This is a genomic window from uncultured Thiohalocapsa sp., assembly GCF_913063425.1.
In the GTDB taxonomy this organism is placed as follows: Bacteria; Pseudomonadota; Gammaproteobacteria; order Chromatiales; family Chromatiaceae; genus Thiohalocapsa.
On record NZ_CAJXYK010000007.1, the window covers coordinates 57391 to 115061 of the forward strand.

A 57671-nucleotide genomic window follows, 5' to 3' on the forward strand; every position below is an offset into this window, starting at 1 on the left:
GGCTGTGGGCGGCGCCGCGTCGCCCGGCGCGTCCACCCACTCGTAGAGCTCCGGTGCGGCTTGATCACAGCGGGCACAGGTGCCGCAGACGCTGCCGGCGGGGAGCTTGCGCACCCGGCCCTTGCGCTCCAGGGTCGCGAGCATGCCACGCAGCGCATGCATGTCGGCGTCGAAGCGGTGCGCCATGTCCTGCAGCGACACCCTTCGGTGCTCGGCAAGGTAGTCACGGAGCTCGGCGAGGATCATCTGTGGCCTGAGGCTGTGCAACGGCTGCGGCATCCGAAAGGATAAGGGTGGCGCATCCGCAGCACAAAAAAAGCCCCGCGGATGCGGGGCGAGAAGATCGGCGTGCGGGGGCGGTTGCCCGCCCCGGCGCGGTTCTCAGTGGCCGGTGGCCTCGCCGGCGCCGCGCGGCACGCGCACATCCTCCACCAGATGCTGAATGTGCTCCGGCGGTGGTGCGGTGACGGCGGCGACGATGAAGGCGACGACGAAGTTCACCAGGGCGCCCACGGCACCGAAGGCGTTCGGCGAGATGCCGAAGAACCAGTCCGGACCCATGCCCATCTCGGGCATCAGGAACTCCGTGCCCGGGATGAAGAAGATCCCCTTGTGCTGGAACACGTACAGCAGCGTCACCGTGATGCCCGCCAGCATGCCGGCGATGGCACCCGTGTTGTTCATCTTCTTCATGAAGATGCCCATCATGAGCGCCGGGAAGATACTCGACGCCGCAAGACCGAAGGCGATGGCCACGGTGCCCGCCGCGAAGCCGGGTGGATTGAGCCCCAGATAACCGGCGGCGATGATGGCGACGATCATCGAGATGCGCCCTGCCATGAGCTCGTTCTTCTCGCTGATGCCCGGCATGAACACGCCCTTCAGCAGGTCATGGGAGATGGCCGAGCTGATGGCGAGCAGCAGGCCGGCCGCCGTGGACAGCGCCGCCGCGAGGCCACCGGCCACCACCAGGGCGATGACCCAGTTGGGCAAGCCTGCGATCTCCGGGTTGGCGAGCACCATGATGTCGCGGTCGACGCTGACCATCTCGTTGCCGGCCCAGCCGTAGGATTCGGCCTGCTCCGCGAACTCGGGGTTCTCGTCGTTGTAGTACTGGATGCGGCCGTCGTCGTTCTTGTCCTCCCAGACCAGAAGGCCCGTGGTCTCCCACTTCTTGAACCACTCCGGGCGATCTTCGTAGAGCAGGTTGCCTTCCTCGCTGCCCACCGGACCCACCTGGATGGTGTCCATGAGGTTCAGTCGCGCCATGGCACCGACGGCGGGCGCCGTGGTGTAGAGCAGCGCGATGAACACCAGCGCCCAGCCTGCGGAGTAGCGGGCGTCCTTGACCTTGGGCACCGTGAAGAAGCGGATGATGACGTGCGGCAGGCCGGCGGTGCCGATCATGAGCGACAGCGTGTAGACGAACATGTTCAGCGAGCTGCCCATGACCTGCGTGGTGTACTCCTTAAAGCCCAGATCGGTGACCACCTGGTCGAGCTTGCCGAGCAGGGTCATGCCGGTCTGCGCGCCGTCTTCGACGTAGCCGGCACCGAGGCCGATCTGCGGCAGCGGAACGCCGGTGAGGGTGAGGGAGATGAAGATGGCCGGGATGGTGTAGGCCAGGATCAGCACGACGTACTGGGCGATCTGCGTATAGGTGATGCCCTTCATGCCGCCGAGCACGGCATAGATGGCGACGATACCCATGCCGATGTAAAGGCCCATTTCGTAGCTCGTCTCAAGGAAGCGCGAGAAGGCCACGCCGATGCCCTTCATCTGACCGATGACGTAGGTGATGGAGGCCAGGATCAGGCAGATGACAGCGACGATGCGCGCCGTCTGCGAGTAGTAGCGGTCGCCGATGAACTCGGGCACCGTGAACTTGCCGAACTTGCGCAGGTAGGGCGCCAGCAGCAGCGCGAGCAGCACATAGCCGCCGGTCCAGCCCATCAGGAAGACGGAGGCCCCGTAGCCGTTGAAGGCGATGAGCCCCGCCATGGAGATGAAGGATGCAGCAGACATCCAGTCGGCGGCGGTGGCCATGCCGTTGGCCACGGGGTGAACGCCCTTGCCGGCGACATAGAACTCGCCGGTGGTTCCTGCGCGGGCCCAGATTGCGATGCCGATGTACAGCGCGAAGGTGAAGCCGACGACCGAATAGGTCCAGATATCGAGATTGGTCATGGTTCAGGTGCCCCTTATTCGTCCACGTCGAACTTCTTGTCCAGCCGGTTCATGGCCGCGGCGTAGATGAAGATGAGCACCAGGAAGGCGTAGATCGAGCCCTGCTGTGCGAACCAGAAGCCGAGCGGATAGCCGCCGAGCTGGATGCTGTTGAGCGGCTCGACGAGGATGATGCCGAGGCCGTAGGAGACGATGAACCATATGATAAGCAGAATGACCAGGAGCCGGACATTCGCCTTCCAGTAGGCGGCGCGATTTTCGGGTGTCACCGTGTTTGTCCCTCCCTCTGAGACAGGTATCGGTTGGGTGGATATGGTCGGTCGGCGGGGAGGCCGTCGGTGGCGACGCGACGCGAATACCACTGCGCGCGGGCTGGCCGGCGCGACCCCTCAGCGTTGTTGTCGTGATCCATGACCGCGTGCAGTACGGGGTCATGGCTGCCGGCGCATTGTGTTGCCGTAACTCCTGAAGTGTCAACGCCAAAGGGCCATATGTTGCGCGCCAAGCAATATTCATGATTGTTTTGGTGGGTTATGGCCGGCGGCACGGGCGCCGCGGCAAGGCGCTGCCACTGTGCGTGCAGGCGTTTTGGTGCGGGGGGATGCGTGCCGGCAGCAACCGCGCACCGGGGCGCGGCCCGCGGCGTCGGCTGGGGCAGCGCTCCTCAGCAACCATAGGTGCTTGCGCCCGTCACGGCTTTTGCCTACCTTGAGGGGTTTATCTTAGAGTCCCCGGGCGGCGGCGCCTGCGGGCCGCCCGCTACCGAGAAGCCCACATGCGCTACATCAGCACCCGCGGCGGCGTTGCCCCGGTCGGCTTTGCCGAGGCCCTGATGATGGGCCTCGGCACCGACGGCGGCCTCCTGGTGCCCGAGCACCTGCCGACCCTCGCTGCGGAGCGGCTGCGTGCCTGGTCCGGGCTGTCGTTCCAGGCGCTGGCGCTGGAGGTCATGACGCCCTTCGTCGGTGACGAGATCCCGCGCGACGACCTCGCCCGCCTCATCGAGCGGTCGTACGCCGGCTTCTCCCACCCGGAGGTGACCCCGCTGCGCCGGGTGCCGGAAGGCGGCGGCGAGCGCATCTACCTGGAGCTCTTCCACGGCCCCACCGCCGCCTTCAAGGACGTAGCCCTGCAGCTGCTGGGCAACCTGTTCGAGTTCCTGCTGGAGCGCGACGGCGGCCGGCTCAACATCCTCGGCGCCACCTCAGGTGACACCGGCTCAGCGGCCATCTACGGCGTGCGCGGCAAGCCGCGCATCAATATCTTCATCCTGCACCCCAAGGGCCGGGTGTCGCCGGTGCAGGAGCGGCAGATGACCACGGTGCTGGACGCGAACGTGCATAACGTCGCTGTGCGCGGCACCTTCGACGACTGCCAGCACCTGGTGAAGACCCTGTTCCGGGATCTGGATTTCAAGGCCCGCCACAGCCTGGGTGCCGTGAACTCCATCAACTGGCTGCGGATACTGGCGCAGACGGTCTACTACTTCTACGCCTGGGGCCGCATCAGCGGCGGTGACCCGGCGCGGCGGGTGAGCTTCGCGGTGCCCACGGGCAACTTCGGCGACGTTTTCGCCGGCTGGCTCGCCCGGCGTATGGGTCTGCCGGTGGAGCGGCTGGTGATCGCCACCAACCGCAACGATATCCTCACCCGGTTCGTCGCCACCGGGACCTATGCGAAGGGCGAGGTGTTCCACACCCTGAGCCCGGCGATGGACATCCAGGTGGCCTCCAACTTCGAGCGCTATCTGTACTACCTGCTGGGCCAGGACCCGGCCGCCGTTCGCGCCAAGCTCACGGACCTGGAGCAGACCGGCCAACTCGCCGTGGAGCCTGCGCAGCACGCCCAGGTGCAGGCGGATTTCGCGGCGACCGCCGTCAGCGATGCCGAGACCCTGGCGCAGATCCGGCGCACCTTCGACGCCAGCGGCTACATTCTGTGCCCACACACGGCGGTGGGTGCGGCCGCGTCGCGCGACAGACCGGACGCGGTCGTGCTGGCCACGGCGCACCCGGCCAAGTTCAACGAGGCCGTGCGCGAGGCCATCGGCCGGGAGGCACCGCCGCCACCGGCCCTGGCGGGGCTGATGGACAAGCCCGTGCGCTGCGCGGAGCTCGACGCCAGCGACGCCGCGCTGCGCGCGCACATCGACAGCACACTCGACCGAGCCTGACGCCGACCGCCCGGCCGTGCATGCAGAGCTCACACCCGCCGCCGCAGCATCGGGGGTCGTAGCCCGGCCCCGGACATCGACACCATGAGCATCGAGCAGAACCGCATCCTGATCCTGGACACCACCCTGCGCGACGGTGAGCAGACCCAGGGCGTCGCCTTCTCCCCGGACGAGAAGGCGCAGATCGCCCAGGTGCTGCTGGAGCAGCTGCGGCTGGACCGCATCGAAGTGGCCTCCGCACGCGTCTCACGCGGAGAGCAGGCGGCCCTTGCCCGCATCATCGACTGGGCCGCCGGCCGCGGGCTGGACGGCCGGGTGGAGGTGCTCGGCTTCGTGGATGACGGCAGGAGCATCGACTGGATCCGGGACGCCGGCGGTCGCGTCATGAACCTGCTGGCCAAGGGCAGCCGCAAGCACTGCGAGACGCAGCTGCGCAAGACCCTGGACCATCATGCCGAAGACATCCGCCGCAACGTCGCGCTGGCACGCGAGCGCGGGCTCGCGGTCAACCTGTACCTGGAGGACTGGTCCAACGGCTACACGGACGACCCGGCCTATGTCTACGCCCTGCTGGAGCGGCTTGCCGACGCCGGTGTCGGCCACTTCATGCTGCCGGACACCCTGGGCGTCATGACGCCGGAGAAGGTCTTCACCGCCATCATGGACATGATCCGGCGCTTCCCCGCCTGCCGCTTCGACTTCCACCCCCACAACGACTACGGCCTGGCGACGGCCAACGTGGTGGCAGCGGCACAGGCCGGTGTTGCCTGTGTGCACTGCACGGTGAATTGCCTCGGCGAGCGCGCCGGCAACGCGTCATTGGCGGAGGTGGTGGTCAACCTGCGCGACCAGCTCGACATGCAGATCGGCATCGACGAGCAGCACCTCGCCCGCGCAAGCGAGCTGGTGCAGTACTTCTCCGGCAAGCGCATTGCCGACAACGCGCCGGTGGTGGGTGAGGACGTCTTCACGCAGACGGCGGGTATCCATGCCGACGGCGACCACAAGGGCGGTCTCTACGCCACGCGGCTGTCGCCGGAGCGTTTTGGTCGCCGGCGGGTCTACGCGCTCGGCAAGCTCGCCGGCAAGGCTTCGCTGGCCAAGAACCTGGAGCGGCTCGGGGTGCACCTGAGCGAGGAACAACAGCGCAAGGTGCTCGCGCGTATCGTCGAGCTCGGCGACTCCAAGAAGCGGATCACCTTCGAGGACCTGCCCTTCATCATCGCCGAGGTGCTCGACTCCAGCGGCTACAACCATGCCGAGCTCCTGGCCTGCAATGTGTCCTCGAGCCTGGGGCTCCAGTCCACCGCCAGCATCAAGCTGCGCCTCCAGGACGAGGTGCACACGGCAGCAGGAAGCGGCAACGGCGGCTTCGACGCCTTCAACAAGGCGCTGGCCGAGATCACCGGGCGGGCCGGGCTGATTCTGCCCCGACTGGTGGACTATGAGGTGCGCATCCCCAAGGGCGGACGCACCGACGCCCTGACCGAATGCACCATCACCTGGGCCCATCGCGGTCCGGCCGCGCCGGCACCCGGGCCCGCCACCGCGCCGGGCAGCGAGGCCCCGGGCTATCCGGAGCGCGCGGGCGGCGGCCAGGGGCTCGCAGATGGGCCAGGTGATGCACCCGCGAAGGGGTTGGCCCGGGCGGCCGGCAAGCGGCACGGCGAGTTCAAGACCCGGGGGGTGCACGCGAACCAGGTGTTCGCGTCCATCAACGCCGCCATGCGCATGCTGAATTTGGTGGTGCACTGGTCGGTGGCCGAGGCCGCGGCCGGTGCGGCCGCCGGCGTCGACGAGGACACGGGCGCCGCACAGCACGTCGCCTGAGGCCCGGCGATCACGTGCCATTGGCGGAGTAAGCTCGGACGTCCCCGCGGCGCCGACTGAAGTCCGCGTACCCGGGGGCAGCCGCCAGCCTTCCGCCGCAACTCGCCCGCCGCCCCAGTCACCCTTGCCGCCCCGCAGCACCCAACGAGCCCAAGCCATGCCACGCCCCGCCAAAGTGCCGTCCCTGATCGCCATCTCCATCGCCTGGTCGGCGGTCATCGCCTTCGTGATGACGGCGATCACCTTCCTGCACCAGACTCCGGGCGAGGTGGCCGCGGCCGGCGGCGGCCTGCAATGGGGTCAGGTGGCCTTCCTGTTCCTGCTGTGGCTCGTCGCCGCCGAGCTGACCTTGCTCATCGGCGGTGGCCTGTACCTTGGTGTGGCGCTGCTGCTGCGCCGGCGCCCGCGCGGGGACTGACAGCCGCCGCCGCAGGTCGCAGCACCGGCGTGGCCCGGGCAGCGGCGCCGGTCAATCGCCGTGCCAGAACCCCTCCAGCAGCTCGAAGGTGGCCTCCGGGCGCTCCCAGTGGGGCAGACCCAGATGCGGCGCCAGGGTCTCGAAGCGCCAGTTGGGCCGCTCGGCGGCGAAGTCCGGCAGGCGCTCGAAGGTCACGTAGGGATCGCGGTCGGCGATGGCGAGCACCGGCACCTCGGTCAGCCGGGCATACAGGGTCGCCAGCGCATCGCGGGTGAACAGCTGGGTGGACAGGAAGTACAGCGGCGCGTGGCGCGCCCCGGGCTGATGCGAGGTCGCGTAGGCATAGTCGATGAGGTCCTGGGGCGGCGCACCGGTGAAGGACTTGCCCAGGTAGTAGCGGATGCTGGGCTTCGACGCCACCAGGTCGAACAGCGGCTGCCGCCACAGCGGCAGGGTCAGCGCGCGGTGGACGGCACGTCCGGTACCGGGGCCGGGCATGGTGCGCGCGCTGAAGCCCGTGGGCGAGATGAGCACCAGCGAGGCCACGGCGGCCGGCGCCGCCAGGGCCGCGCGGGCCGCAAACTCCGCGCTCAGCGACAGCGCCAGCACATCCGCCGGCGCGCCGATCACCTGCTCCAGCAGGGCGCCGATGGCATCGGCGTAGAGGGCAGGGGAATAGACCCGATCGCTGCGCTCTGACTGGCCGAAGCCCGGCAGCTCGATGCTGTAGACCGGACGCGCGCCGCGGCAGCGCTCGAACAAGGGCTTGACCTCGAAGCTGCTCGGGGCGGCGTTGACGCTGTGCACCAGGAGCAGGGGTCGGCCGTCGCCGTCCTCGTCTGCGTAGTAGGCGATCCGCCCGCACTGCGGTGTGTGCAGCTCGGCGAGCGGTGCGGTAAGGGCCGGTGGCAGCGGCGCGGCGCTGCCGGCGCCCCGGGATGCGATTGTTGGTCGGCTCATGTATCGATCTCCCTTGGCCTGTGCGCTGCGGGCGCGGTCATGGTTGCATTGACCCGCCCGCAGCGGGGATTATGCGCGCGCCTGGTGTCGCCGCGTGCGATGTCGTCCGCAATCGCCGTGCCGCAGGTCGGGGACCAGTGCGCGGGCACGGATCTCTGCCGCATCCGCCTCTGGAGCCAAACCGTGAATCCGGAAAAGGTCGTCTTCGGTTTCTTCATCCTGCTGGCGCTGACGCTGAACGTCGGTTTCGTGTTCGGCGAGATCGACAACCCGGGCCACCATCACGTCTGGGAATTCGCAGCTGTTGTGCTGGTCAATGCCGTCGCCACGGTGCTGAAGCTCGGTGATCGTACACAAATGGGCGCCGTGCTGCTCGCCACCAGCCTGGTGGCCATGCTGCAGCTCATCGCGGGCGCCCTGGTGTGGACCATCGCCGCGCACGGCACGGCGGCGGGCTTCACGCCGGACGCCCTGGCGAGCGTAGTGTCACTGGCGGTGGGCGCCGTGGTGGCGAATGTGGTCTCGGTGGTGCTGCTCATCGTCGAGACGGTGATGCTGCGGCGCTGAGCCCGGGGCGTGCGTCCCGGCGAAAGCCCGCCCACCGCCGCGACGCGCAGCCGAGCCGCGGGCCTTCGCGTTCTCAAGCCCATGGACAACATCGTCTTTCTGATCTTCCGGCGCATGCGCGCACCGCTGCTGGCGCTGCTGGTGACCTATGCCATCGCCATGGCCGGTCTGGTGGCCATCCCGGGACAGGACGCCGCCGGGAATCCGGTGCGGCTCAGCTTCTTCGACGCCTTCTATTTCGTCAGCTACACGGCGACGACCATCGGCTACGGCGAGATCCCCTATGCCCTCACCGGGGCGCAGCGGATCTGGGTCACCTTCTGCGTCTATGCGACGGTCATCGTCTGGCTGTACTCCATCGGCTCGCTCATCGCGCTTCTGCAGGACAAGACGCTGCAGCGGGCCGTGCAGGAGCGCCGCTTCGCCATGCGTGTGCGGCAGATCAACGAGCCCTTCTACCTCGTCTGCGGCTATGGCCAGACCGGCAGCGGTCTGGTGCGGGCACTGACCGAGCGCGGTCAGCGCGCGGTGGTCCTGGACAACAATGCCGAGCGCGTCAACCTGCTGAAAATCGAAAACCTGCGCGAGTATGTGCCTGCCCTGCGCGCCGACGTGCGCCGGCCGGACAATCTGCTGCTGGCGGGGCTCAGGCTGCCCAACTGCCGTGGGGTGCTCGCCCTCACGTCCGACAACGACGTGAACCTCCGCGTCGCCCTCGCCGCGAAGCTGATGCAGCCGGGCGCCAAGGTCGTCTGTCGGGCAGATTCGCATGAGATCGAGGCCAACATGGCATCGTTCGGCACCGATCACATCTACGACCCCTTCGACACCTTCGCGCTGTATTTCGCCACGGCCCTTCAGGCCCCCTGCCTGACGCTGCTGGCCGACTGGCTCGGGGAGCTGCGCGGCAGCGCACTGCATGACCCTGTGCAGCCGCCGGCGCACGGGCTCTGGGTCATCTGCGGCTACGGGCGCTTCGGCAAGGCGTTGTATGGGCACCTGAAAGAGCAGGACATCGAGCTGGTGGTGGTGGAGGCACGCCCGGAGCGCACCGGCAAGCCGGACTGTCCACTGGTGCATGGCCCGGGCACCGAGGCCGTGACCCTGGAGCAGGCGGAGATCCACCGTGCAGTCGGACTCATCGCCGGCACCGACAACGATGCCAACAATCTCAGCATCGTCATGACCGCCAAAGCCCTGAATCCCGGGCTGTTCACCGTGCTGCGCGAGAATCACCTGATGAACCGCGAGCTGTTCGACGCCGTGGATGCGGACATCATCATGCACCCGAGCCTCATCGTTGCGAATCGAATCCGGGTGCTGCTCGGCACGCCGCTGTTGACGGACTTCGTGCACGACGCCCGCTTCGAGGACGACGCCTGGGCCTGTGAGCTCATTGCCCGGATCGCCGCGCTGGTGCACGACAAGGTCCCGGACGTCTGGCAGGTGCGCATCGACGCGGAGGATGCCTATGCCCTCATGCGGCGGAGGAAGGACGAGCCGCTGCCGCGGATCGAAGACCTGCTGCGCGACCCCCGCGACCGCGGCTGCAGGCTGCGGGCGGTGGTGCTCCTGCGCCGCCGCGAGAACGGTCGCACCCTGTTGCCCGATCCGAAAGACCGGCTGCGGGAGGGCGACGAGCTCCTGCTGTGTGGTCGCAGCACGGCCCAATCCAGCATGCGCTGGACGTTGCAGAATGTGCACGCCCTGACCTATGTCCTGCATGGCGCGAGCCCACCCCGGGGCATCGTGTGGGCGTGGCTGCTGCGCCGGCAGCGTCGGCGCGCAGCCGCAGGCGCAAAGCCGGCTGACGCCGCCGAAGTCGATGACACCGGGCCCGTGGACTGCGAGGAGTCGCGCTGAGGCGGCAGCACGGGCTCGGGGCAGGCCCTGGGGAGGTTGGCCGGATGCGAGCGCTTGGCGGGTGCGGCGTTTGAATCCCCCGGGGCGCTGTCATATGGTCAGCAGCGGACTGAATGCGCGCAGCGGGCCGGCCCGCAGGTTCCTGCCGGCCGCACCCAATGCCACCACCGGGAGGCCGTCATGAATGCATTGCTCGACCGACTCGCCGCGGACCACCGCCGTCTCGCGCACCTCATGGTGCTGCTCGAAGGCATGCTCGACCGCTTTCACGCTGGAGCGGAGCCGGACTACGAGCTCATGTGCGAGCTCCTGGAGTACATGATCGACTATGCCGATCAAGTGCATCACCCGAGCGAGGATCTGATCTTCGAGCGGCTGCTGGCCCAGCCGGGGCAGGGTCACGATGTGCTGCGCCGGCTCATGCTGCAGCACGAAGCACTTGCCCAGCTCAATCGGCGCTTCAAGGAGTCGCTGGAGGGCATCGTCCACGAAGAGGTGCTGCAGCGCGAGGAGGTGGAGCAGCAGGGCCGCGAGCTGCTGGCCACCCTGCGTGAGCACATGCGCCTCGAAGACGAAGAGGCCTTTCCCATTGCGGCTGAAGTGCTGACGGGTGCCGACTGGGCCGAGCTCCAGGCGCAGGCGCCCACCGCCGAGGACCCGGTGTTCGGCAAGGCGGACCCGGAGCGCTTCCGCGCCCTGTACGGCCAGCTGCAGTCCGAGCTGCGCCAGTGACCGCGACCGCCGCTCGCGCATCTGCACCGGGCAACGCCGGCGTGCCCGCGTCGCCGCGCTGCTGCGCCCTGCGGCGCGTCAATCCCTTCCTTGGGCTGGTGATGCTGGTGGCCACGGAGCAGGCGCGGGCGTTCAGCGCCGACGGTCGTCACTGGCAGCTTCAGGTGGCCGCGTATCCGCCGCGTGGGCTCTGGAGCGGCGCCGGCCATGCCGCCGAGCGGCGCTGGTTTCGCTTCGGCGATTGGTCCGCACAGGCGGGCCTGGCACGCGTGCCGGTCAACCCCATCCTCGATGTCGGCGATATGCTCGACGCGGCCGATGCACTGGTGGCCGCGGTGGCCAGGGTGGAGCACCAGGTGCCCTTCACCCCTGCCGCGGAGCTGGAGCTCTGGCAGCTGGACCAGGACGGCCGGCCGCTGGCACTGCTGGACACCGCGCTCGCGGCGGACGGCCTCACCGCGCAGGACGCCCCGGCCTGGAGCGCCGGCGGTGGCGGCGAGCGCCGTTTTCACTCACCCACGCTGGCCGCGGCCGGCGAGCGGATACAGACGAGTGGCGCGCCGGTAGACCACGCGCGGGCGCTGGAAGCGGTCGTGGCGCAGGCGGCAGGCGGCCCCGGCAGGGCAGTTTGGGTGGCGCGGGAGGCAGACGGCGGTGGTCGCATCGTCGCGGCGCCTGCGGCTGCCGGCCCGGCGCCGTCGCTCGCCGCCGAGGACTTCCCAGCCCTGCACCTGCGCGAGGACTGGCCCGATGCCCGCACCACGGCGCTGGTACGGGATTACATGGACTGGCTCTCGCCGTATCTGCTGACCCTGCCGACCCTGGATGCAGCGCGCCGCGCGTCGCTGGAGCGCGCCGCTGTGCGCTGCCCAAGCCTCGTCGATCGGCTCTGGCGCCTGTACCCGAGCCAGATGGACCCCGAGCTGATCCGCCGGGCGCGGGTGCAGGCCAGGCTCCGCTCCGCCGCCACCGACTGATGCAATGCGCCCGTCGTTGTCCGTACCCGTCGTGAATGGAGCCCGAGTCTCCCGGGGCAGCGATGCACCGGCGCATTGTCTGTGCCGACTCCGCCCCGACCTTGGGGACATTCGCGGGGCGCAGTGGGCCGCCGCGCCGGGCTGCTGCACCGGGCTGCTGCAGGGCGCTGACCGCGCCGGCGGCGCCCGCAGGCCTGCACTTAAGGCCACATCACTGCCCCAAACATCACGGCCAACCACCGCGGCCATACATTAGGGTAGGCAGGGAAACCTGACGTCCGCCAGATCATGCGATACAAGAACGTTCCCGGATTCGAGCACGGCACGCCGGAGAGCCTCGGCGTGCTCATGTTGAACCTCGGCACACCGGATGCGCCGACCCCCACGGCCGTGCGCCGTTACCTTGCCGAGTTCCTGAACGACCCGCGGGTCGTGGAGCTGCCGCGGCCCATCTGGTGGCTGGTACTGCACGGCGTCATCCTCCGCGTGCGCCCGAGCCGCTCGGCGCGTGCCTATCAGTCCGTCTGGACCGAGCGCGGCTCGCCGCTGCTGGACGTGGCCCAACGCCAGGCCACTGGGCTGCGGGCCCTGCTCGACGCGCGCTTCGGCAACGGTGTGCGGGTGGAGCTCGGCATGCGCTATGGCAAGCCCTCGGTGGCGGAGGCGCTGGAGCGCCTCAAGCAGGCCAACGTACGTCGTCTGCTGGTGCTGCCGCTGTACCCCCAGTACTCGGGCACCACCACGGCGTCCATCTTCGATGCGGTCACGGATGAGCTCAGCACCTGGCGCTGGCTGCCCGAGCTGCGGTTCATCAACCAGTATCACGACGACGCGAGATACATCGAGGCCGTGGCGCACAGCATCCGGTCCTATTGGGACGAGCATGGCGAGCCCGAGCGGCTGCTGTTCTCCTTCCACGGTATTCCGAAAAAGTATTTCATGGCAGGCGACCCCTACCATTGCCACTGCCACAAGACCGCGCGGATGGTGGTGGAGGCGCTCGGGCTGCCGGAAGACCGCTGGCTGGTGTCTTTCCAGTCCCGGGTGGGGCGCGACGAATGGCTTCAGCCCTACACCGACGAGACCCTCAAGCTCTGGGGCGCTGACGGCGTCAAGCAGGTCCATGTCATCGCCCCGGGATTCTCCGCGGACTGCCTGGAGACCCTGGAGGAGATCGACGTGGAGAATCGCGAGTATTTCCTGGAGGCCGGCGGCGAGGAGTATCACTACATCCCCTGCCTCAACGACGACCCGCACCACCTGGAAATGATGCTCGGGCTGGTGGAGCGGCATGCCTGCGGCTGGCCGGAAATGGCCGGCGTGGCCGAGGACTGGTGAGCTGACGGCGGCAGGCAGCCCCCGCCGCCGCGCGCGTCCCGGTCGCTGGCGATTGCAACCGACCGGGGCCGTCCGCACCTGAGCCGCACCTTCAAGCAGACACGCGTATGCGTCGGACTCAGCCCGGCGCCGCCCCACCGCCATGGACAAGAACCCCTTCCCCACCGAGCTCAACCTGAACCAGAGCACCCGGGTGCTGGAGATCAGCTTCGACGACGGCGCCCGCTTTCGCCTGCCCTGCGAGTACCTGCGCGTCTACTCACCCTCCGCCGAGGTGCGCGGCCACACGCCCGACCAGGCCAAGCTCCAGGTGGGCAAGGAGTACGTCAATATCCGGGACCTGCAGCAGGTGGGCAGCTATGCCGTGAAGATCGTCTTCGACGACGGCCACAAGTCCGGCCTGTACGATTGGCAGTACCTCTACAAGCTGGGCCGCGGCTGGCAGCCGCTGTGGCAGGATTACCTGCGCCGGCTCGCCGATGTGGGGCGCAAGCGCAGCATCGAGGATCCGTTCGAGGCCATGCAGGCGCGCGGCGAGCAGCCGTCGGAGCTGCCGGCGGCGTCCGCGAGCTGACACTGCCCGGAAGCCGCTCCGACCGGGCGACTCCGGGGCCTCGGAAATGGACAGGTCACACCCATCGGGTCGCCACGGCCCCGGGGGCGCAGTACTCGACAGCGCCCGGCAGTAGGTCGGGTCAGCGACAGCATGACCCGACCGTCAGCGGGTCATGTCAACACTGCGTCGGGCTGGGCTGAGACGGGCTGGCCTGAGACGGGCTGGGCTGAGACGGGCTGGGCTGGGACGGGCTGGGCTGGGACGACCCCGGCGTAATCCTGCTCACCCGCCGGCCTCAACACAGCACTCAATGCCGCCCAGCGCGAAACGCCAGACATGCTCCACCAGCTGGTCGAGCCGCTCGGGCACGGCTGCACGGTCCGGATGCAGCCGGGTGAGGATGGGCGCGGCGTGGTAGTAGTACAGAATCTGCCCCACCACGCTCGCGGCGCAATCGATGGTCTGCGGATGCTCCGGCGGGCGGCCCAGCAGCTCGCCGACGATGCTGTAGAGCTCGCGGGCGTCCGGCTCCAGGTGCTCGGTGACGATGCGGTCAAGCACCTCGCTCGGGTTGGCCATCTCCGAGAGATAAATGGTGCTGAGCTGCACCTGGCGCTCGGTGTTGCCGGCGCAGCAGAAGATCTCCTCGAAGAGTGCACGGATGTAGACCCGCAGCCGCTCGGCGGGTGGCGCGCCCGCCGGCAGAAAGTCCGTACGCCGTTGCCGCAGCGTCTCGAACAGGGTGCCGTAGATGGCCTCGTAGAGGCTTCGCTTGTCGCCGAAATGGTAGTGCACCGCGGCGGTGTTGGCGCCGGCACGGCTGCAGATCTCGCGGATGGTGGCTGCCTCGTAACCCCGCTCGGCGAACACCTCCAGCGCTGCGGCCAAGAGCCGCTCCCGCGTGCCGCCGGCCGCTGTCGTCGCCTCCTCCGCCCTCTGTGCCAAGCGTCGTTCTCCTGCAAGGAACCCTGGTCGCGCGCCAGTGTACCGCAACGGCCCGACGGGCTGCGGCGGGCACCGGCGGTGGCGACGCGCAGACCGATACCCTCCCGACAGGCGCCCGGCGCTTGGGTGGCGACCCCATGGCTGGTGTAGAATCAGCCACATGTCGGCACGCCGCCGCGGCGCAGCCACCCGCCGCGGCAGATCATGCACAGCAGCAGCGGTGATGCGCCTTGAGCAATCCCAACGATACCTCCGCCGCCAATAACAGGCTCAGCAGAGGCACCAGCACCAGCGCGGGCCTGCCGGGCGGACCGGGTCCGCAGCGTCCCCGCGCATCAGCCAGGCGGGGCAGCCGTCGCCGCACCGGCAAGGCGCGCCGGCCGCACGCCTTCTTCGGTATCGTCGATTGGTTCTCGCGCCTGGTGGCAACGCCGCTGGCGCTGCCCATGGATCTGGCGCTGTTCGGTGTCATCGGCGCATCGCTGTTGCTCTACAGCATCGCGGATGAGCTGCCGCAGGTGGAGGCGCTGCTCGAGGTGAAGCTGGAGGAGCCGCTGCGCGTCTACACCGCCGACGGCTCGCTGATGGCGGAATACGGCGTGCAGCGCCGCCGCGCGGTGGACTTCGAGGACATCCCGCCGGATCTGGTGAATGCCTTCCTCGCCGCGGAGGACAGCCGCTTCTACGACCATCGCGGCATCGATCTGATCGGTCTCGGCCGTGCGGCCTACGCCGTGGCACAGGCCGGCGAAGCCACCCAGGGTGGCAGCACCATCAGCATGCAGGTGGCAAGAAACTTCTTCCTGACGCCGGAGAAGACGGTCAAGCGCAAGCTGACGGAGATCCTGCTCGCCATGCGCATGGAGACGGCGCTCAGCAAAGACCAGATCCTGGAGCTGTACCTCAACAAGATCTTCTTCGGTAACCGCGCCTACGGCATTTCCGCCGCCGCGGAGTTCTACTACAACAAGACCCTGGACGAGCTGAGCCTGCCGGAGATGGCCATGCTGGCCGGTCTGCCCAAGGCACCGTCCGCCAACAATCCGCTGGCGGACCCGGAGCGCGCCCGGGAGCGCCGGGACTGGATCCTCGACCGCATGCTGGAGCTGGGCTACATCGATGCGGTGGATCACAGCATGGCCTGGGTGTCGCCGGTGACGGCGACGGCCTATGTGGCCCCGGTGGAGTTCGATGCGGGCTATGCGGCGGAGATGGCGCGTCAGGCGATGGTGGACCGCTTCGGCGCGGAGGAGGCCTACCGGCTGGGGCTCGAGGTCACCACCACCATCGACGAGAAGCTCCAGACCGAGTCCGACCGGGCGCTGCGCCGCGGCCTCATGGCCTACAACCGCCGCCACGGCTATCACGGCCCGGAGGACCAGCTCGCCGACATCGAGAGCATGTCGGAGCAGGCGTTGGACCAATACCTCGCCGAGCGCCCGGTGGTGCCGGATCTGCCCGTCGCCGTCGTGCTGGAGGCGGGCGCCTCCTCTGCCGAGGTCTATCTGGGCGGGGGCGAGACGCGGGAGCTGCGCCTGTGGCAGGTCAACCACATGCGCAAATACGTCAATGAGAACGTCAAGGGCCGCCGCCAGGGGCGGGTGGACCGGGTCATCGCCGCCGGCGATGTCATCCGCCTGCGGCAGAACAACAAGGGCAGCTGGATTCTGGCCCAGGTGCCCACGGTGGGCGGCGCTTTGGTGGCGCTCTCGCCCACGGACGGTGCCATCCGCGCCATCTCCGGCGGCTACGAGTTCGACTGGTCGAAGTTCAACCGCGCCACCGACGCGCGCCGTCAGCCCGGCTCCACCTTCAAGCCCTTCGTCTATGCCGCCGCCCTCGGCAAGGGCTACACACCGGCGAGCCTGGTGAGCGATACGAAGACCTCCTTCGGCAGCTGGAAGCCCAAGAACGCCGACGGCAAGTACATGGGCACCATTCGCATGCGCGTCGCGCTCGCCAAGTCCCGCAACCTGGCCATCATCAACCAGGTGAACAAGATGGGCATCGACTACACGCGTGACTTCCTGCAGCGCTTCGGCTACAGCATGGAGGACATGCCGCGCAACTACGGCCTCGCGCTCGGCGGCGGCAGCTCCACCCCGTTGCAGCTGGCGGCGGCCTATGCGGTGTTCGCCAACGGCGGCTACAAGGTGGAGCCGCACATCGTGCAGCGCATCGAAGACGCCAACGGCAACCTGCTGTTCCAGGCGGAGCCGCCGCGGGCCTGTGTCAGCTGCTGGCTGGAGCCGAAGGCGGGCGAGGCGGAAGTCCTGGGCCTGGACGAGGCGGGCAGCCCGCTGGCGCAGCAGGTGCTGGACCCGCGCATCTCCTACAACATGCACTCCATGCTTCAGGACGTCATCACGGACGGCACGGCTAAGCGGGCACGCCGGCTGCGCCGCTCCGACATCGCCGGCAAGACCGGCACCACCAACGAGTCACGGGATTCCTGGTTCGCGGGCTACATGCCGCGGCTCGTCACCGTCGCCTGGATGGGCATGGACGACAACCGCCCGCTCGGTGCAGGGGAGTGGGGCGGTACCGCGGCGCTCGGCATGTGGGTGGACTTCATGGCCGATGCCCTGGAAGACGAGCCCATTGCCAAGATCAAGCGCCCGGAGGGCATGGTGCCCGTGCGCGTCAGCTCGGCCACCGGCCGGGCCACCAGCGGCGGCGGCGTGCTGGAGTACATCCGCAGCGAGTACCAGCTCATGACCCTGGGGCCGAATCCGGTGAAATACGCCGCCGCGAGCGGCTCGGGCTCGCGCTCCGGCAACCGCTCCCGCAGCAGCGGTCCACGCCGCAGTGCACCGCGGCGGAGCGCGCCGCGGGTGATGGACGAGCTGTTTTGAGCGCCGGGCATAGGGCCAGCCGCGGGATGCGGCTCATGCACCGACCGCGCCGGGGCTGACCACCCCGGCCGGCGTCGTCGCCAACGCGACGTCGGCGCCTTCGCCTGAGCTGATGCACAGTGCGCCGCCGGCGGGTATCAGGCAGCTGCCGCCGCGCTTCAGCCGCAGCCGTGATGCGCTGCCCCGCAACTCCACAGCCCCGTCCAGCACCAGCCCCAGCATCGCCGCGCCCGGCTGCAGCGGCGCCGTGGCGCCGGGTGCCAGCCGCAACCGGTGCAGCGCGAGCTCGGCCACAGGGGGCTCGTAGCTGTGCCAGCCGGCATGGTCGGCCCGGATGGAAGGGGTCAGGATCTCCGGCGCATGCGGGTCCAGGTGCAGCACCTCCAGCAGTGCCTCCACGTCGATGTGCTTGTCCGTGAGGCCGCCCCGCAGGACGTTGTTGGAGTTGGCCATCACCTCCAGACCCGTGCCCGCGAGGTAGCTGTGCAGCGCTCCGGCGGGCAAGAATATGGCCTCCCCCGGGCGCAGGTGCAGCAGATTCAGGAGCAGCAGGGACAAGAGTCCGCGGTCGTAGTGGCCGGCTGGGGAAAACCGGCGATGCGCCTGCAGCAGCCAATGACAGCGCGCTTGCTCTGGATCGGTTGGGGGATCAGTGCCTGGATCAGCCCGTCCCTCGGTGGGGTCGGGCGCCCTGCGGTGGGCCTGAGCAACCACCGGCCCCAGCAGCGCGTCCACCGCCGGCTGGGGCAGGCGCATGAAGTCCGCGTAGAGCCGTCGCAGCCCGTCGGTGGTGCCGTCCAGGCGTGTCGCCAGGTCGGCGAGCGATGGCCAGCGCGCCAGCTCGGCTTGGATTTCCTCCAGCGGCCGAAAGCCCCGCAGCGCATGGAAGTCCGTCAGCGCCACCAGCAGCTCCGGCTTGTGGTTGCGGTCGCGATAGCAGCGTTTGGGGTCGTCGAGCGCAAGTCCGAGCCGGTCTTCCCGCGCAAAGCCGCGGGCCGCCTGGTCGCGGTTGGGGTGAACCTGGATGGACAGCGGTGTCGCCGCCGCAAGCACCTTGAACAGGAACGGAAGCGCATTGCCGAAGCGCTGCACTGTGGCTGTGCCGAGCAGGGCCTCGGGCGCCGCAGCGATGAGCCGGTCCAGCGGCACTTTGGCCGGGCGCAGGCAGACGGCGGCGGGCAGGTCCGGATGGGCGCCGATCCAGAGCTCCGCCTGGGGCGCGGCGGCAGGGGCTGGCGCGCCGAGCAGCTCCGGTATGAAGCGGTGATCCCCCCACCCGTAATGCTGGATACCGCAGCAGAGCGCCACCGGATGGGGCCGCGCGACATAGGCGGCGATGGCCGCGGCGATGCGCTGCTGCGCCGGGTCGGGCACGCCGCCGTTGGCTGCGGCCATGGCTCAGCGGGCGCTGTCGCCGGTGATGGGAACGAAGCGCACGGGCAACAGTGCCTGCTCTTCCAGGCGGCCGTCGGCCTGCTTGGTGAGCACCGTGAGCTGCTGGATCTCGCCGATGCCGCCCACGGGCATCACCAGGCGCCCGCCGACCTTGAGCTGCTCGATGAGCGGTTGCGGGATCTTCGGGTGTGCCGCAGTGACCACGACGGCGTCGAAGGGGGCCGCCTCGGGCCAGCCCAGATAGCCGTCGCCCGCGCGCACATGAACCTGGTCGTAGCCCAGTGCCTTGAGGGTCTCTGCGGCGCGCTCGGCCAGCTCCGGCACGATCTCCACGCTGTAGACCTCCACCCCCATGGCGCCCAGCACTGCGGCCTGGTAGCCGGAGCCGGTGCCCAGCTCGTAGACCCGGTCGCCTGCATCCACACCGGCCAGATGGCTCATGACGGCGACGATGTACGGCTGGGAGATGGTCTGGCCCTGGCCGATGGGCAGCGGGCTGTCGCGGTAGGCCTGGGACTTAAGCGCCGGCGGGACGAAGGCCTCCCGCGGCACACTGCGCATGGCAGCGATCACCGCGGCGTCGAGCTGGTCGGTACCGAGGTAATCCGCGGTGGCGGCGACATCCCGCTGGATGCCGTCCACCAGCCGCTCACGGGCGGCGGCATAGCGCTCGGCGTCGTCGGGCGCCGTGCCTGCGCCGGCGGCGGTACCGCCCAGGCCGAGCAGCAGCAGCGCCGGCGAGAACAGGCGCAGCAGGCGTCGGGATGGGTTTGGGGCGTGCATCATGGCGGCCGTCGGTTAAGGGCTGCCTTTGCCGGCTCGCGGGGCAAAGGTCATTGCAGACGGAGCCCGTGCGGGGCACGCTTTCGATCTTAGCACCGCCCGCAGCAGGAGAGGGAGGCATGTTGGCTCCATTCAGGTCCGTCGTCACCGTCAATCCAAGCAGGGCTGCCCGGCGACGCGGCAGCGCGCGCCGCCGATTCAAGCCCGGATGGCCGGGGCTTCTGTGCGCCGCCGTGCTGGCCCTGCTCGCGGCCACCGCAGCGCTGCCGGTCGCGGCAATGGGGAGCGCGGCAATGGGGGGTGCGGCACAGGCGGTTGCGGCGGAGGGCGCCGGCACCGGTGACATTGCCTGGGTCACCGGCAGCGGTCCGGAGGCCGAGGTCCATCTGTACTTCTTCTGGTCCAAGTCCTGTCCGCATTGCCGGGAGGCCCTGCCCCAAATCGAGCGCATGGACGCGGAGCTGCCCTGGCTGCGGCTGCACACACATGAGCTCACCGCGAGCCGCGCCAGCGTCGCCTTGTACGTGGACATGGCAGAACAGCTGGGACGCGACGCGCGCTCGGTGCCGGCCTTCTTCATCTGCGAGCGGATGCTCACCGGCTGGGACGATGCGGACGGCATGGGCGCCCAGATCCGTCGCCTCGCCGAGCTGTGCCGGCCGGCGGCGAGTGCCAATGGTCCGGCTGCGGCTTCCGGGCCGGCTGCCGGGGCGGGGAATGCGACTGGGGCTGGGGCCGGGGCTGGGGCTGGTGGCGCGTCGGGCGGCGGCCTGTTCCCGGAGGCGGCGGCCGGGCCGCTCAGTGTTCCGGTGCTCGGCAATGTGGATGCCGAGCGGCTGTCGCTGCCCGTGTTCACCCTGGTCCTCGCCGGGCTGGATGCCTTCAACCCCTGCGCCTTCTTCGTGCTGCTGTTTCTGCTGAGCCTGATGGTGCATGCCCGCTCACGGGCCCGCATGCTGCTGGTGGGCGGCACCTTCGTGTTCTTCTCGGGGCTCGTCTATTTCCTGTTCATGGCCGCCTGGCTGAACCTGTTCCTGGTGGTGGGCGGTGCCCCGGTGGTGACGGTCATCGCGGGCCTGGTGGCCGTGCTGATCGGTGTGCTCAACGTCAAGGACTTCTTCCGGCTGCGGGCGGGCCCCAGCCTGTCCATCCCCGAGGGCGCTAAGCCTGGTCTTTATCAGCGGGTGCGCGGGCTGCTGAATGCCGAGCACCTCGGCACCATGCTGTTCGGCACCGTCGCCCTGGCGCTTGCAGCCAACAGTTACGAGCTGCTCTGCACCGCGGGCTTCCCGATGGTCTACACCCGCGTGCTGACCCTGCAGGCGCTCTCCGGCTGGACCTATTACGCCTACCTGGCGCTCTACAACCTCATCTACGTGCTGCCGCTCGCCGCCATCGTCCTCGTCTTCACCTTCACCCTCGGTGCCCGCAAGCTGAGCGAGCGCGAGGGGAGGGTGCTGAAGCTCCTCTCCGGTGTCATGATGCTCGGCCTGGGCCTCACCATGCTGCTGCGCCCGGACGCCCTGGGCAACCCGACCATCGGCGTCGCCCTGCTCGCGGCGGCGCTGCTGGTCACCGCTGCGGCCCTGTGGCTGACGCGGCGCTCGCCGGTGGGTGCCTGATGCCGGTGCGCCGCGCACGATAATCCGAGCCGACATGAAGGGGGAAAGCATGGATTTGACCGATAAAGTCGCCGTGATCACCGGCGCCAGCCGCGGACTGGGCGCCGGCCTTGCCGCACGCTTTCTGGAGCGCGGTCTCAAGGTCGGCGTCTGCGCAAGGCACCGCCCGGCGCTCGACGGCGATGACACCAGGCTGCTCACCCAGGCCGCGGACGTCACCGACTACGCCGCCATGGCGCAGCTCTGCGCCGACGTGGTGGCCCGCTTCGGCCGCGTGGACCTCTGGATCAACAACGCCGGGCTGCTGGCGCCCATCGGCCCCTTGCGCGACAACGACCCGGATGCCTTCGCCCTGAACATCCAGGTGAACGTCACCGGCGTGTTCAACGGCAGCCGCGCCTTCATCCGCCATGTGCGCGAGCGCGGCGGTGACGGTGTGCTGCTCAACATCAGCTCCGGTGCGGCGCGCAATGCCTACGCCGGCTGGTCCGCCTACTGCGCCGGCAAGGCCGCCGTGGACCGCATGAGCGAGGCCATCGCCCTTGAAGAGGCCGGCAGCGGTCTGCGCGTGCATGCCGTCGCCCCGGGCATCATCGACACCGACATGCAGGCCATGATCCGCGACTGCACCCCGGAGCAGTTCCCGCGGGTGCAGAAGTTCCTGGATCTCAAGGCCAAAGACGCCTTCAGCTCACCCGCCTTCGTCGCCGACCGGATGCTGGAGCTCGCCTTCGACCCCGCCGCGGACACCCCCGTCGCCACCACCCTGCCCCTGGAGCACGGCTGAGCGACCACGCCAAAGCCCCAGGATTCGGGGACAAGATTCGCGGACGGTAAACTTAACTTCGGTGCTGAGCCATTGCCGGCTCAGCACCCAGTACACCTGCGCCGAAGTGACACCAACGAGCCTTGCGCACTGCGAAGCCCGCTTCCGCGTCGGTATCGGCGTCGCTGTCGGTATCGATCCCGATCCCGATCCCGATCCCGATTGTTCGCAGTAGTACGGGGCCGCTGTACTGGGGTGGATGAGCGAAGCACATCCCCCAGAGGGAAGCGGCGGATGCGCTGCGCTTATCCGCCCTGCAAGGGTTGGATTTGTTGTTGAACCGTCACGTGCTTCGTCCATGCCGGCGGCGTGCCGTCGAGCCACCGGCTCGGCGCGGTCACTTGAACAGGTCCTCCGCGGCCCGGCGCAGGCTGTCCGCGTCCGCCGTGTCGCCCGGGGTCTGCTCCGTAAAGGTCGGCTCGAAGTAACCGCAGAAGTTGGCCCGATCCTTTTCCGTCACCTGGTCCGCAACCGGCTCCGCGCAGTCGTTGGGCCGGCCGGGGGCGTACCAGCGGCAGTTGCGGCAGCAATGGGTGGATTTGCGGCAGCCCGGGCAGGTGCCCTCGCGGGCGTAGTCGAGCTCCGTGAGCTCCGTGCCGCAGTGCCAACAGCGGCCGATGGCGGGGTAATGCATGGCTCGGCTCCTCCAAAGTGCCAAGGACTGTCCGGCTGGCGCGCAGCGGCTCGTCGGTGTGCGTGGCCTCAAGCATGCCCTTAAGTGAAGCGCATCGGAAGCCCGGTGTGGCGGGCGCGGGAGCTGGTGCGAGGCTGCGGAGCACCGGAGGCCAGGCCATCATTTGCCGCCGGCGGACTGAAGTCCGCCGGCCCCAGGGTGCCGACTGAAGTCGGCGTACCCGGGCGGCCGCGCGACTTCCAGTGTGGGTCACCGGGTGCGCGTCCCGCCCGAAGCAATAGGGGCGGGCCGGAGAGTTGGTCGGGCATGCGCCTGCGCTCTACTCCGGCTGAACGCGCAAGACGTCCGTAAGCTCGGTGAGGATACGGCGTGCAAAGCCGATGGGCACCGAGTAGTGGCCCTCGCCCGGCAACAGTGTGAGGCTGGTATCAGGCAGATGCGCCGCGAGCCAGCGGGCGTGGCTCACGGGGACGGTACCGTCCGCCTCGCCATGCCAGATGCGGATGGGTCGGTGTATCTGCCCCAGTTCAAGGCCCCAGTCGTGGGTGTAAAGCCACAGATCCCGCCGCGCGCCCAGGGCGCCGTTGCGCATGGCGTCCGCGATGGTCCGGTTGAGGATGGCCGCGGTGTCGCCCGCACGCAGCACGGCCCGGTCGGCGGCCGGCGCGGCGATATGGCGGAACTTCTCCACCAGCTGCGGCCAGCGGGCGAGCACGGCGGTGGTGGGTGCCCCGTAGATCAGGTCGGCGACCCAGCCGGGCCAGCGCCCGACCCGCAGGCTGGCGCGGGCGGCGGGGTTCATCTGTCTCGTCAGTCTGGCGTGATGAATCGGACCAAGGGGACACACCAGGGTGCAGGCGGCGAGGGCGCCCGCCCGCGCAGGCGGCAGGCGCGCCGGCAGGTGGCAGGCACAGGCGAGCGCGTAAGGGCCGCCGCCGGAGACACCGACGATGGCGAAGTGGGACAGCCCGAGCGCGCCCACCAGTGCGGCACAGTCGTCTGCCCAGTCGGCCAGACGGCGGCCGGGGGCGTGGTCAGAGTCGCCGTAGCCCGGGCGGTCCGGCGCGATGATGCGGGCGCCGGCGGCGACGGCGTCCGCGTGCATGAGCCGCGCCTCCCGCCGCGAGCTGGGAAAGCCGTGGCAGTAGAGCACCGGGTGGCCCGAGGCGGCGCCGTACTCGGCATAGGCGAGGCGGCGCCCATCCGGCAGGGTCACGAAGTGCGGGCCGTCGTCCGGCTCGGTGGTGCCGGCTTCGTGCGTATGGATGCTGGTCATCGGGCTGCGGCAGCGTGACTGGGACCGCTCCGGGGTGGCGAGTCGCGCAGCCGGCGCACAGGGCGGTCAGCGGCAGGCATCGGCACGCTCGCCGTCCAGCTCGATGATCTCCAGGCGGTGGTTGCCGCAGGGATGGACATCGGAGGGACCCTGTGTCAGCAGTACCAGGCCCTCGGCGATGCCCTGCTCCGTGAGCCAGCTGCGCACGAACTCCGTCCAGTCCGCCAGGTCGGTGCCGACCTCCTGCGGGTAGACGCCATAGCTGAAGCACAGGCGCTGGGCCGTCTCGGGATTGGGGGTGAAGGCCACCACCGGGCAGGGCAGCCGGAAGCGGGCGATGCGCCGGGCGGTGTTGCCGCTGCGTGTGGGCACCGCCACCAGCCGCGGGTGGCTGCGCTCGGCGGTGTGGTAGGCGCTGCGGGCGATGAGGTCCACGGCGCGGCGGCTGCCGTCGGCATCATAGGCGCCGACCCGCTCGGCCTGCAGGCGCAGATTGCGCTCCGGCTCGATGGCGGTGGCGATGCCCGCCAGCATCTCCACGGATTCCACCGGAAAGCGCCCCATGGCCGACTCCGCCGAGAGCATGACACAGTCCGTCCCGCCCAGGATGGCGTTGGCCACGTCGGTGGCCTCCGCCCGCGTCGGCCGGCGCAGGGTCACCATGGACTCCAGCATCTGGGTGGCGGTGATCACAGGCTTGCCCACCCGGTTGGCGAGCTCCGTGATGCGCCGTTGCGCGACCGCGATGGTCTCGATGGGGATCTCCACGCCGAGGTCGCCGCGGGCCACCATGAGCCCGTCCGCGGCGTCGAGGATGCCCTCCAGGTTCTCAAGGGCCGTGGCCCGCTCGATCTTGGCGATGACAAAGGGGTCGTAGTCGAGCGATCGGGCGGTGTCGCGCACCGCGCTGATGTCCTCGGCCGTGGCGACGAAGGACTGGCTCACGGCGTCGATGCGATGCTCCGCGGCAAACTCGAGCCAGGCCCGGTCGTCGTCGGTGAAGGCGCTGATGCCGAGGTCGATGCCCGGCAGATTCAGCCCCTTGCGCGAGCGCAGCTCCCCGCCCGCGCGCACGTTGCAGACCACATCGCAGCCCTGCACCTCGACGACCTTGAGCAGGATGAAGCCGTCGTTCAGGAAGAGCCGGTCACCGGGCTGCACCGCCGCCGGCAGGCCGGGGAAGCTCACGCTGACCCGGTCTGCGGTGCCGACGCAGTCCTGGGTGGTGAGCGTGATGAGCTGGTCGCGGTGCAGCTCGATGGGCTCGTCCGCAATCTCGCCGACGCGCATCTTGGGCCCCGGCAGATCGCCCATGATGGCCACGCGCCGGCGCGTGTCGGCAGCGGCCGCCCGCAACCGGTCGATGACGCCCGCGTGGTAGGCCGGATCACCGTGGGAGAAGTTCAGGCGGGCCACGTCCAGACCCGCCTCGATGAGCGCGCGGAGCAGCGCCGGCTGGTCGGACGCCGGGCCGATGGTGGCCACGATCTTGGTCTTGTGCGGGCGGTATTGCATGCTCAGGGTTCCGTGCTCGCGGCGCCAGCGGCCAGTCCGCGGCGCCCGTCATAACCTGCGATGTTAGCGAACCCCGAGCCTCGGCAGGCGTTGCAGTCTCGTGACGGACGACGGGCTGCCGGAGTACCTCAGCGTCGAGCGGACTTTCGTGGTTTTGCTGTTGCCCGGCGTCAGCGTCGGCACGGCGGCAGCGAGCCCCTCAACCTCGCCCTGGTCAGCGCCGGCCAGGCCGCCGTCTACCCGCAGCACTGCCGAGATGGGCGTTACTACGCCGCGCAGGACAGGGCGCGGGACGTGGGGCGCGGGGTGTGGGCGAGGACGGGGCCGCAGCGGCCCTGAGGGTGGCGACGCCGATTCACGCTCCGTATACTCTGCGGTCACTATGTTAGGGGGACCCCCGATGGCATCCCCGGAAGGCAGCATACGAAGGAGAAGCGAGCATGCGGAGTTTGCAGATAATTGCGGCGTTGACCGCTATGGCTGGATGGACCGTACCGCCGGCTGAGGCCGGAGTGTTCTACGATGCGGTAACCGACGGGGACTGGAGTGATCCTTTTACCTGGACACCCTCCGGCGGTCCCCCGGGCCTGGATGATGGCGCGCGTATTGCCGGAGGCGTTCTCGGGGCAGATCCGGCGAACGTTTTCCTGTCCCGGGACACTGTGACGGACCTGGTGGAAGTCGGGACCGCAAGCGATGCCGAGGGCAACCTGCTGCTGAGGGGCTTCTCACTGTCCACGGGCTCGCTGCGGATTGGCTCCTCGACCAACGGCACCGGGACGGTCGACCACGCCGGGGGTCGCCTGGGCATCAGCGGGGAGCTTACCGTCGCAGGCGGCAATACCTTCACCTTCGCTCCACAGGACACCAGCGATTCGCTGGTCGTGAAGCTTGGCGCCGTTGCCGCCACCTCCGCCACGGCGAATATCAGTACCGAGGTCGAGGTGAAAGGCGACGGCAGCACGCTGCAGCTCGGTGCGCCGCTGTCTCTCGCGGAAGACCTGGATGTATGGGGCGACACCAATGGGACTGCCTTCGTACAGGCGGCGGGCCATGACATCTCGGTGCGGGATCTCGTCCTTGGACTGGATGCCGGCCCAGGATACGCGGGTGACATCATCGATGACGGTGCGATCATCGTGAGCCGTGATCTCGTTGTCAGGGCGGGCTCCTTCACGCTCGATGCAGATGACCGAGTGACCGGCGGTCTAAGCGTCAGGAATGGCGCTGGGGTCACCACCGGGGCCGCGACTAACGTCAGTGGAGAGGTCAGCGTCACGGCAGCTGGAAGCCGCCTTGATCTTGGCGCCGCGCTGAGCCTGACGGGAGACATCACTGTTTGGGGTACAGATACAGCCCTCGGGCCGGCCGTGCTGGATGCTCGCGGCCACGACATCACGGCCCGTAGAATCGATCTGGGGAGCACTTACTGGGCCGGCCAACTCACCAACGACGGTGCCATCCAAGCAGACTCCCTCGACGTCGGCTCGGGCAGCGCGCTGCTGCTGACAGGCGGCGATGATGTCGTCCTGTCGTCATTGCGGGTCCAGAACAGTTCTGCCCTGACAATTCGGCAGTCACTGGGCGAATTGAGCGGGTTGACCTTTGACGGCACAACGCTCGATCTGCAGACAAGCGGACTGCTCGCGCTTGAGTTCGACGATGCGTTGACCCCTGGACTGGACTGGGCCTTCCGCTGGGCTAATCCCGCTACCGGCGACGACTGGGTGGGCGAGCTTTCCGATCTGATCGCACAAGGCAATATCCAGTGGACAGCACCGTGGGCCGTTTCGGTGTTCGGCCACACTGATGGCTATACCTACATCGGCTACAGGGATGCGCAGGTGCCGGAGCCGCGCGGGCTCGTGTTGGCAACCCTTCTCGCGGGTGTCGGGTATCTGAGCGTGGTCCGGCGCTTCGGGGCGCGCCCTATCCGCGGCGGCCGCGCTTCGAAGCCTTGACCAAAGGCGCATCCTGGTGACCCAACCCGCGGGCCCGCCCCCAACGCCATGCCGCACCCCGTCGTCAGCATCGCCGAGCCGACCACGCCCAAGGCGGAGTACTGGTCCGCCGCCGGCATCGCCGTCTTCCACGGCAGCACGGACCCGACCGACTTCCCGCCCCTCGACGACGGCGCCGCCCAGCACCACTGGCTCGGCGGCTTCGGCGCCGCCTGGGCCGAGTGCCCGGCGGGCGCTGAAGGCTGGTGCGCGCAGCCGCTGGATGTGGCGCTGATGCTCGCGCTCTCCGGCCGGGAGCAGCTGCTCGCGCGGGTGTGCTGCGGGGAGGGTGCGCCGGCGGTGCTGCACTGACAATCTCCCGCAGCACCGGCGCCGGCATGCGAGGGGACTATTTCCCGAGCGCGCGAACCTGCTCACGCATCCGTGCGACCGCGTCCTGCCGGACAGCAGTGTCATCCCCGTAGCGCTGCGCGACGGCCGCGATCTCCTGCGAAATGCTCTGCTCCCAGGTTGCCCCGGCAAGTTTGTCGGCGGCCTGCGTCTTTCGCGCCCGCAGCGCCGCCAGTTCCCGGCCGCGGTCAGCCTGCAGCTTTCTGATCGCCGGGCGCGCTGGTGATGCTCTCCGGCTACCACTCCCAGCTCTACGCACGCGAGCTGCGCGGCTGGCGCCTCGGAACATGTCAACCTTTTTCCGACACTCGCCGGTGTGATTGCTAGTTCGATATGGCGCGCGCTCGCTGCCGGCGAGGCCCGGCAGTGCCCGGCCGCCGCGCGTGGGTGCAGGCGCCGCGCCTGACCGCGGGGCGCGCGGACTGCTCCGGGCGGCACTCAGCGTCGGCCAGGGGCGCCAACCCGACCGCCCGGCTGCGATCGCGGCGCCCGCGTGGCCTGGACGCTCGGACGCCCCTCGTCGGCCCCCACTGCGCCCGTGCGCTGTCACGCCCCTTGCAAACACCGCAAGGGCCGCGCCAGCGCACTGGGGCGCGCGCCAGTCGGCCCAGTGGGCTCGACGTACTTGCGGTAGGTCCATCCCGGCCCGTTGCTGCGCCAAGTTGTCAGGCAGCACCAGTCCTGCATTGATCGGAGCCCCGCGGCGCCTGCCGGCCTCGGATGCCCGAGCCGGCGGACCTTGTTGCAGCTGATCGGCTTTGTTGGGAAGCTTGGAGATCGACAATCCATCGGGCAGCGGTGCGCCCGAGGGGCGGTGACATGGGACTCGCACTCAAGCTCTACGATCAGCTCGACGCGGCCGCCGACGATCGGGCGCGGTTTCGGCTCATCATCGAGGCCATCGGTCAGCTCGAAGAGGGCTGGCCGCGGCCGGGTGAGGTCGCGCGCACCACGGACGTGCGCGAGGCGGGGCTGCGTTTGCAGATCGAGCTCGGCGGGGTGCGCAAAGAGATCGTCCAGAGCAAGAACGCGCTGCTCATCTGGCTGGTGTCGCTGATGTTTCGCCCAGGTGCTCGCCATTGCCGCGTTGGTGAAGCTGCTCTGAGCCCGTCCTGATCTTTGTTGCGCGTCGGCACCCGCGATCTTGCCCTCGACCGCCCACCCCCAGCCCGGCCAGGGCCGCCCCGGCGATGGCGAGCCCGGTGCAGCGCCGCCAGAGCACCTCTCGGGCGCCGTGGAGCGGGTCACCTTCCACAGCCCGGAGAGCGGCTTCTGCGTGCTGCGGCTCAAGGTGCGGGGGCAGCGTGACCTGGTGACACTCACCGGGCAGGCAGCGAGCGTGTCGCCCGGCGAGTACGTGGAGGCGGACGGCTGGTGGGTGCAGAGCCGCAGGCATGGGCTCCAGTTCAAGGCGCGGCAGCTGAAGGTGATCCCGCCGAGCACGCTGGAGGGCATCGAGCGCTATCTCGGCTCCGGCATGGTGAAGGGCATCGGCCCGCACTTCGCCCGCAAGCTGGTGCGGGCCTTCGGCGAGCGGGTGTTCGATGTCATCGAGGACAACCCCGAGCGCCTGCTGACGCTGCCCGGCATTGGCCCCAAGCGCCAGCGGCGGGTGACGGATGCCTGGGCGGAGCAGAAGGTGATCCGCGAGATCATGGTCTTTCTGCAGTCCCACGGTGTGGGCACCGCGCGCGCCGTGCGCATCTACAAGACCTACGGCGAGGCGGCCGTGGAGCGGGTGCGCGAGAACCCCTACCGGCTCGCCCTCGACATCCACGGCATCGGCTTCAAGACGGCGGACCAGCTGGCGCAGCGGCTCGGCGTCCCAGCCGACTCACCCCTGCGCGCCGGCGCCGGCGTGCGCCATGTGCTGCAGGAGATCGCCGGCGACGGCCACTGCGCCGCGTACCTCGACCAGCTGACGGCCAAGGCGGCGACCCTGCTCGGCATTCCGCCGCCCGGCATCGAGCAGGCCATCGCCGCAGAGATCGCCGACGAGCACCTCGTGGCGGAGACCATCGACGCCCGCCCCGCCGTGCTGCTGGCGGCCCTGCAGCGGGCGGAGTTGGGCATCGCCCGCGGCATCGCACGTCTGACGCTGGACTCGCCGCCCTGGGGTCGGATCGACACCGACAAGGCCCTCGGCTGGGTGGAGGGCAAGACGGGGATGACGTTGTCGGCGTCGCAGCGCCAGGCCATCGCCGCCGCCGTCAACGGCAAGGTCACCATCGTCACCGGCGGCCCCGGGGTCGGCAAGACGACGGTGGTGAACGCCATTCTGCGCATCCTGCGTGCTAAGGGCGTGGCCGTGCGCCTCTGCGCCCCCACGGGCCGTGCCGCCAAGCGGCTCGCGGAGCTGACCGGGCAGCAGGCCAAGACCATCCACCGGCTGTTGGAATTCGACCCCCAGGGGATGGGCTTCAAGCGCGATCAATACAGCCCTTTGGAGACGGACCTCCTGGTCTGCGACGAGGTCTCCATGGTGGATACAGCGCTCATGAATCAGCTGCTGCGGGCAGTGCCCACAACTGCTGCCGTGCTGCTGGTGGGGGACGTGGACCAGCTGCCGTCGGTGGGCCCCGGGGCGGTGCTGGCCGACCTCATCGGCTCGGGGCGGGTGGCCACGGTACGGCTCACCGAAGTCTTCCGGCAGGCCGCGGCGTCGCGCATCGTCGTCAACGCCCACCGCATCAACCGGGGCGAGCCGCCGCTGGCGTCGGCCAACGACGCCGACAGCGACTTCTACCTGATCCGCTGCGAGAACCCGGAGCAGGTGCACGAGCGCCTGCTGCGGGCCGTTGCCGAGCGCATCCCGGCCCGCTTCGGGCTGGACCCGGTGCGCGACATCCAGGTGCTGACGCCCATGCACCGCGGCGGCCTTGGCGCCCGCGCGCTGAACCTCGCCCTGCAGGGGCTGCTGAACCCCGCCGCCGAGCCACGCATCGAGCGCTTCGGCTGGACCTATGCCCCCGGCGACAAGGTGATCCAGCTGGTGAACAACTACGACAAGGAGGTCTTCAACGGCGACATCGGCCGCGTCCACAGCATCGACACCGAGGAAGGCCTGGTGCACATCGACTTCGACGGCCGCCGCGTGGACTACGAGCTCGGCGAGCTGGACGAGATCGCGCTCGCCTACGCCACCACGGTGCACAAGGCCCAGGGCTCCGAGTATCCCGCCGTGGTCATCCCGCTCGCCATGCAGCACTTCACGCTCCTACAGCGCAATCTGCTCTACACCGCCGTGACCAGGGGGAAGCGGCTGGTGGTGCTCATCGCTGAGCCCAGAGCGCTCAACACCGCCGTGCACCGGACCGGCGCCGGGCGGCTCACGCGGCTGCGCCAGCGGCTCACCGAGACGCAGGTGCCGGACGGGCAGGGGCGCCTGGCGCTGTGACCTGACGGTGACGACCACTGGCCCGTCACCGGCACCATCGACGACCCCTTTGCCAGCATCGGCCGCGCCACTTTGGAGGGCGTCGCCGGGCCCGGCGATCGCATCCTGCTGCGCGGGGGGACCTACCTGCTGAACAGCGGTGCCTGGATCGGCGCAGGCGGCGACGGCGGCGCGCCGCTGAGCCACGACTACGACCTGATGAGCGGCTACAACGGCGCCATCGACATCCGCATGCCTGCATCGTGCCCAGTCGGCGGCGGCAAGTCACGCCGCTTGGACTGTATCGACTTGCGGAATTCGCCGGGCCAGGGGGCAACCGTTCTATTTGGGTTGATTGTCCTGATCCTGCCGCTTGCCCATCCCCTGGGACGGCCCCGTAGCCTCCCATAGGCGCACTGAGCCACCCTGTTGCGCACTTTGCCCCGCTTCCGCATCCAGACCGCACCCAAGGGTACTTAAGGATTTTTTAATCAAGCCTCGCCTAGGCTGTACCCGTCCGTGCCCCGGCAAGGTGTCTGACCTGCCTGCGCCCGGCGCCCGCCGTTCCTTCCCCCCGGTTCGGCAGCGCGGGCGCCGTGCCCCAGAAGCGGCGGGCCAGGCGCCGCAGCCGGAGCGCGGGCGACCACGCCGGGTTGACGCCGAATGCGCGCGGGGTGAGCAGCGGTTCAGTCGTGATGCCCAAGCGCTCGATTCAATCGGGTGCGGCTCCCGGTCTGGGTGGTGCATTGCGTGTATCACTGCTGTCAGCGATGCGCGTGGGCAACCGGGCAGTGGACGAAAGCGCGGAATCATCCACGCTCAATGGCAGCCGGCAGCCTATGTGGGCGACTGGTTGTGTGCGATACGCCGGAAGTGCCCGCAGGGGCGGATCGATCCAATATACGATCCCTATTGAAGAGTGTCCGAAGAGAGCATCCCGGAACCGCCTATGTATATGATCAGATTAATCATAAAGTCCTAAAAAATAATAATAATGGGCTGAATCGTCTTTGTCTCGGATACGCTGAGACAACGGATGAAGCAGGCATCGCATGTGCGCATGACGTGTCCGGAAAAGACGTTCGGAACGTGGACGCCCCGCGCCCATTGCAATTCCTCGATGTCAGGTCAACCGCAATTCGCAGGCGGCTGCTCAGCATTTTGCGGCCTTGCTCACAGTCTTGCTTCCAGCTGCCGGGCTAATTAATATCCTTATTCAAAAATAGGGGAACCGCCCATCAATTAAGTAGGTTTTACGCTTAACCACAAGCAGCTGAGAAAAGCCGCTTGAGCTTGCGCCGGTTATCGGCGTGCCCGACAGACGCGATCCAGCGCGTTTCAAACCAGAGTGGAGTGGCCGGATGACGACCCGCGAGACCTTCAGTGATCACCTCAGGCGCCACGGCGTGAGCCGCCGCAGCTTCCTGCGCTTCTGCGCCATGACGGCATCCGCGCTGGCGCTGCCGCCGGCGCGGGCGCGAGCGCTTGCCGCGGGCTTGAGCGCCGCGCCGCGGCCGAGCGTCATCTGGCTGTCGTCTCAGGAGTGCACAGGCTGCACGGAATCCCTGATCCGTGCGGCAGAGCCCGGCATTGAGTCCCTGATCCTGGACCACCTGTCGCTCGACTATCACCACACCCTGCAGGCCGCGAGCGGAAACGCCGCGGAGGCGGCGCGGGCCGCCGCCGTCGCCGAGCACTTCGGCGCCTATGTGCTGATCGTGGACGGCGCCGTGCCCACGGGTGCGCAGGCGGCCTGGTCAACCGTTGCCGGCGAGACCAACCTGGACATGCTGCGGCATACGGCTGAAGGCGCCGCGCTGGTGCTCTCCGTCGGTACCTGTGCCGCCTTCGGCGGCCTGCCGGCGGTGGCGGCAATCCGGGCGCCGGCGCTGAATCAAGGCGCGGCGAAGGGCGTCGGCGACCTCATGCGCGCGGGACTGGTGCCGCGCCGACCGCTGGTGAATGTCCCGGGCTGCCCGCCGGTACCGGGCGTCATGGCGGGCGTCATCGCACATTTCCTCGCCTTCGGCGCACCGCCCGACCTGGATGAGCTCGACCGTCCGCTCGCGTGGTTCGCCGAGACCGTCCACGACCGCTGCCCGCGGCTGCCGCACTTCAACCGTGGGCGCTTCGCCCGTGCCTTCGACGACGACGCGGCACGCCAGGGCCATTGCCTGTACGAGCTCGGCTGCAAGGGACCGGAAGCCCATAACGCCTGCGCGTCGATGCGATGGAACCTGGGCACCAGCTTCCCGGTGCTGTCCGGGCATGGCTGCCTCGGCTGCTCGGAGCCCGGCTTTTTCGACCGCGCCCTGGCACCGGGCGGCGACCGCTTCACCGGCAGCGTCTTCTACCCGGACGAGCCGCCCGCGGGCTGACCGGCGGCCCCGCCCCGAGTCCCTGCACCCGCAGCGGACGGCCTGCGGCGGCCATCGCCACAGGCCCGGGCCCGTCTGCGCCTGAAAAACACCCCAGCAGCACGCCGAGCAGCACCTCGGCAGCATCCGGAGCAGCATCATGAGCACCGTCGTCGTCGACCCTGTCACCCGCATCGAAGGCCATCTGCGCATCGAGGCCGAAACCGAGAACGGCATCATCACCAGCGCCGCCAGCGCCGGCACCATGGTGCGCGGGATCGAGAACATGATGATCGGCCGCGATCCACGCGATGCCTGGGCCATCGCGCAGCGCATCTGCGGTGTCTGCACCCTGGTGCACGGGATCGCCTCTGTGCGCGCCGTGGAGCAGGCGCTGGACTACCCCATCCCGCCCAACGCCGAGCTGATCCGCAACCTGATGATCGCGGCGCAGTTCGTGCACGACCATGTCATGCACTTCTATCACCTGCACGCGCTGGACTGGGTGGACGTGGTCTCGGCGCTGGAGGCCGACCCGGCGGCCGCCGCGGACCTGCAGCAGTGCCTGAGCCCCTGGCCCAACAACACCCGGGGCTACTTCGCCGATGTCCGGGACCGCCTGGCCGCCTTTGTCGGCAGCGGCCAGCTCGGCATCTTCGCGAACGGCTACTGGGGCCACCCCGAGTACCGCCTGCCCCCGGAGCTGAACCTGCTCGCCTTTGCGCATTACCTGGAGGCCCTGGACTGGCAGCGCCGTGCCGCCCGGCTGCACGCGCTCTTGGGTGGTAAGAACCCGCATCCGAACTTCGTCGTCGGCGGCGCCCCCTGCGCCCTCGACGGCAACCCCGGCAAGACCGCCCTGGACCGGCGCGGCCGGCGCGTCATCGCCGAGGTCATCGCGGACATGCAGCGCTTCGTGGACCAGGTGTACGTCCCTGACACCCTGGCCATTGCCGAGTACTACAAGGACTGGACGCTGCGCGGTGAGGGGATCGGCAACTTCATGACCTACGGCGACTTCCCCGACCCGGAGGTCGGTATGGACGATCCGGCGCGGCTGTTCATCCCGCGGGGTGTCATCCTCGGCCGGGATCTCACCAGCGTGCAGCCGGTGGACCTGGACGACCCCGACCAGGTGCGCGAGTCCGTCACCCACTCCTGGTACGAGTATTCCGCCGGCAAGGACGCCGCCCTGCACCCCTACGACGGCGAGACGCGCCCGCGCTACACGGGCCCAACGCCGCCCTATCAGCGCCTGGACCCCGAGCAGGGCTACTCCTGGCTCAAATCCCCGCGCTGGCGTGGTCAACCCATGGAGGTGGGGCCCCTGGCGCGGGTGCTGATGCTCTATGCCACCGGTCATGACGCGACCCGCGCGCTCGTGGACGGGACGCTGGAGCAGCTGCGCCTGCCGCTGTCGGCGCTCTACTCCACCCTGGGCCGGGTCGCCGCCCGCACCCTGGAGACCAAGCTCATCGCCGACCGCATGCCCGGCTGGCTCGACCGGCTGGAGGCCAACATCGCCGCGGGTGATGTGAGCACCCACAACGACGCCCTGTTCTATCCCGCCCGCTGGCCCGCGAGCGCCCTGGGCGCCGGCTACACCGAAGCCCCCCGCGGCGCTTTGGCGCACTGGGTGGTCATCCGCGACGGCCGCATCGCCAATTACCAGTGTGTCGTGCCCAGCACCTGGAATGCCGGACCCCGGGACGCGGCCGGCGTCGCCGGACCCTATGAGGCGTCCCTGCGCGGGCAGCCGCTGCACGACCCGGCCCAGCCCATCGAGATCCTCCGCACCATTCACAGCTTCGACCCCTGCATCGCCTGCGCCGTCCACCTGGCGGACGCCGACGGTGGCAGCCGGATCGAGCTGAACGTGCGCTGAGCGTCGTCTGCCGGGCGCCTGCTGCTGTTACGGATGTGTGTCCGTCATCACCTGAATCCTGCGGGGTATCACAGATGCATCTTTTTCAACTCATGCCTTGGGGCCGTGGCCGCGCATGGCCCATCAATCGCCCACACTTTCGCGCGCTCGGCGCCGGCGCCCTGCTGCTGCTCGCCTGCAGCGGCGCCATCGCCTGGCCCGGCTACGGCGAGGAGGTGGACGCCTTCTGCGCCGGCTACGACGGCTCCACGCCCTTTGCCGATCTCGGTGGCGGCGGCGACGGCTGCCTGCTCTGCCATCGTGACCGCTCGGGCAGCGGGGCCCAGCCGGGCACCTGGGACTGGTGGCGCAACCGGACCTTCGAGCTGTACTGCACCGGCACACCGCCGAACCGGGCGCCGGATGGTCACATCACCGCGCCGCTCGCCGATCAGCGCATCAGCGCCGGCAGCACCCTGCGCTTCGAGGGGGCGGGCAGCGATCCCGACGGCGATGCGCTGACGCTCAGCTGGGACTTCGGTGTCGGCACCGCCACCGGCCCGGGGCCGCATGTGGTGACCTATCCAAGCGCCGGCACCTTCACCGTGCGCCTCGCTGTCGCCGACGCCGATCTAACGGACCCGACCCCGGCCACGCGCCGTATCGAGGTGACCGCGGCCACCGGCTGCATCGATGCGGACGGCGACGGCTGGCTCGCGGGGGACGCCAGCTGCGCACCCATCGATTGTGACGACGCCGATCCGAGCGTGAATCCCGGGGCCGTCGAGGACTGCGCCGACGGCCTCGACAACGACTGCAACGGACTCATCGACGGTGCCGACCCGGCCGCCGTCGCCTGCGCCGGCTGCCTGGACGCGGACGGCGATCGCTTCAGCCCCGAGGGCGGCCTGTGCGGACCCATCGACTGCGACGACACCGACCCGACCGTGAACCCCGGCGCCGTGGAGGACTGCACCGATGGCCGCGACAACGACTGCGACTTCTACCTCGATGACACGGACCCGGATTGCAGCGGCGATGACTGCCGCGGCCGGCTGCTCCCGGATCCCGGCCTGGGCGTGCTCGTTGCTGTGGACCCGGGTGCTGCGGAGCCGCTGGACGGGCTGGTGGTGAGCGGGCCGATCCAGGTCTTCGTCGCCGACCGCGACGGCATCGAGCTGGTCCACTGGTTCGTCGACGGCGAGCTCGTGGACAGCGATGGTACGGCCCCCTGGACGCTGGGCGCCGACGATGAGGACACGGACGCTGGCGGGGCGTCGGGCTTTCTCGACACCCGGGAGCTGGCGAACGGCTGGCATGGCATCACCGCGGACGTCACGCTGAGCGAAGGCCGGCAACAGCGCTTCACGGCCGCCGTGCTCGTGGACAACCCGGATCGCCCCGGTAGCGAGGATGACGATCACAGCGACGATGACGGGGAGCGCGGCGGCGACCCCGAGGACGGCGATGAGCGCGACCGCGATGACGACGAGCGCGATGATGGACGGGACCGCGATGACGGGGGGGATCGCGAGGACGATGACGACCATGGCCACCGCGAGCGCGACCGCGACCGCGACGACTGATGGTGTCAGTGTGGCGCGCTGGCAGGCAACAGGGCGACTGTCCGCGGCGAGCGTTGCCGGCGGCGGCTGTCAACGGGCTGGTACAGCGGCGCCGAAGTCTGGCGAACAATCGGGATGGGTATCGCTGTCGGGATCGATTCCGATGCGGGCTTCGCAGTGCGCAGGACTCGTTGGCGTCACTTCGGCGCAGGAGAGCTAGGGCAGCACGTCGGCGACGGCGATGCCCCGGGCGTCCGCAGCCCGGAGCGGCGTGATCCGCTCGGACGCTCCGAGCACGGTCCGGCGCGCGTAGTCACCGCCGGCGGGCTCCCGATGCACCTCCAGCACGGCATCGACGAGGTTCAGTATCCAGTACTCGGGGATGGCGTTGCGGGCGTAGAGTGAGCGCTTGCGGGTGCGATCGAAGTCGAGGGAGCTGTCGGCGACCTCGATGACGAGCACCGCCGTCGTCGGGTGCGCATCGCGATAGTCGCGTGGGGTGCCGGTGACGACGGCGATGTCGGGCTCGGGCTCGGAGTGCCCGTCGATGGCGAGGGGCAACTGGGTGCGGACGTCGAAGCCACGACCGAAGGCGCTCCGCATCGCTTCTTCGGCGAGTCGCACGCCCGTTGCGTGCAGGCTTTCCTGTGGCGCCATGTCCAGAATCTCGCCATCCACCAGCTCTACGCGGGACTCCGGGTGGAGCCCGCCGGACGCAATGAGACGCTCGTACTCGCCCCGGGTCCAGACGTGTGGCAGGTGCGCGGCGGCGGGCATCAGTCGGCCTCGGGTCGGCGTGCTGAACAATGGGGTTTGGCTGCCGCCGCAGTATAGCCAATGCGCCGGCGCCTCCACCCGTCGCCGCGCGGCGGCCGTCCGCGACGGCGCGCTACTTGTGCAGAAACCCCATGAACTCCGCGCGGGTGCGTGGGTCCTCCTGGAAGCTCCCGCGCATGGCGCTGGAGACGGTGGTGCTGTTCTGCTTCTGCACCCCGCGCATCATCATGCAGGTGTGGCTCGCCTCCATGACCACGGCGACGCCGTGGGCGCCGAGATGCTCCATCAGGGCGTCGGCCACCTGGTTGGTGAGGCGCTCCTGCACCTGGAGCCGGCGGGCGAAGACGTCCACCACGCGGGCCACCTTGCTCAGGCCCACCACCTTGCCGTTCGGCAGATAGCCGACGTGGGCGTGACCGAAGAAGGGCAGCATGTGGTGCTCGCACATGCTGTAGAACTCGATGTCGCGGACGATGACCATCTCCTTGACGTCTTCCTCGAAGACGGCCTTCTTGATGATCTCCTCCGCGGAAAGCTCATAGCCGCTGGTGAGAAAGTCCATGGCCTTGGCCACCCGCAGCGGTGTGCGGCGCAGGCCCTCGCGCTCCGGGTCTTCGCCGATCTCGTGCAGCATCTGCCGCACCAGGCGCTCTTTGGCCTCGTCGTAGACCTCGTTGTCCGCCTCAGCTTCAAAGCTGTCGGCATAATGGCCGTCGGTGGCGATGCGCGCGATGCGCCCTTCTGCTGCCATGGTCGTCTTCCTGCTGGGTCGGTCGCCGCGGCCGGGTGGGGCGCCGTCCGCGTCTTAAACGCTCGAAATCGAACCCGGTCGCTGCGGCCGGGCCCCTGTGGTTGGCGCAGACATAGGGGCGCGCGCGCGGATTCCCATTGCGCTGTGTGCCGGCGGCTTTCTGGCGGCGGCACCCGGCTTCCGGTAGCATAGTGCGCTGAAACGCTCGGCCGCTGTCCACTCGAACGCGCGGGGAGACCTGTCTTCGGCCGACCACACTTGTGCGCGCTCGACCGGGCCGGCCGCCATCTACGCGAGCATCCGCAGCGGAGGCGCACATTTCCGCCTCGACCAGCGCCAGCCCGACCAGCGCCGGCCCGACCATCCCGGCTGCGCGGCCGGTCCGGGACTCGGCTCCTCTGCCGCGCCGGCATCCGCCCCCGGCCGGTCCCCTGCACGCCGACCTCTCAGCGCAGACTGCCGCGTCGGCCGGTCCTGACAGCACGCTGTGCCGCTCGCCATCCCCGCTGCCCCAAGCCCGAGGAAACAAGCATCATGTGTGGATTCTGCGGTGAGATCCGCTTCGACGACCGCCCCATCGACCTGGCTGCACTGGCCGCCGTCAACGCCGTCATGGAGCCGCGCGGGCCGGATGCGAGCGGCCTGTTCCAGCAGCGTCGCGTGGCCCTGGGGCACCGGCGGCTCAGCATCATCGACCTCAGCACCCATGCCAACCAGCCCATGGTGGACAGCGACCTCGGGCTCACCGTCGCGTTCAACGGCTGCATCTACAACTACAAGCAGCTGCGCGAAGAGCTCGCCGGGCAGGGCTATCGCTTCTTCAGCCACGGCGACACCGAGGTGGTGCTCAAGGCCTTCCACGCCTGGGGCCCGGACTGCGTGCATCGTTTCCACGGCATGTTCGCCTTCGCCGTCGCCGAGCGGGACACGGGCCGCCTCACGCTGGTGCGTGACCGCCTCGGCATCAAGCCGCTGTACTTCGCCGAGCTGCCGGGCGGTGTGCGCTTTGCGTCCACGCTGCCGGCGCTGCTCGCGGGGGGCGGCATCGACACCGATCTGGACCCCGTGGCGCTGCATCACTACATGCATTTCCACGCCGTCGTGCCGGCGCCCTACACCATCCTGCGCGGCGTGCGCAAGCTGCCGCCCGCCACCATCCGCGTGATCGAGGCCGACGGCACCACCCGCGAGCACGGCTACTGGGCGCCGACCTTCGAGACCCTCCCGGAAGAGCAGGGGCTCAGCTTCGAAGACTGGCAGGATCGCGTGCTCGGCGCATTGCGCACCGCTGTGGACCGCCGGCTGGTGGCGGATGTGGACGTGGGCGTGCTGCTTTCGGGGGGGCTGGATTCGAGCCTCATCGTGGGACTGCTGGCGGACCAGGGTCAGAGCGGGCTCAACACCTTCTCCGTCGGCTTCGAGAGCGTCGGCGACGAGGCCGGGGACGAGTTCCAGTACTCGGACATCATCGCCAGGCACTACGGCACCCGGCACCACAAGATCCATGTGGATTCCGCCTCGCGCCTGCTGCCGAACCTGCCCGGCTGCATCCGGGCCATGGCGGAGCCCATGGTGAGCCACGACGTCATCGGCTTCTACCTGCTCTCCCAGGAGGTGGCCAAGCACGTCAAGGTGGTGCAGAGCGGGCAGGGCGCCGATGAGGTCTTCGGCGGCTACCACTGGTATCCGCCCATGCAGGAGAGCACCGATGCGGTTGCCGACTACGCGCGGGTCTTCTGCGACCGGGGCCACGAGGAGTACCTGCGCGCGGTGCACCCCAGGCTCCACGGCGACGACTACAGCCGCGACTTCATCCGCAGCCACTTCGCCATGCCCGGCGCCGAGGCCGCGGTGGACAAGGCGCTGCGCATCGACCAGCTCATCATGCTGGTGGACGACCCCGTCAAGCGTGTGGACAACATGACCATGGCCTGGGGCCTGGAGGCCCGCGTGCCCTTCCTGGACCACGAGCTGGTGGAGCTCGCTGCGCGCATCCCCGCCGAGCACAAGCTCTGCGACGAGGGCAAGTGCGTGCTGAAGGCCGTCGGCCGCCGGGTGATTCCCAAGGAAGTCATCGACCGGCCCAAGGGCTACTTCCCGGTGCCGGCGCTGAAGTACCCCCGCGGCGAAGTGCTCGACATGATGCGCGACGCCGTGACCTCCCAGCGCGCCCGCGACCGCCGGCTCTTCCAGCCCGAGTACGTGCAGACGCTGCTCGCGGAGCCCGAAGCGCACATCACCCCGCTGCGCGGCTCCAAGCTCTGGCAGGTGGCGTTGTTGGAGCTTTGGCTTCAGGAGCAGGGCGTCTGAAGGCAGTACCAAGGACGCCTTACGGAGTACGACGGGGCCGCGTCGCACCGGTAGCCGGCGCCCCGAACTTCGTACGCCGTACCAACCGCGAGAGCGCCGACGTCCAAGCAGTAACAAAACGGGACGAGAGGACAATTGCATGACCAGCCCAAGAGACAGCATCCACCACCGACTGGAGCGCAAGCGCGGCCCCTCGGTGAGCAGCTGGGACAACAAGCCGCGCAGTGACGACGAGACTTGGTCCGAGACCGTCATCGACTGCGGCTGGGGCCGGCTCATCTTCGGTCAGACCTTCAACGACCCCCAGCGCCTCGCCCGCTCCCTGCAAGACGAGCAGCAGGGGCGCCGCGACGTGGCGCTCTACCTGCGCGACCCGCACGTGGTGCTGTCCTACGCCCCGCAGGACCTGTTTCTGGACCCGTCACACACGTTCCGGCTCTGGTTCGAGCGTTACCAGTTCACACAGCGCCGCCCCCGGGGCTTTGTGGTGCGGCTGCTCACCAGCCACATGGACGCGGAGGCGGCGCACCGGCTCTATGCCTCACGCAAAATGGTCCCGCCGGACCCGGACTTCATCTTTCGCCAGCGCGCCTCCCGGGTGCTGCACTACTGGGTGGCGGAAGACCTCCAGGACGGGGCCATTCTCGGCGTCGTCTGCGGTGTGGACCACGTGGAGGCCTTCGGCGACTACGAGCGCGGTGCGAGCCTCTGGGCGCTGTGCGTGGACTCGCAGGCACCCTATCCGGGCATCGGCGAGATGCTGGTGCGACAGGTTGCGGAGTTCTACCACGCCCGAGGGCGCGCGTTTCTGGACCTGTCGGTGATGCACGACAACCGCGGCGCCATCCGGCTGTACGAGAAGCTCGGCTTCGAGCGCGTGCCGGTGTTCGCCCTCAAGAACAAGAACGCCTACAACGAGCCGCTGTTCATCGGCAAGCAGCCGGAGACCAACCTCAACCCCTATGCCACCATCATCGTCAATGAGGCGCGCCGGCGCGGCATCGGCATCGAAGTCATCGACGCCGAGGCGGGGTATTTCGCGCTCAACCTGGGCGGGCGGCGCATCGTCTGCCGGGAGTCCCTGTCGGAGCTCACCACCGCGGTGGCCATGAGCCGTTGCGATGACAAGGCCGTGACCCAGCGCCTGCTGCGCCGCGCCGGGCTCAAGGTGCCGGCGCAGTGCGCATTCGAGGCCCTGGACCAGGCGGAGGCGTTTCTCACCAAGCACAAGCGCGTGGTGGTGAAGCCCGCCCGCGGTGAGCAGGGCGCCGGCATCAGCGTGGACATCCGCTCCGTCGCCGAGCTGGAGCGCGCCATCGCCGCCGCCGAGCGCATCTGCGAGACGGTGATCCTGGAGCAGTTCTGTGAGGGCGACGACCTGCGTGTCATCGTCATCGACTTCGAGGTGGTCGCCGCCGCCATCCGTCGCCCGGCCCATGTGGTGGGCAACGGCCGGAACACCGTCAACGAGCTGATCCAGATCCAGAGCCGGCGGCGCCGCGCCGCCACCGGTGGCGAGAGCTCCATCCCGCTGGACGACGAAACCGAGCGCTGCGTGTCCCAGGCCGGCTACCGCATGGAGGACGTGCCCCCGGAAGGCGAGCTGCTGGTGGTGCGCAAGACCGCAAACCTGCACACCGGCGGCACCATCCACGACTGCACCGATCAGCTGAGCCCGACCCTGGCGACGGCGGCGAAAAAGGCCGCACGGGAGCTTGACATTCCGGTGACGGGGCTGGATTTTCTCGTCCCTGATGTCGGCGGCTCCGAGTACGTCATCATCGAGGCCAACGAGCGCCCCGGTCTCGCGAACCACGAGCCGCAGCCCACCGCGGAGCGCTTCGTCGATCTGCTCTTCCCGCAGACGGCGACGCGCCATCCGGCCAACCGAGAGTCGTACGCTTGAAAGCCGTCCCTATCGATTCCGAGTACCTGCTCGACGTTCTGCTGCGGCTGCTGTTCACGCCGAGCCCGTCCGGCTACACCGACCGTGTGGTGCACCTGGTGTGCGAAGAGCTGGAGCGCATGGACGTGCCCTTCGAGCTCACCCGCCGCGGTGCCATCCGCGCCACGCTCAAGGGCGAGGCGGAGCGCCCCAACAAGGCCGTCGTTGCGCACATCGACACCCTGGGCGCCATGGTGAAGGCCCTGAAGCCCAACGGCCGGCTGCAGCTGGTGCCCGTGGGCCACTGGAACTCGCGCTTCGCGGAGGGTGCGCGCTGCACGCTGTTCACGGACCACGGCCAGCACCGCGGCAGCATCCTGCCGCTCAAGGCCTCCGGTCACACCTTCGGGCCGGAGATCGACACCCAGCCCACCGGCTGGGACCATGTCGAATTCCGCATCGACGAGCGGGTGTTCAACCTGGAGGACCTGCTGCGGCTCGGCGTGCATGTCGGCGACTTCGTTGCCATCGACACCTCGCCCGAGGTCACCGCCACCGGCTTCATCAATTCCCGCCACCTTGATGACAAGGCCGGCGCCGCCCTGCTGCTCGCCGCCACCAAGGCCGTGAAAGAGCAGGGCGTCGAGCTGCCGGTGGACTGCCATCCGCTGTTCACCATCTCCGAGGAGGTGGGCTCCGGTGCGTCGGCGGCACTGCACCAGGACGTGGCCGAGATGCTCACCATCGACAACGGCACCACCGCCCCGGGTCAGAACTCCAGCGAGTTCGGCGCCACCATCTGCATGGCGGACATGGGCGGGCCTTTCGATTACCACCTGACCCACCGCGTCATCCAGATCTGCCAGGAATTCCAGATCCCGCACCAGCGCGACGTCTTCAGGTACTACCGCTCCGACAGCGCCGCCGCGCTGGAGGCCGGCAACGATGTCCGCACGGCCCTGGTCACCTTCGGCATCGATGCGAGCCATGGCTACGAGCGCATCCACCAGGAGGCGCTGGAGTCCATCGCCAGGCTCGTCGCCATCTACATGCAGTCGCCGCCGCTGTACGCCCGCGACCGCTTTGAGATGGGTCCACGGGCGGGCTTCCCGACGGTGCCTGGGTGAGGCAGGGGCGAGGGGCGAACGGCTTGCCCTTCCGCGCTCGCCCTGCGCGTGGCGGCCTTGATCACGACTCCGTCCATGCGCGGGCCTACCCTGCGTAGTCAGGGCTTCCAGCCCTGATTGTGTCAGGCCAGGATGGCCTGACTTCGCAGTCAGCGGCCAAGGTGGTCGGCGTTATGATCAAGGCCCGCGTGGCACCGCGCCGAGACTGGACAAGCATGCCGCATAGCCCGATCTTCACAGGCTGCCCCCCGGCATTGGAGTGGATGGATGTCAACGGTCACTTTCGACACGCTGGAGCTTGTGGAGAAGCTCAAAACCGCCGGCTTTGCCCAAGAGCAGGCAGAGGCGGTGGTGCGCGTGATCGCGGACGCCCAACAAGAGCTCGTCACCAGGGAGTACCTCGACCACGCCCTGCAACGTGAATTCGCCTCGCAGCTCGGTCCCATCCGCACGGAGCTGGCCGTGCTCAAATGGATGATGGGCGTCGTCATCGGCGGCCTCGTTGCGCTCATCATCAGGAGCTTCTTTACCTGAGCCCGGTGCTGCTTGCTGTCCCCGAACGCACAGCGCCCGTGGCGGCAGGCGACCTCCGCCCCGGCCGGCAACTGGATCATCCAGCCGATGACAGGGAACAGATGCAGGGTAGACCACGCCGTCGGCGGCGTCCGCCCCGACGCGCTCCAGGGTCAGGGGACTTCACGGCCGGGCTCGGGAGCTCCGCCCGCGGCATGTCGAGTGCCGCCAGCAGCGCGCGCAGTTCCCGCTCGACCCGCGCACGGTCCAGGGTCTCGGCGATCAGGCGTTATTGGATCTGCCGGTCCAGGTCCAAGGCACGGCTCCGGTCGCCGGCGCGAACGGCGGCGCCGAGGTCGGCGAGGAGTTGGTCCAGGGTTGGGGGCATTCGGCTCCTACCTCCGGATGCCTGTCCACACCGGGGCGATCAGGCCGGCCGATCCGTTGGAGCGGCGAGGTCGGTGTTCAGGGCCTCGATGGCGGCGCGTGCCAGGAATCCGGCCCGGGTCTCGTGGCGCTGCCGCGCCTGTTCGTCGATACGGCGCAGCAGACGCACCGGCAGCGCGATGTCCACGTGCTCGGTCTCGTCGGACAACAGCGTCGGATCAACCTCGGCCAGCGCCCATGTCCAGCCCGCGAGCTCCGGGTTGGCGCGGTGGACCTCCAGCGAGCCCGGCGGCGGCACGGCACCGCCGTCGTCGAGCACTGTCTCGACCCAAAGCGCGATCACCTCCGCGGCGTTCGCCACGGCCTCGTCCAAGGTGTCGCCGGCGGAAAAGCAACCCGGCAGGTCCGGGACGACGACGCCGAATGCCGTCTCGTCGCTGCCGATCTCGATGGCGATGGGATACCTCATGGCGCTACCTCCGATGAAGGCCTGCCTGCTTCAACAGTTTGTCGGTCAAGCCCGGACCGAGATCCTTCTTCGGGTGGGGCACACTGATGTGGCCCGGGGTGGTTGGGGGCGTAAAGATGTGATGCGAGCCCTTCACGCGTCGCAGTGTCGAGCCCGCGCTCTTCAGCCGGCGAATCAACTCGGCACTGGTCACCTGGGCCAGCCGATGCTCAAATGGAGGCAGGCGACGATGTCGTCTCGCTCCAGCTCGGGATGATCCGCCAGGATCTCGTCCCTGGTCATGCCGGAGACGACCAAGTCCAGGATCGCCTCGACCGGCCAGCGCATGTGACGCACACAGGGCTTGCCGTGGCAGATGTCCGGGTCGATGCTGATGCGGCTCAGGTCGGGCATGATGGATGTCATCCGGGTTGTCTGAATCGAAGATACCCGGCGCTCGGGATGCCGGCAAATGCGCGCTCCGTTCTCGGCAAGTCGGCGCCTGGCGCATCGTCGCGGCCCGGGATGCCGCTCCCAAGATGCGCAGCCGTAGGGTGGGCACGCCATTTGTGCCCACGCGAACCGAATCCCTTGGGGTCGACACCTTGGTTGTGTCCGCACGCGTCACGCGCGACCCCGCCGACCTCGGTCGCCAGGGCCGACGGCCAAATGCTGGGATCGCACACAACTGTGTGTAGAAGTTTACCCGTGGACCGTGCACGATTTCCCACCAACACGAGGCGCATGGGTAAGCGATGTCTGCGACGCGACAAAGCAGAGCTCACGCCAGCAAGACGCCGCCGGGCCGACCCGGCACAGCCCGAGCCATCCGCCGTCGGCTAGCCGCTCAGAGCCTGTCGCAGCTCCCACAGGCCATCGTCGAGCCGCACCCGCGCGAACCAACGTGCGGCATCGCCAAGCACCAGCGGTCCCTGCCTGCCCAACTGCTGAAAAGTGCGTTCGCCCGCCACAGGGAGTGGGCTGGACACATGCTCGCGCGCAATTGAAACGCGCTGCAGGCGAGCGCGGCTTTTCAGGCGCATGGCTCGCCCGCCCGACAGGTCGGTACGGCATCTCTGACCACGCCCAGCGGCTGCGTCCCGCAGGTTGAAACACTGTGCTGGACAAATCAAACGTGACACGAACCCCCGTAGGCCGGATGCGGATGTGCAATGGGCGACCTGACCCCGGCGGTGCGTGACGGATGTGCAATGGGCGACCTGACCCCGGCGGTGCGTGACCCCGGCGGTGCGCGCGGCGTCCCGCAGGTGCGGCACGCGGGCCTCCAGGAACCTCGGGTCGCTGCAGGCGGTGACGACATCGCTCGCGAAGTCCCTGAGCAGGTCCCAGGCCCGGGCCTGGACGCAGCAGACCAGGGCGCAGGCGCGGGCGGCGCGCGCGGCAGCCGCACCAGGTGCGCGGGACACTGGCGGCAGTCGCTGGCGCCGAAGCCCGCGAGGGGAAACTCGGCTTGCGGCAGTGACGCCAGCGCCTGCAGCCAGTGGTGCTCCAGGCAGGCGGTGCCGTAGCTGACCCAGAGTCCGGTGATGCGGCAATGGGCGCGGTCGGTGGGGCGATGGCCGGATGGCGTCTTGAAATCCTACCGGCGCGATTGCAAAACTGCCGCGGGCGAGCCGCGGCCCCAATCCTTTCGGGATGCTGGCCGGTTGCGGCCGTCAGCCTTCGGTGCAGTATGACGGACGAGCATTTCTACAACGACCTGGATGCCACCTGCGACCAAGTCTGGCAGCGGCTCGGGCGCGGCGCCGCGGACCGCCGCTCGGGCTTCCATACAGTGCAGCTCGCGAGCATCGGGCTGGACGGCACGCCGCGGGTGCGCACCGTGGTCCTGCGGGGCGTGGACCGCGCGGCGCGGCAGCTGCGGGTGCATACGGATCGGCGCTCGCCGAAGTTTGCGGAGCTTGCCGAGCGCCCGCCGGTGGAGGTCTGCGCTTACGACCCACGGTCGAAGATCCAGATCCGTGTCCGGGGCCGTGCCGACCTCGCCACGGCCGAGGCTGCGGATGCGCCCTGGGCGGCGACCCAGCCCGGCTCCAGGGCCTGCTATCGGGCGCCGGCGGCACCGGGGGCGCCGGTGGATGACCCACGCCTGCTGGACCCTGCGCCGGCGCCGCCGGCGGACGCGGAGGCCGGCCGCGAGCACTTCAGCGTGGTGCTCGTGACGCTGGCGCACATCGACTGGCTGTACCTGGCTGCGCGCGGCCACCGGCGGGCCTGCTTCGAGTGGCATGAGGGCCGTTGGCGCGGCGCTTGGCTCGCACCCTGACCATTGGCCAGGCAGGCAGCCGGTGACCGTCTGTCTATGCCGGGCGGGTTGTCTGTGAGCGGGAGCAGACACCGACAGCGCGTGGTCTAACGGTGACAAGCCGGTCAGCGTCGTCCATCGCCCAGCATGCTCCACCGTCTCATCGTTGGCACCGCCGCGCTGCTGTACACCTTCGCCGTGGTCTTCGGCGTGCTGCTGCCCCTGGTGTGGCACCCGTTCAGGCTGCTGACGGACCCGGACTACGGCCAGGAGCACCAGCGCCGGGGTGTCGCCACCTGGCGGGCGCGGCCAGCGCCGTCGACAGACGCAGAGCGCGGCATTCGCCTGGACGAGGTGCGGCGCCTGCGCCGGGCGCTTGCCGATGCCGGTGTCGGATCGACCACGCTCAATCTGCTTCAGGCACGGGAGCAAGAGCTGCAGACGCGTCGCCGCCCGACACCGAGCCCCCCCGATGACACAGCGGTCAGAGACCCGGTCGCCGCCAACGCCCGCCACTTCCTCTGGGCCGTGGCCGCCGCAAGCATCGCCTCCGTGCTGCTCGCACTGGACGCCTTCAACCCCGGCGCCCCCCAACGCCGCCGCAAAGCCCAGGGCCCATAAGAATTACGGGGACGGTAACCTTGATTTTGCTCGCCAGCGCCCACGGCGAGCAGCGTCTCGAGCAGGCGGGTGGGGACGATCTCGGGCTTGTCGCGGCGAGCCGCCGCGGCCGGGCTGCGCCGCGGGGAGCTGCCGCGCCGTGCCGTCAGCCGAACGCCAGACGCTGCTCGGTGCCGTCGGCGGCGCGGGTGTTGACCTCGAAGGCGCAGGTGGCGAGGTCCGCGCGCAGGGTCGCCACGTCGCTGCCGTTGCGCCAGGTGAGCGTCAGCTCCGGGTCCGAGGTGTCCGCGACCTCCAGGCTGCCCAGGAATGCCGGGTGGGTGTTGCGCAGCCGGATCAGCTCCAGCTGGTCGCGCACGATGGGCCGATGCAGCCCGGCACGGACGTCCTCCCGGGACAGGTTGGTGCGGTTGATCTCCTTGTGGCCGGCGGCGCCGCCGGCATCGGCGGCGGCATAGTCGTTCTTGCCGGCGAACAGGTCCAGGTACCACACCTGTGGGATGCCGGGCATGAAGAGCTGGATGGCCCGGGCCAGCAGGAGCTTCTGCTCGTCCTCCCCCAGCGCACTGAAGAAGGTGGCGTTGACCTGGTAGTAGGCGATCTTCTTGCCGTCGGTGCCGTAGAGGTTCTTGACCCGGCCGCCGTGGTTGATGATGGCCTCCATCACCGCATCGATGCGCTCATCGTCCAGCAGGCCCTCGTGGTGCGCGCCCGCCACCATGGCGCCGCGCAGATCCAGCACCGGGATGCCGTCGTGGCAGCCGAGCATGTTGATGGTCTCCAGCCCAAGGGTCTGGATCTCGTCGATCCAGCGCTTGAGCGGGGTGCCGGTGTGGTGCTGGAGGGCGTCGATGACCAGCCCGGGGAAGAAGAAGTCGTAGATGGGATAGCCGTGCTGCGCCACCTCCTGGTGCAGCTCCTTGCCGTATTCCGCATGCACCTCAGGAAACACGATAAGGTCGTGCTGGCGGGCGATGGCGCGCAGGCGGTCCAGATACTCCCAGGTGCCGGGCTTGTTGAAGAAATTGGGCTTGCCGGGCTCCTTGTGCAGGTAGGCGAAGGCGTCAAGCCGGATGATCCTGGCGCCGTAGCCCGCAAGCTTGCCCAGGGTCTCGTCATAGAACTGCCAGACCAGGTCGGAGCCCGCGTTCAGGTCCATCTGGCCCAGGTATTCGCGCTTACTGTCCACCACCGCGAGGGTCTCGCTGCGGTAGTTGTTGTAGCCGTCCAGGTCGATGTCATCGGGCGCGACGCCATTCTCGAGCGCGCCGTTCACCATCATGGCGATGGACGGCGCCACGGACTCGTCGACACCTGCCGCGATGAGCTCATCCGGGGAGATGGGCCGGTAGGTGACCTTTTGGTAGAAGGTGTTCCAGTAGGGCCGGTCGGTGCCGTCCGGGAAGCGCACGTCAAGAATGGGCAGGCCCGGCTTGCGCAGGAAGAGCTTCTCCAGGTGCTCCGCGTGCGGCGTCACGTGGCCGTCCGCGCCCATCTCGCCGTGCTCGTGCCAGAAGGCGTTCCAGTCCACGAAGAAGTCCTTGTACGGCGACTCGTCGCCGTTGCGCAGCAGGTCCTTGAACTGCGGCGAGGCCACGGAGAGGTGGTTCAGCACCAGGTCGAACTTGAACTGGATGCCCCGCGCCGACAGCGCCGTCAGGTCGTCTGCCGTCACCAACGCCTCGTTCAGGTCGTAGTCGATGACGGAAAAGCCGCGGTCCAGGTCGCTGTGAAAGCAGGTGGGCAGCAGGTACAGGAGCGAAAAGGCGTCGTCGAAGGCCCGCTCGTGCAGGAGCGAGACGAGATCGGCGAGCCGCTCGCCGATGCTGTCGGGATACACATTCAGCATCACGCCGTTGGGCAAGGTCCGGACAGCAGCGTCCGCGTGGTGTGCCATAGCTGATCTCCCCTGGCTGGGTCTGGCAGCGGTTGCGCTGGGTTTTCGGCTGCGGCGGGGCCGCGTGCTTCGACGGGGCTCCGCGCTCGGGCTTGCGCTGCCCGACACGGACGCCGGCGACATCTTGGAGTGCATGATGGACGCCACGGCGACGCAACGACAAGCCGTGCACTTGACCTCGGGCAAAGCGGGTCGCAGCAGAAACCGCTAAGGAAAAGCGGGAGACGGCGATTGTGCGATGCGATGATCTGGGGCAAGGGCGCGGCGGGTGCGCCGGGCGGCGTCGGCGGCCCGGCCGTGGTGCATGCCGGATCAGCACCGGGTGCGGTGTCGTCGGGCGGTCAGTTTCGCCGCGCTGCACCAGCGTGGTGGCCCAGCGCGGTTTCCGGCGGCGGAATCGGTCAGTCGCGCTGCCCGTAATGGCCGCGACGCACACCCGCCAGCAGCTGCGCGAAGTCCCCGCCGCTGACCTTCACCAGGTGCTGGTGGTCGCCGGCCTCGAAATAGACCTCCGCGAGTGTGGTCAGGCCCTCGTCGAGGAAGGTCTCGATGCCGTAAAGCGGCCCCAGCGGCGGCACCGCGCCCGGCGCGCAGTCGGGCAGCAGCTCCGCGAGCTCGGACTCCTCGTCCAGCGCGAAGGCGCGGCCGGTGTCCTCGTTCAGCGCATCCAGGTGCAGCCAGGTGTCACCCGGGATCACGGCCATGGCGTGTCCGTGGCCGTCGTGCAGCATCACGGCCTTGGCGACATGGTCTTCCGACACATGCGCGGCGGAGGCCGATTCGTGGGTGGAGCCGGTGGGCGGATGGGGCACCAGCTCAAAGGTGATGTCCTCGGCGCGCAGCCGGCTGTCGACGCGTGCGGCAATGCTCATCTCGATCCTCCTGGGCCGCGGGGAGTGCGGCTCTTCTCCTTAGAAGCTTGGTACAGCCCTGGGTGCTGTTCCTAGGCGGGGAATCGCTGATGTGTGCCGGTCGCTCGCCCGATGGGCAGCCTGCGCCGAAGCGCGCCCGCGTTGAGTTACCCGGCGGCTGCCGTGGTGCCCGTTGCCGATCCTTAGCGTCGGCGGCGTCCGACACCGTGGCCGCGCCCGGCAGCGCTTGCGATTGCGCGCGGCGCGGCCTAGTCTCGCGCTGGCCATCCACAGAAGAACGAACGCCACGAGGAACGCGGGCCATGTTGCTGAATCTTCCGGGCACCGTCTGGGCCATGCTCATCGGGCTTGCGGTGCTCATGCTGCTGCCGCTTGTGATCATCTGGGTCGCCTACAGGTATTTCCGCTGAGCGGCGCGCCCGCCGCCGGTTGCGGGGGTGAGCCGCTGCGCCACCGCCCAGGCCGCTGGTGGCAGGCGGGCCCCGCCATGTGATCCGGCCCATCACTTGACATAATCCTATGCAGCCGCTACTTTACATAACGCAGGCGCTCAACGAGGCCTGCGAAGCGTGCGGTTCGCAAGAACGCACACCCTAGAGAACATGTTGCTCAACTGGAGGATATGTCCATGACGACTATCGACTTTTCGCCCCTGTTCCGGTCCATGATCGGCTTCGACCGGCTGTCCAGCGCGCTGGAGACGGCCTACCGCACCGAGCCCGGCGGTTATCCGCCCTACAACGTCGAGGTGCACGGCGAGAACGACTACCGCGTCACCATGGCGGTGGCCGGCTTCTCGCAGGATGACCTCGAGATCGAGGTGACGGACAACGTGCTCCGCGTCTCCGGCGGTCGCTCCGAGCAGGACAAGGAGCAGGACACCAGGTACCTGTACCGCGGCATCGCCAACCGCAGCTTCGAGCGCAAGTTCCAGCTCGCCGACTATGTCCGGGTGGTGGATGCGCGCCTGGAGAACGGCCTGCTGCACATCGACCTGCGCCGGGAGATCCCGGAGGCCATGAAGCCGCGCAAGATCGCCATCCGCGGCGACGACGCGCGCCTCATCGAGGGCCAGCAGCAGGAAGAGAAGGCCGCCGCGTAAGCGCGATGGCGTGAACGCTGCGCCGCAGGGATGCGGTCATCAGGAAGGCCGGGCAGTCGCCCGGCCTTTTTCGTGCCCGGCCATTTTTGAGCCCGCCCCACGCTGGTCGCCTGGGCTGGGGTCCGGGAACGCTCGGCAAGCAGCCGTGCGGCCCCACAGGCGCTCGGCATCAACAAGCTGTCTGACCGCGGCGGCACGCATGCTGACAGACCCGGCGCTGCGGGGGCTGCCTGGTGGCCCAGAGCAGTTGCGAGGCAGGAGGCGGCGGCCTGCCGGACGCGGCCATGCGCTCCCTGGCGGACATCCGCGGCGAGACCCGCCGGGTGCTGGCGGAGGTCTTCGCGCGTGAGCAGGCGGCGGGCCGGCTCGCCGCCGGGCGCGAGCCGGAGGCGCTGGCCGACTATCTGATGACCCTGATGATGGGCATGGCCGCCATGGCGCGCGGCGGGGCGGACTTGCCGGCGCTCGCGCCGGTCATCGATCTTGCGGTGGACGGCTTCTGATGCGGATGTGCGGGCTGTGGCCGCAAGCGGCGGGTTGCCGGCCGGCCCTGGCCGTGCCCGCCGGCAGGGCGCCGGGCGCGGCGTCGGGCAGGGCGCACCGGCCTGATGCCGGCCGCTCCATCAGCGCTTGCTGCGCAGCGCCTTGACCTGATCCGCGCTCACCGGCGCCGCGTCGTTGCCCCAGCTGGCGCGGATCCAGCTCGCCAGGGTGGCGATCTGCTCGTCCGTGAAGACGCTGCCGAAGGACGGCATCACCACGTGCGGCGAGTAGGCCTCGTCCGGCTCCGCCGGCGCCCCCAGCAGCAGGGTCTTGATGACATCGTTGGGCTCCGGGAGTGTCACCGCCTCATTGCCGGCCAGCGCCGGAAAATAGGGCGCCAGCCCCTGGCCGTGGCTCTGATGGCAGCCGGCGCAGTAGCCGGCGTAGAGCTTGCGGCCCTTGATGTAGGTCTCCTCAGTCAGCTGATGCGGCACCGGTGGTGTGGTCGGCGGCGCTTCCTTCGCCGGCTGATCCTTCAGGTACACGGCCATGGCGCGCAGGTCCGACGCCGCCAGCTGCGACAGGCTCTGGTGCACCACCTCGGCCATCGGCCCCAGGGCCGCCGTCTCCGGGCCACTGCCCGACTTGGCCGAAGGCGCCTCGCCGGTGGCGAAATAGGTGGCGATCTCCTCCACACTCCAGGCGCCGAGCCCTTCTGTCAGGTCCGATGTCAGGTTGGGCGCATACCAACCGTCGACGATGGCGCCGGTGAGGGCCTCCTTGGGCTCCGTGGCGCCGGCGAGGTTGCGTGGCGTATGGCAGCTGCCGCAGTGGCCGAGCCCCTCCACCAGGTAGGCGCCGCGGTTCCACTCGTCGCTCTTGTCCGGGCTCGGCTCGAAGCGCGCATCGTCCAGGTACAGCGTCTGCCAGCCGAACAGCAGATCGCGCATGTCGAAGGGCCAGCGCAGCTGCGTCTCCGGCGGCTGATAGCGCGACGGCTCCAGCGAGAACAGATAGTCCTTGATGGCCAGCAGGTCATCGTCCTTGACCTTGGTGTAGGACGGGTAGGGCAGCGCCGGGTAGTAGGGCTTGCCGTCCGGGCGGATGCCGTGCTGGAGCGCGCGCAGGAAGTCCTCGTCACTGAATGCGCCGATGCCGTAGCCCTTGGCCGGCGTGATGTTGGGCGTGTAGATGGTGCCGAAGGGCGTGTCGATGCCGCGCCCGCCCTCGAACAGGTTGCCGCCCTCGCGGGTGTGGCAGGCAACGCAGTCGCCCGCCAGGGTCAGATAGCGGCCGTAGGCCACCCTTGCCTCGGACAGGCCCCCGTAGGCCCGCGGAGGCGGCAGCGCCGTGGTCGTCGCGGGCGGCGTCGCACCGGCACCGCTGCCTTGCGCAGGCGCTGATTGCGCTGCGCCTGCGGCAGCCGGCGACGGCGCTGCGGGCGCCTCCGCGGCCGGGGCCTGTCCGGCGCCGAGGGTACAGGCGAGCAGGGTGGTGAGGACGACGACTCGGTGGTCCATAGGTGTGCTTCTCCAAACGGGGAGTGGGTCTGGCTGTGCGGGCGGGAATTGTGCCCGACGCAGGCGCCGACTTCACGGTTCGGATTCTGCGGCTAAGGCCGCCGCGCGGCCGGCGGGTCATCGCGTGGGCGCCGGCATGCGCCCCTCGCAACCTCGGGCCGGTGCTACCGGGTCGGCCAGGCTAGGGCCGCGCGGATTGGGTCTGTGGCCCGTGGGGGCTGAAGCGCAGGGGGCAGCGCACCAACGCAAGGTCCTGATCCTTATAGTGTGTCAGCACACCGGGCGCCGCGCAGACTCGAGGCGGCGCGGAGCGTCGCGCAGGCCCTCGGCAATGTGACCACGGCGCATCTGTTGTACCTGGACCAGGATGCCCCCTGTGTCAGGCCCGCCGCGAGTCCGGACCCCCGAGCCGAACATGCGGGGGATGAGCTGCCGTAGGCGGCAGGGTGGCCAAGCGCCAGCGCATCCAGCATCCGCGGGGTAAAGCGTCACTGCCTGCCTGGGCGATGCAATGCAGAGTCCGGTGGTCGGCACCGGGAAAGCCCGCCGGATCGGCCATAGCCGTCACTTGGACCAGAAGGCGCGGCCGACGATGTGCTCAGGCCATCTTGGCCAGCCGCTGCAAGGGCCGCGAGCCCGGCCCGCAGAGGTTTGCCAGCGCGGGCATGGTCAAGCGATCTGCGGACGAGGACCCTGGTCTTGATCAGCGGCCTCACGCCGCTGCGCCCGCGCTTCCCGGATGACGGCAGCGATCTCTTCTTCGCTGAGGCCGTCAGCCCCGGTCTCGGCGGCGCTGCGCCGAACGGCGTCCAGCGCCCGGCCGAAGCGGGCTGCACGCAGGGCCTGCAGGTCCTGCTTCAGGCTCATTGGGCTGGTCTGGGTGAGGATGGCGCAGGGCTTGCCATTGCGGGTCAGCACCAGCCCGCCCCGCTTTGGCGAGACGCTTCCACACCGCGCTGGGCCGAGCCCGCAGCTCGCGAACATCAATGCAGTCCATGGGAGGGCCTTGGCAGGACATGGCAGTGACGCGGCGAAGCATAGCCAAGGCGTGCATGACGCAAGACCGGGCCGGGCACCGCCCGCTGCCGCCACGCCCAAGCCCCTCATCCTCGATTCCACTCAGCCCGGTGTCAATGCCTCGCGACACCGCTCCGGCGGTGTCGCGCATCCCCGGGCGCTCTGCGCCCTGCTGCGTACAGGACGCAGAACAAGACCCTTTGTTGACCTGATGCAGCATCAGGGTTTCCCTGATCAGGCCGTTGTGCGCTACCGTTGCCGTACACGCGCGATTGGGTCAACGGGGGCGCAGCTTGGGGGCGGGGCGCAACGGCAACGGCAACGGCAACGGCAACGGCGGAGACCTGGGCTTCGAGGCCCAGCTCTGGGCCGCCGCGGACAAGCTGCGCGGCAACATGGAGGCCAGCAGCTACAAGCACGTTGTGCTCGGGCTGATCTTCCTCAAGTACATCTCCGACGCCTTCGAGGCCAGGCGCGAGCACCTGCTGCGCGACGCCGCGGACCCGGAGAGCTTCTACTTCGTCCAGGAAGAGGCTGCCCGCTACGCCATCGCCGAGGACCGCGACGAGTACCTGGCCGAGAACATCTTCTGGGTGCCGAAGGAGGCCCGCTGGTCCCACCTCCAGGCCAACGCCAAGTCCCCCGGCATCGGCAAGACCATCGATGACGCCATGCTCGCGCTGGAGGCCGCCAATCCGGCGCTCAAGGGCGTGCTGCCGAAGGACTACGCCCGCCCCGCACTCAACAAGGTCATGCTCGGCGAGCTGATCGACTTGATCAGCGGCATCGCCATGCAGGAAGGCGCCGACCGCTCCCGCGACATCCTGGGGCGGGTCTACGAGTACTTTCTCGCCGGCTTTGCCGGCGCCGAGGGCAAGCGCGGCGGGGAGTTCTACACGCCGCGCTCGGTGGTGCGGCTGTTGGTGGAGATGCTGCAACCCTACTCAGATCACAAGAAGGGCGGCCGCGTCTACGACCCCTGCTGCGGCTCCGGCGGCATGTTTGTGCAGTCCGAGCGCTTCGTCGAGGAGCATGGCGGGCGGCGCGGCGACATCGCCATCTACGGCCAGGAGAGCAACTACACCACGTGGCGCCTGGCGAAGATGAACCTGGCGGTGCGCGGCATTGACGCGGACATCCGCTGGAACAACGAGGGCAGTTTCCACCGCGACGCGCTGCCGGACCTGCGGGCCGATTTCATCCTCGCCAATCCGCCCTTCAATGTCTCCGACTGGGGCGGCGAGCGCCTGCGCGAGGACGCCCGCTGGGCCTACGGCGTGCCGCCCGTGGGCAACGCCAACTACGCCTGGCTGCAACACATCCTGCATCACCTGAGCCCCACCGGCGCCGCCGGCGTCGTGCTCGCCAATGGATCGATGAGCACCCAGCAGTCCGGCGAGGGCGACATCCGCTCACGCCTAGTCGAGGGCGACGTGGTGGACTGCATGGTGGCCCTGCCGCCGCAGCTCTTCTATTCCACCCAGATCCCCGCCTGCCTCTGGTTCCTGGCCCGCGACAAGCGGCCGGTTCGCAAAGACGCCCGCGACCGCCGCCGCGAGGTGCTCTTCATCGATGCCCGCAAGCTCGGCCATCTGGTGGACCGCACCCGCCGCGAGCTCTCCGATGACGACATCGCCCGCATCGCCGGCGCCTACCACGCCTGGCGCGGCGCGGACGGCGCCGCCGCCTACACCGACGAGCCCGGCTTCTGCAAGGCCGCGAGCCTGGAGGAGATCCGCGGCCACGACCACGTGCTGACCCCCGGGCGCTACGTCGGCGCCGCCGCCGTCGAGGACGACGGCGCGCCCTTCTCGGAGCGCTTAGCGGAGCTGAAGGCGAAGCTCGATGAGCAGTTGGCGGAGGGGGAGGAGTTGGGGGCGTTGATTCAGGCGAAGTTGGAGGGGGTAGTCAATGTCTGACTGGGTGACAACCAGCCTGGGCGAATTTGCGACCCTCCAGCGGGGGCACGATTTGCCCGAGCACTCGCGACATACCGGAGATGTCCCGGTCATCGGCTCCTTCGGGATCACGGGGACTCATTCTGAGTGGGTTTCTCAAGGCCCCGGAGTCACCGTTGGACGAAGCGGTGCTTCAATCGGCGTGGTCTCGTATGTCGAAAGAGATTATTGGCCGCTCAATACATGCCTTTATGTCACGGATTTTCACGGCAACAATCGGCGCTTTGTCTACTATTTCCTGAAAACGTTAAATCTCGCCAATTTCAACTCCGGAAGTGCTCAGCCCTCTCTAAACCGCAATTACATCCATCCGATATCCATACATGTTCCGCGACGGACGGAGCAAGATGATATCGCCGCTCTCCTCGGCGCCCTTGACGACAAAATTGAGCTGAACCATCGGACCAACGAGACGCTGGAGGCGCTGGCGCGGGCGATCTTCAAGGACTGGTTCGTGGACTTCGGCCCGACGCGGGACAAGGCCGACGGCCGCGCGCCCTACCTCGCCCCGGCGCTGTGGAGCCTGTTCCCGGATCGGCTGGATGCGGAGGGGAAGCCGGAGGGGTGGACGCGCGAGCGTATAGGCGAGCATGTCAAGGCTGCGAAAGGCCTGAGCTACAAGGGCTCGGGGCTGACAACCGCGGACTCCGGCATGCCATTGCACAACCTGAACTCCGTGCTGGAAGGCGGCGGCTACAAGACAGACGGACTCAAGTTCTACGCCGGAGATTACAAGCCTAAGCACACGGTGCGACCGGGCGACCTGATCGTC

The 57671-nt window shown here is 69.0% G+C and carries 50 protein-coding genes (2 of these 50 only partly in view); 30 read left to right on the top strand and 20 right to left on the bottom strand.

The genetic code is table 11. From position 1 onward, the window contains the following. From QZ607_RS05330 to QZ607_RS05340, 3 genes are all read right to left on the bottom strand, one after another. Positions 1-279, bottom strand: the 5' portion of a protein-coding gene (locus QZ607_RS05330) for a FeoC-like transcriptional regulator (RefSeq protein WP_295880475.1). 12 nt of this gene lie to the left of the window's left edge; 279 of the gene's 291 nt are visible here — the first part of the coding sequence; it begins with the start codon at positions 277-279; its stop codon lies beyond the left edge, outside the window. Positions 280-381: 102 nt separating this feature from the next. Further along, the gene (locus tag QZ607_RS05335; protein WP_295880476.1) at positions 382-2187 is read right to left on the bottom strand and encodes a sodium:solute symporter family protein; all 1806 of its coding nucleotides are present in this window, start codon (positions 2185-2187) and stop codon (positions 382-384) included. 14 nt (positions 2188-2201) lie between these two features. Beyond that, positions 2202-2456: a DUF4212 domain-containing protein gene (locus QZ607_RS05340; RefSeq protein WP_295880480.1), complete on the bottom strand. Its 255-nt coding sequence runs from the start codon at positions 2454-2456 to the stop codon at positions 2202-2204. Positions 2457-2962: 506 nt separating this feature from the next. Between QZ607_RS05340 and thrC the strand changes: the two genes are divergently transcribed. The 3 genes from thrC to QZ607_RS05355 all read left to right on the top strand — a co-directional run bounded on the left by thrC (position 2963) and on the right by QZ607_RS05355 (position 6608). Next, positions 2963-4360, top strand: a complete 1398-nt coding sequence (gene thrC, locus QZ607_RS05345; protein WP_295880483.1) for a threonine synthase — start codon at positions 2963-2965, stop codon at positions 4358-4360. An 84-nt stretch (positions 4361-4444) separates the two neighbouring features. Continuing rightward, positions 4445-6190 carry an alpha-isopropylmalate synthase regulatory domain-containing protein gene (locus QZ607_RS05350; protein ID WP_295880485.1) on the top strand — a complete coding sequence of 582 codons (1746 nt, stop codon included), beginning with the start codon at positions 4445-4447 and terminating at the stop codon, positions 6188-6190. 157 nt (positions 6191-6347) lie between these two features. Beyond that, on the top strand, positions 6348-6608 hold the full coding sequence (locus QZ607_RS05355; RefSeq protein WP_295880488.1) for a hypothetical protein: 261 nt from the start codon (positions 6348-6350) through the stop codon (positions 6606-6608). Positions 6609-6659: 51 nt separating this feature from the next. Here the strand turns inward: QZ607_RS05355 and QZ607_RS05360 are convergent, their stop codons facing one another. Beyond that, positions 6660-7568 carry an alpha/beta hydrolase gene (locus QZ607_RS05360; protein ID WP_295880491.1) on the bottom strand — a complete coding sequence of 303 codons (909 nt, stop codon included), beginning with the start codon at positions 7566-7568 and terminating at the stop codon, positions 6660-6662. Between the two features lie 183 nt (positions 7569-7751). Here QZ607_RS05360 and QZ607_RS05365 point away from each other — a divergent pair, with 183 nt between their 5' ends. The 6 genes from QZ607_RS05365 to QZ607_RS05390 all read left to right on the top strand — a co-directional run bounded on the left by QZ607_RS05365 (position 7752) and on the right by QZ607_RS05390 (position 13619). Then, entirely contained in the window at positions 7752-8135 is a 384-nt protein-coding gene (locus QZ607_RS05365; protein ID WP_295880493.1) for a DUF6394 family protein, read from the top strand. An 81-nt stretch (positions 8136-8216) separates the two neighbouring features. Continuing rightward, positions 8217-9998, top strand: a complete 1782-nt coding sequence (locus QZ607_RS05370) for a TrkA family potassium uptake protein (protein ID WP_295880496.1) — start codon at positions 8217-8219, stop codon at positions 9996-9998. 180 nt (positions 9999-10178) lie between these two features. After that, positions 10179-10730, top strand: coding sequence for a hemerythrin domain-containing protein (locus QZ607_RS05375; RefSeq protein ID WP_295880498.1), 552 nt, complete (start codon positions 10179-10181; stop codon positions 10728-10730). After that, positions 10727-11707, top strand: a complete 981-nt coding sequence (locus QZ607_RS05380; protein ID WP_295880500.1) for a hypothetical protein — start codon at positions 10727-10729, stop codon at positions 11705-11707. Before QZ607_RS05375 ends, QZ607_RS05380 begins: the two co-directional genes overlap by 4 nt. Positions 11708-11995: 288 nt before the next feature. After that, a complete protein-coding gene (gene hemH / locus QZ607_RS05385) occupies positions 11996-13045 on the top strand; it encodes a ferrochelatase (protein WP_295880501.1) in 1050 nt (349 codons plus the stop codon). Between the two features lie 142 nt (positions 13046-13187). After that, on the top strand, positions 13188-13619 hold the full coding sequence (locus QZ607_RS05390) for a DUF971 domain-containing protein (protein ID WP_295880503.1): 432 nt from the start codon (positions 13188-13190) through the stop codon (positions 13617-13619). 264 nt (positions 13620-13883) lie between these two features. Here QZ607_RS05390 and QZ607_RS05395 read toward each other — a convergent pair whose 3' ends face one another. Next, positions 13884-14546: a TetR/AcrR family transcriptional regulator gene (locus QZ607_RS05395; protein ID WP_295880505.1), complete on the bottom strand. Its 663-nt coding sequence runs from the start codon at positions 14544-14546 to the stop codon at positions 13884-13886. Positions 14547-14776: 230 nt separating this feature from the next. Here QZ607_RS05395 and QZ607_RS05400 point away from each other — a divergent pair, with 230 nt between their 5' ends. Beyond that, positions 14777-17401 (top strand): penicillin-binding protein 1A, encoded by a 2625-nt coding sequence (locus QZ607_RS05400; RefSeq protein WP_295880507.1) that lies wholly within the window; start codon positions 14777-14779, stop codon positions 17399-17401. A gap of 33 nt (positions 17402-17434) precedes the next feature. Here the strand turns inward: QZ607_RS05400 and manA are convergent, their stop codons facing one another. Both manA and QZ607_RS05410 read right to left on the bottom strand, forming a co-directional pair. Further along, positions 17435-18796 (bottom strand): mannose-6-phosphate isomerase, class I, encoded by a 1362-nt coding sequence (gene manA, locus QZ607_RS05405; RefSeq protein ID WP_295880511.1) that lies wholly within the window; start codon positions 18794-18796, stop codon positions 17435-17437. 3 nt (positions 18797-18799) lie between these two features. Then, positions 18800-19582: a protein-L-isoaspartate(D-aspartate) O-methyltransferase gene (locus QZ607_RS05410; RefSeq protein WP_295880513.1), complete on the bottom strand. Its 783-nt coding sequence runs from the start codon at positions 19580-19582 to the stop codon at positions 18800-18802. Between the two features lie 116 nt (positions 19583-19698). Between QZ607_RS05410 and QZ607_RS05415 the strand changes: the two genes are divergently transcribed. Together QZ607_RS05415 and QZ607_RS05420 are read left to right on the top strand one after the other, a co-directional pair. Further along, the gene (locus QZ607_RS05415) at positions 19699-21201 is read left to right on the top strand and encodes a thioredoxin family protein (protein ID WP_295880514.1); all 1503 of its coding nucleotides are present in this window, start codon (positions 19699-19701) and stop codon (positions 21199-21201) included. A gap of 49 nt (positions 21202-21250) precedes the next feature. Next, positions 21251-21988 (top strand): SDR family oxidoreductase, encoded by a 738-nt coding sequence (locus QZ607_RS05420; protein ID WP_295880516.1) that lies wholly within the window; start codon positions 21251-21253, stop codon positions 21986-21988. A 376-nt stretch (positions 21989-22364) separates the two neighbouring features. On the opposite strand, the gene QZ607_RS05425 is transcribed toward QZ607_RS05420, so the two are convergent. The 3 genes from QZ607_RS05425 to pyk all read right to left on the bottom strand — a co-directional run bounded on the left by QZ607_RS05425 (position 22365) and on the right by pyk (position 25452). Further along, on the bottom strand, positions 22365-22661 hold the full coding sequence (locus QZ607_RS05425; RefSeq protein WP_295880518.1) for a hypothetical protein: 297 nt from the start codon (positions 22659-22661) through the stop codon (positions 22365-22367). 319 nt (positions 22662-22980) lie between these two features. Beyond that, complete coding sequence (locus tag QZ607_RS05430; RefSeq protein WP_295880520.1) at positions 22981-23937, bottom strand: alpha/beta hydrolase; 957 nt, start codon at positions 23935-23937, stop codon at positions 22981-22983. A 66-nt stretch (positions 23938-24003) separates the two neighbouring features. Beyond that, positions 24004-25452 (bottom strand): pyruvate kinase, encoded by a 1449-nt coding sequence (gene pyk, locus QZ607_RS05435; RefSeq protein WP_295880522.1) that lies wholly within the window; start codon positions 25450-25452, stop codon positions 24004-24006. 512 nt (positions 25453-25964) lie between these two features. Between pyk and QZ607_RS05440 the strand changes: the two genes are divergently transcribed. From QZ607_RS05440 to QZ607_RS05475, 8 genes are all read left to right on the top strand, one after another. Then, complete coding sequence (locus tag QZ607_RS05440) at positions 25965-27413, top strand: hypothetical protein (RefSeq protein ID WP_295880526.1); 1449 nt, start codon at positions 25965-25967, stop codon at positions 27411-27413. A 48-nt stretch (positions 27414-27461) separates the two neighbouring features. Further along, positions 27462-27764 carry a histidine kinase gene (locus QZ607_RS05445; RefSeq protein WP_295880529.1) on the top strand — a complete coding sequence of 101 codons (303 nt, stop codon included), beginning with the start codon at positions 27462-27464 and terminating at the stop codon, positions 27762-27764. An 858-nt stretch (positions 27765-28622) separates the two neighbouring features. Continuing rightward, entirely contained in the window at positions 28623-28919 is a 297-nt protein-coding gene (locus QZ607_RS05450; protein WP_295880531.1) for a hypothetical protein, read from the top strand. Between the two features lie 118 nt (positions 28920-29037). Next, complete coding sequence (locus QZ607_RS05455; protein WP_295880696.1) at positions 29038-31200, top strand: ATP-dependent RecD-like DNA helicase; 2163 nt, start codon at positions 29038-29040, stop codon at positions 31198-31200. Positions 31201-31272: 72 nt separating this feature from the next. Further along, a complete protein-coding gene (locus tag QZ607_RS05460) occupies positions 31273-31590 on the top strand; it encodes a hypothetical protein (protein WP_295880533.1) in 318 nt (105 codons plus the stop codon). Between the two features lie 950 nt (positions 31591-32540). Then, complete coding sequence (locus QZ607_RS05465) at positions 32541-33557, top strand: hydrogenase small subunit (protein ID WP_295880534.1); 1017 nt, start codon at positions 32541-32543, stop codon at positions 33555-33557. A 139-nt stretch (positions 33558-33696) separates the two neighbouring features. Next, positions 33697-35421 (top strand): nickel-dependent hydrogenase large subunit, encoded by a 1725-nt coding sequence (locus QZ607_RS05470; RefSeq protein ID WP_295880537.1) that lies wholly within the window; start codon positions 33697-33699, stop codon positions 35419-35421. A gap of 74 nt (positions 35422-35495) precedes the next feature. Then, positions 35496-36986 (top strand): MopE-related protein, encoded by a 1491-nt coding sequence (locus QZ607_RS05475; RefSeq protein WP_295880538.1) that lies wholly within the window; start codon positions 35496-35498, stop codon positions 36984-36986. 195 nt (positions 36987-37181) lie between these two features. Here QZ607_RS05475 and QZ607_RS05480 read toward each other — a convergent pair whose 3' ends face one another. Both QZ607_RS05480 and folE read right to left on the bottom strand, forming a co-directional pair. Beyond that, a complete protein-coding gene (locus QZ607_RS05480; RefSeq protein WP_295880540.1) occupies positions 37182-37742 on the bottom strand; it encodes a Uma2 family endonuclease in 561 nt (186 codons plus the stop codon). A 112-nt stretch (positions 37743-37854) separates the two neighbouring features. Next, the gene (gene folE, locus QZ607_RS05485; RefSeq protein WP_295880541.1) at positions 37855-38493 is read right to left on the bottom strand and encodes a GTP cyclohydrolase I FolE; all 639 of its coding nucleotides are present in this window, start codon (positions 38491-38493) and stop codon (positions 37855-37857) included. A gap of 534 nt (positions 38494-39027) precedes the next feature. Between folE and QZ607_RS05490 the strand changes: the two genes are divergently transcribed. From QZ607_RS05490 to QZ607_RS05505, 4 genes are all read left to right on the top strand, one after another. Further along, complete coding sequence (locus tag QZ607_RS05490) at positions 39028-40803, top strand: N-acetylglutaminylglutamine amidotransferase (protein WP_295880543.1); 1776 nt, start codon at positions 39028-39030, stop codon at positions 40801-40803. A gap of 139 nt (positions 40804-40942) precedes the next feature. Next, the gene (gene ngg / locus QZ607_RS05495) at positions 40943-42709 is read left to right on the top strand and encodes an N-acetylglutaminylglutamine synthetase (protein ID WP_295880544.1); all 1767 of its coding nucleotides are present in this window, start codon (positions 40943-40945) and stop codon (positions 42707-42709) included. Next, positions 42706-43815, top strand: coding sequence for an osmoprotectant NAGGN system M42 family peptidase (locus QZ607_RS05500; protein WP_295880545.1), 1110 nt, complete (start codon positions 42706-42708; stop codon positions 43813-43815). The genes ngg and QZ607_RS05500 overlap by 4 nt, the downstream gene beginning before the upstream one ends. A 267-nt stretch (positions 43816-44082) precedes the next feature. Continuing rightward, positions 44083-44349: a DUF1640 domain-containing protein gene (locus tag QZ607_RS05505; RefSeq protein ID WP_295880546.1), complete on the top strand. Its 267-nt coding sequence runs from the start codon at positions 44083-44085 to the stop codon at positions 44347-44349. A gap of 406 nt (positions 44350-44755) precedes the next feature. Here the strand turns inward: QZ607_RS05505 and QZ607_RS05510 are convergent, their stop codons facing one another. The 4 genes from QZ607_RS05510 to QZ607_RS05525 all read right to left on the bottom strand — a co-directional run bounded on the left by QZ607_RS05510 (position 44756) and on the right by QZ607_RS05525 (position 46206). Continuing rightward, positions 44756-45184: a type II toxin-antitoxin system HicB family antitoxin gene (locus QZ607_RS05510; RefSeq protein ID WP_295880547.1), complete on the bottom strand. Its 429-nt coding sequence runs from the start codon at positions 45182-45184 to the stop codon at positions 44756-44758. A 4-nt stretch (positions 45185-45188) separates the two neighbouring features. Beyond that, positions 45189-45377, bottom strand: a complete 189-nt coding sequence (locus QZ607_RS05515) for a type II toxin-antitoxin system HicA family toxin (RefSeq protein ID WP_295880549.1) — start codon at positions 45375-45377, stop codon at positions 45189-45191. Continuing rightward, the gene (locus QZ607_RS05520) at positions 45374-45577 is read right to left on the bottom strand and encodes a DUF433 domain-containing protein (protein WP_295880550.1); all 204 of its coding nucleotides are present in this window, start codon (positions 45575-45577) and stop codon (positions 45374-45376) included. Before QZ607_RS05520 ends, QZ607_RS05515 begins: the two co-directional genes overlap by 4 nt. A 425-nt stretch (positions 45578-46002) precedes the next feature. Then, positions 46003-46206, bottom strand: a complete 204-nt coding sequence (locus tag QZ607_RS05525; protein WP_295880552.1) for a hypothetical protein — start codon at positions 46204-46206, stop codon at positions 46003-46005. Between the two features lie 650 nt (positions 46207-46856). Between QZ607_RS05525 and QZ607_RS05530 the strand changes: the two genes are divergently transcribed. Both QZ607_RS05530 and QZ607_RS05535 read left to right on the top strand, forming a co-directional pair. Continuing rightward, complete coding sequence (locus QZ607_RS05530; RefSeq protein WP_295880554.1) at positions 46857-47450, top strand: pyridoxamine 5'-phosphate oxidase family protein; 594 nt, start codon at positions 46857-46859, stop codon at positions 47448-47450. Positions 47451-47576: 126 nt separating this feature from the next. Beyond that, positions 47577-48050, top strand: coding sequence for a hypothetical protein (locus QZ607_RS05535; RefSeq protein ID WP_295880556.1), 474 nt, complete (start codon positions 47577-47579; stop codon positions 48048-48050). 145 nt (positions 48051-48195) lie between these two features. On the opposite strand, the gene QZ607_RS05540 is transcribed toward QZ607_RS05535, so the two are convergent. Together QZ607_RS05540 and QZ607_RS05545 are read right to left on the bottom strand one after the other, a co-directional pair. Next, positions 48196-49947 carry a glycosidase gene (locus QZ607_RS05540; protein WP_295880559.1) on the bottom strand — a complete coding sequence of 584 codons (1752 nt, stop codon included), beginning with the start codon at positions 49945-49947 and terminating at the stop codon, positions 48196-48198. 401 nt (positions 49948-50348) lie between these two features. Further along, the gene (locus QZ607_RS05545; RefSeq protein WP_295880562.1) at positions 50349-50819 is read right to left on the bottom strand and encodes an aminoacyl-tRNA deacylase; all 471 of its coding nucleotides are present in this window, start codon (positions 50817-50819) and stop codon (positions 50349-50351) included. A 628-nt stretch (positions 50820-51447) separates the two neighbouring features. Between QZ607_RS05545 and QZ607_RS05550 the strand changes: the two genes are divergently transcribed. Both QZ607_RS05550 and QZ607_RS05555 read left to right on the top strand, forming a co-directional pair. Beyond that, positions 51448-51921, top strand: coding sequence for an Hsp20 family protein (locus tag QZ607_RS05550; RefSeq protein WP_295880565.1), 474 nt, complete (start codon positions 51448-51450; stop codon positions 51919-51921). A gap of 233 nt (positions 51922-52154) precedes the next feature. After that, complete coding sequence (locus QZ607_RS05555) at positions 52155-52424, top strand: hypothetical protein (protein ID WP_295880567.1); 270 nt, start codon at positions 52155-52157, stop codon at positions 52422-52424. Between the two features lie 120 nt (positions 52425-52544). Here QZ607_RS05555 and QZ607_RS05560 read toward each other — a convergent pair whose 3' ends face one another. Both QZ607_RS05560 and QZ607_RS05565 read right to left on the bottom strand, forming a co-directional pair. After that, a complete protein-coding gene (locus tag QZ607_RS05560) occupies positions 52545-53924 on the bottom strand; it encodes a cytochrome c (RefSeq protein ID WP_295880568.1) in 1380 nt (459 codons plus the stop codon). Positions 53925-54593: 669 nt separating this feature from the next. Next, positions 54594-54791: a hypothetical protein gene (locus tag QZ607_RS05565; protein ID WP_295880570.1), complete on the bottom strand. Its 198-nt coding sequence runs from the start codon at positions 54789-54791 to the stop codon at positions 54594-54596. A 443-nt stretch (positions 54792-55234) separates the two neighbouring features. On the opposite strand from QZ607_RS05565, the gene QZ607_RS05570 reads away from it, so the two are divergent. Together QZ607_RS05570 and QZ607_RS05575 are read left to right on the top strand one after the other, a co-directional pair. After that, positions 55235-56860: a type I restriction-modification system subunit M gene (locus QZ607_RS05570; RefSeq protein ID WP_367268157.1), complete on the top strand. Its 1626-nt coding sequence runs from the start codon at positions 55235-55237 to the stop codon at positions 56858-56860. Beyond that, a protein-coding gene (locus tag QZ607_RS05575; RefSeq protein ID WP_295880572.1) for a restriction endonuclease subunit S crosses the window boundary here: on the top strand, positions 56853-57671 show its 5' portion. The gene runs 435 nt beyond the window's last position; 819 of the gene's 1254 nt are visible here — the first part of the coding sequence; it begins with the start codon at positions 56853-56855; the stop codon falls past the right edge of the window. Before QZ607_RS05570 ends, QZ607_RS05575 begins: the two co-directional genes overlap by 8 nt.

Coding starts and splice junctions, on each gene's coding strand:
- QZ607_RS05335 (WP_295880476.1), bottom strand. CDS start 2,187: ATGACCAATCTCGATATCTGGACCTATTCGGTCGTCGGCTTCACCTTC.
- thrC (WP_295880483.1), top strand. CDS start 2,963: ATGCGCTACATCAGCACCCGCGGCGGCGTTGCCCCGGTCGGCTTTGCC.
- QZ607_RS05350 (WP_295880485.1), top strand. CDS start 4,445: ATGAGCATCGAGCAGAACCGCATCCTGATCCTGGACACCACCCTGCGC.
- QZ607_RS05355 (WP_295880488.1), top strand. CDS start 6,348: ATGCCACGCCCCGCCAAAGTGCCGTCCCTGATCGCCATCTCCATCGCC.
- QZ607_RS05360 (WP_295880491.1), bottom strand. CDS start 7,568: ATGAGCCGACCAACAATCGCATCCCGGGGCGCCGGCAGCGCCGCGCCG.
- QZ607_RS05370 (WP_295880496.1), top strand. CDS start 8,217: ATGGACAACATCGTCTTTCTGATCTTCCGGCGCATGCGCGCACCGCTG.
- QZ607_RS05375 (WP_295880498.1), top strand. CDS start 10,179: ATGAATGCATTGCTCGACCGACTCGCCGCGGACCACCGCCGTCTCGCG.
- hemH (WP_295880501.1), top strand. CDS start 11,996: ATGCGATACAAGAACGTTCCCGGATTCGAGCACGGCACGCCGGAGAGC.
- QZ607_RS05390 (WP_295880503.1), top strand. CDS start 13,188: ATGGACAAGAACCCCTTCCCCACCGAGCTCAACCTGAACCAGAGCACC.
- manA (WP_295880511.1), bottom strand. CDS start 18,796: ATGGCCGCAGCCAACGGCGGCGTGCCCGACCCGGCGCAGCAGCGCATC.
- QZ607_RS05410 (WP_295880513.1), bottom strand. CDS start 19,582: ATGATGCACGCCCCAAACCCATCCCGACGCCTGCTGCGCCTGTTCTCG.
- QZ607_RS05415 (WP_295880514.1), top strand. CDS start 19,699: ATGTTGGCTCCATTCAGGTCCGTCGTCACCGTCAATCCAAGCAGGGCT.
- QZ607_RS05420 (WP_295880516.1), top strand. CDS start 21,251: ATGGATTTGACCGATAAAGTCGCCGTGATCACCGGCGCCAGCCGCGGA.
- QZ607_RS05425 (WP_295880518.1), bottom strand. CDS start 22,661: ATGCATTACCCCGCCATCGGCCGCTGTTGGCACTGCGGCACGGAGCTC.
- QZ607_RS05430 (WP_295880520.1), bottom strand. CDS start 23,937: ATGACCAGCATCCATACGCACGAAGCCGGCACCACCGAGCCGGACGAC.
- pyk (WP_295880522.1), bottom strand. CDS start 25,452: ATGCAATACCGCCCGCACAAGACCAAGATCGTGGCCACCATCGGCCCG.
- QZ607_RS05445 (WP_295880529.1), top strand. CDS start 27,462: ATGCCGCACCCCGTCGTCAGCATCGCCGAGCCGACCACGCCCAAGGCG.
- QZ607_RS05450 (WP_295880531.1), top strand. CDS start 28,623: ATGGGACTCGCACTCAAGCTCTACGATCAGCTCGACGCGGCCGCCGAC.
- QZ607_RS05465 (WP_295880534.1), top strand. CDS start 32,541: ATGACGACCCGCGAGACCTTCAGTGATCACCTCAGGCGCCACGGCGTG.
- QZ607_RS05470 (WP_295880537.1), top strand. CDS start 33,697: ATGAGCACCGTCGTCGTCGACCCTGTCACCCGCATCGAAGGCCATCTG.
- QZ607_RS05475 (WP_295880538.1), top strand. CDS start 35,496: ATGCATCTTTTTCAACTCATGCCTTGGGGCCGTGGCCGCGCATGGCCC.
- QZ607_RS05480 (WP_295880540.1), bottom strand. CDS start 37,742: ATGCCCGCCGCCGCGCACCTGCCACACGTCTGGACCCGGGGCGAGTAC.
- folE (WP_295880541.1), bottom strand. CDS start 38,493: ATGGCAGCAGAAGGGCGCATCGCGCGCATCGCCACCGACGGCCATTAT.
- QZ607_RS05490 (WP_295880543.1), top strand. CDS start 39,028: ATGTGTGGATTCTGCGGTGAGATCCGCTTCGACGACCGCCCCATCGAC.
- ngg (WP_295880544.1), top strand. CDS start 40,943: ATGACCAGCCCAAGAGACAGCATCCACCACCGACTGGAGCGCAAGCGC.
- QZ607_RS05505 (WP_295880546.1), top strand. CDS start 44,083: ATGTCAACGGTCACTTTCGACACGCTGGAGCTTGTGGAGAAGCTCAAA.
- QZ607_RS05510 (WP_295880547.1), bottom strand. CDS start 45,184: ATGAGGTATCCCATCGCCATCGAGATCGGCAGCGACGAGACGGCATTC.
- QZ607_RS05520 (WP_295880550.1), bottom strand. CDS start 45,577: ATGCCCGACCTGAGCCGCATCAGCATCGACCCGGACATCTGCCACGGC.
- QZ607_RS05525 (WP_295880552.1), bottom strand. CDS start 46,206: ATGCGCCTGAAAAGCCGCGCTCGCCTGCAGCGCGTTTCAATTGCGCGC.
- QZ607_RS05530 (WP_295880554.1), top strand. CDS start 46,857: ATGACGGACGAGCATTTCTACAACGACCTGGATGCCACCTGCGACCAA.
- QZ607_RS05535 (WP_295880556.1), top strand. CDS start 47,577: ATGCTCCACCGTCTCATCGTTGGCACCGCCGCGCTGCTGTACACCTTC.
- QZ607_RS05540 (WP_295880559.1), bottom strand. CDS start 49,947: ATGGCACACCACGCGGACGCTGCTGTCCGGACCTTGCCCAACGGCGTG.
- QZ607_RS05545 (WP_295880562.1), bottom strand. CDS start 50,819: ATGAGCATTGCCGCACGCGTCGACAGCCGGCTGCGCGCCGAGGACATC.
- QZ607_RS05550 (WP_295880565.1), top strand. CDS start 51,448: ATGACGACTATCGACTTTTCGCCCCTGTTCCGGTCCATGATCGGCTTC.
- QZ607_RS05560 (WP_295880568.1), bottom strand. CDS start 53,924: ATGGACCACCGAGTCGTCGTCCTCACCACCCTGCTCGCCTGTACCCTC.
- QZ607_RS05565 (WP_295880570.1), bottom strand. CDS start 54,791: ATGAGCCTGAAGCAGGACCTGCAGGCCCTGCGTGCAGCCCGCTTCGGC.